52 protein-coding genes, 1 other RNA gene and 1 pseudogene (2 of these 54 only partly in view) are annotated in these 57,270 nt (G+C 56.7%); 28 read left to right on the top strand and 26 right to left on the bottom strand.

From position 1 onward, the window contains the following. The 6 genes from ACLK1G_RS12025 to phnD all read right to left on the bottom strand — a co-directional run. On the bottom strand, positions 1-280 hold the 5' end (the start) of the coding sequence (locus ACLK1G_RS12025; protein ID WP_420765623.1) for a LysR substrate-binding domain-containing protein. The gene continues 593 nt to the left of window position 1, outside the view; the window shows 280 of its 873 coding nt (coding positions 1-280); it begins with the start codon at positions 278-280; the stop codon falls past the left edge of the window. Positions 281-321: 41 nt separating this feature from the next. Then, positions 322-1,617, bottom strand: a complete 1,296-nt coding sequence (locus ACLK1G_RS12020) for an MFS transporter (RefSeq protein ID WP_420765622.1) — start codon at positions 1,615-1,617, stop codon at positions 322-324. A gap of 114 nt (positions 1,618-1,731) precedes the next feature. Beyond that, on the bottom strand, positions 1,732-2,823 hold the full coding sequence (psrA, locus tag ACLK1G_RS12015) for an iron-containing alcohol dehydrogenase PsrA (protein WP_420765621.1): 1,092 nt from the start codon (positions 2,821-2,823) through the stop codon (positions 1,732-1,734). 204 nt (positions 2,824-3,027) lie between these two features. Then, positions 3,028-3,846 (bottom strand): phosphonate ABC transporter, permease protein PhnE, encoded by an 819-nt coding sequence (phnE, locus tag ACLK1G_RS12010; RefSeq protein ID WP_420765660.1) that lies wholly within the window; start codon positions 3,844-3,846, stop codon positions 3,028-3,030. Between the two features lies 1 nt (position 3,847). Further along, entirely contained in the window at positions 3,848-4,645 is a 798-nt protein-coding gene (phnC, locus tag ACLK1G_RS12005) for a phosphonate ABC transporter ATP-binding protein (protein ID WP_420765620.1), read from the bottom strand. After that, complete coding sequence (phnD, locus tag ACLK1G_RS12000; RefSeq protein WP_420765619.1) at positions 4,642-5,508, bottom strand: phosphonate ABC transporter substrate-binding protein; 867 nt, start codon at positions 5,506-5,508, stop codon at positions 4,642-4,644. The genes phnC and phnD overlap by 4 nt, the downstream gene beginning before the upstream one ends. Before the next feature lie 111 nt (positions 5,509-5,619). Here phnD and ACLK1G_RS11995 point away from each other — a divergent pair, with 111 nt between their 5' ends. Then, the gene (locus ACLK1G_RS11995; RefSeq protein WP_420765618.1) at positions 5,620-6,504 is read left to right on the top strand and encodes a LysR substrate-binding domain-containing protein; all 885 of its coding nucleotides are present in this window, start codon (positions 5,620-5,622) and stop codon (positions 6,502-6,504) included. 131 nt (positions 6,505-6,635) lie between these two features. On the opposite strand, the gene ACLK1G_RS11990 is transcribed toward ACLK1G_RS11995, so the two are convergent. Together ACLK1G_RS11990 and ACLK1G_RS11985 are read right to left on the bottom strand one after the other, a co-directional pair. Then, complete coding sequence (locus ACLK1G_RS11990) at positions 6,636-7,517, bottom strand: NmrA family NAD(P)-binding protein (protein ID WP_420765617.1); 882 nt, start codon at positions 7,515-7,517, stop codon at positions 6,636-6,638. A 180-nt stretch (positions 7,518-7,697) separates the two neighbouring features. Next, complete coding sequence (locus ACLK1G_RS11985) at positions 7,698-8,333, bottom strand: glutathione S-transferase family protein (protein ID WP_420765616.1); 636 nt, start codon at positions 8,331-8,333, stop codon at positions 7,698-7,700. Positions 8,334-8,490: 157 nt separating this feature from the next. On the opposite strand from ACLK1G_RS11985, the gene ACLK1G_RS11980 reads away from it, so the two are divergent. Both ACLK1G_RS11980 and ACLK1G_RS11975 read left to right on the top strand, forming a co-directional pair. Next, positions 8,491-8,925, top strand: a complete 435-nt coding sequence (locus tag ACLK1G_RS11980) for a MarR family winged helix-turn-helix transcriptional regulator (RefSeq protein WP_420765615.1) — start codon at positions 8,491-8,493, stop codon at positions 8,923-8,925. A gap of 66 nt (positions 8,926-8,991) precedes the next feature. Beyond that, a complete protein-coding gene (locus ACLK1G_RS11975; RefSeq protein ID WP_420765614.1) occupies positions 8,992-9,540 on the top strand; it encodes a nuclear transport factor 2 family protein in 549 nt (182 codons plus the stop codon). A gap of 135 nt (positions 9,541-9,675) precedes the next feature. On the opposite strand, the gene ACLK1G_RS11970 is transcribed toward ACLK1G_RS11975, so the two are convergent. Beyond that, entirely contained in the window at positions 9,676-10,218 is a 543-nt protein-coding gene (locus ACLK1G_RS11970; protein WP_420765613.1) for a TetR/AcrR family transcriptional regulator, read from the bottom strand. Positions 10,219-10,336: 118 nt separating this feature from the next. On the opposite strand from ACLK1G_RS11970, the gene ACLK1G_RS11965 reads away from it, so the two are divergent. The 3 genes from ACLK1G_RS11965 to ACLK1G_RS11955 all read left to right on the top strand — a co-directional run bounded on the left by ACLK1G_RS11965 (position 10,337) and on the right by ACLK1G_RS11955 (position 13,134). Further along, a complete protein-coding gene (locus tag ACLK1G_RS11965; RefSeq protein ID WP_420765612.1) occupies positions 10,337-10,981 on the top strand; it encodes a glutathione S-transferase in 645 nt (214 codons plus the stop codon). A 72-nt stretch (positions 10,982-11,053) separates the two neighbouring features. Next, positions 11,054-12,022 carry an alpha/beta fold hydrolase gene (locus ACLK1G_RS11960; protein WP_420765611.1) on the top strand — a complete coding sequence of 323 codons (969 nt, stop codon included), beginning with the start codon at positions 11,054-11,056 and terminating at the stop codon, positions 12,020-12,022. A 110-nt stretch (positions 12,023-12,132) separates the two neighbouring features. Next, a complete protein-coding gene (locus ACLK1G_RS11955) occupies positions 12,133-13,134 on the top strand; it encodes a quinone oxidoreductase family protein (protein WP_420765610.1) in 1,002 nt (333 codons plus the stop codon). Between the two features lie 122 nt (positions 13,135-13,256). Here the strand turns inward: ACLK1G_RS11955 and ACLK1G_RS11950 are convergent, their stop codons facing one another. From ACLK1G_RS11950 to ACLK1G_RS11940, 3 genes are all read right to left on the bottom strand, one after another. Beyond that, complete coding sequence (locus ACLK1G_RS11950) at positions 13,257-13,457, bottom strand: hypothetical protein (RefSeq protein ID WP_420765609.1); 201 nt, start codon at positions 13,455-13,457, stop codon at positions 13,257-13,259. A gap of 423 nt (positions 13,458-13,880) precedes the next feature. Then, positions 13,881-15,749: a DNA/RNA helicase domain-containing protein gene (locus ACLK1G_RS11945; RefSeq protein WP_420765608.1), complete on the bottom strand. Its 1,869-nt coding sequence runs from the start codon at positions 15,747-15,749 to the stop codon at positions 13,881-13,883. A 24-nt stretch (positions 15,750-15,773) separates the two neighbouring features. Then, a complete protein-coding gene (locus ACLK1G_RS11940; RefSeq protein ID WP_120731560.1) occupies positions 15,774-16,157 on the bottom strand; it encodes a nucleotide pyrophosphohydrolase in 384 nt (127 codons plus the stop codon). Positions 16,158-16,626: 469 nt separating this feature from the next. On the opposite strand from ACLK1G_RS11940, the gene ACLK1G_RS11935 reads away from it, so the two are divergent. The 5 genes and pseudogenes from ACLK1G_RS11935 to ACLK1G_RS11915 form a co-directional block, all read left to right on the top strand. After that, entirely contained in the window at positions 16,627-17,862 is a 1,236-nt protein-coding gene (locus ACLK1G_RS11935) for a hypothetical protein (RefSeq protein ID WP_420765607.1), read from the top strand. Then, the gene (locus tag ACLK1G_RS11930) at positions 17,849-18,493 is read left to right on the top strand and encodes a hypothetical protein (protein WP_420765606.1); all 645 of its coding nucleotides are present in this window, start codon (positions 17,849-17,851) and stop codon (positions 18,491-18,493) included. The genes ACLK1G_RS11935 and ACLK1G_RS11930 overlap by 14 nt, the downstream gene beginning before the upstream one ends. A gap of 753 nt (positions 18,494-19,246) precedes the next feature. After that, positions 19,247-20,362: a hypothetical protein gene (locus ACLK1G_RS11925; RefSeq protein WP_420765605.1), complete on the top strand. Its 1,116-nt coding sequence runs from the start codon at positions 19,247-19,249 to the stop codon at positions 20,360-20,362. 468 nt (positions 20,363-20,830) lie between these two features. Next, positions 20,831-21,688, top strand: a complete 858-nt coding sequence (locus ACLK1G_RS11920) for a hypothetical protein (RefSeq protein ID WP_420765604.1) — start codon at positions 20,831-20,833, stop codon at positions 21,686-21,688. Positions 21,689-22,225: 537 nt separating this feature from the next. Next, positions 22,226-22,978, top strand: a pseudogene (locus ACLK1G_RS11915) (transposase); the annotation flags it as partial. Between the two features lie 233 nt (positions 22,979-23,211). Here ACLK1G_RS11915 and ACLK1G_RS11910 read toward each other — a convergent pair. The 10 genes from ACLK1G_RS11910 to ACLK1G_RS11865 form a co-directional block, all read right to left on the bottom strand. Then, complete coding sequence (locus ACLK1G_RS11910; RefSeq protein ID WP_420765603.1) at positions 23,212-23,487, bottom strand: hypothetical protein; 276 nt, start codon at positions 23,485-23,487, stop codon at positions 23,212-23,214. After that, the gene (locus ACLK1G_RS11905) at positions 23,484-24,464 is read right to left on the bottom strand and encodes an integrase domain-containing protein (protein WP_420765602.1); all 981 of its coding nucleotides are present in this window, start codon (positions 24,462-24,464) and stop codon (positions 23,484-23,486) included. Before ACLK1G_RS11905 ends, ACLK1G_RS11910 begins: the two co-directional genes overlap by 4 nt. Before the next feature lie 952 nt (positions 24,465-25,416). After that, positions 25,417-26,673 (bottom strand): integrase domain-containing protein, encoded by a 1,257-nt coding sequence (locus ACLK1G_RS11900; protein WP_420765601.1) that lies wholly within the window; start codon positions 26,671-26,673, stop codon positions 25,417-25,419. Positions 26,674-26,860: 187 nt separating this feature from the next. Further along, positions 26,861-27,254: a transfer-messenger RNA gene (ssrA, locus tag ACLK1G_RS11895) on the bottom strand. 95 nt (positions 27,255-27,349) lie between these two features. Then, the gene (locus ACLK1G_RS11890; RefSeq protein ID WP_420765600.1) at positions 27,350-27,631 is read right to left on the bottom strand and encodes a hypothetical protein; all 282 of its coding nucleotides are present in this window, start codon (positions 27,629-27,631) and stop codon (positions 27,350-27,352) included. A gap of 128 nt (positions 27,632-27,759) precedes the next feature. Then, positions 27,760-30,570, bottom strand: coding sequence for an FAD-binding and (Fe-S)-binding domain-containing protein (locus tag ACLK1G_RS11885; protein ID WP_420765599.1), 2,811 nt, complete (start codon positions 30,568-30,570; stop codon positions 27,760-27,762). Then, entirely contained in the window at positions 30,567-31,238 is a 672-nt protein-coding gene (locus tag ACLK1G_RS11880; protein ID WP_420765598.1) for a LutC/YkgG family protein, read from the bottom strand. The genes ACLK1G_RS11885 and ACLK1G_RS11880 overlap by 4 nt, the downstream gene beginning before the upstream one ends. Continuing rightward, the gene (locus ACLK1G_RS11875) at positions 31,235-32,692 is read right to left on the bottom strand and encodes a LutB/LldF family L-lactate oxidation iron-sulfur protein (RefSeq protein WP_420765597.1); all 1,458 of its coding nucleotides are present in this window, start codon (positions 32,690-32,692) and stop codon (positions 31,235-31,237) included. The genes ACLK1G_RS11880 and ACLK1G_RS11875 overlap by 4 nt, the downstream gene beginning before the upstream one ends. Then, positions 32,689-33,513 carry a (Fe-S)-binding protein gene (locus tag ACLK1G_RS11870; RefSeq protein WP_420765596.1) on the bottom strand — a complete coding sequence of 275 codons (825 nt, stop codon included), beginning with the start codon at positions 33,511-33,513 and terminating at the stop codon, positions 32,689-32,691. Before ACLK1G_RS11870 ends, ACLK1G_RS11875 begins: the two co-directional genes overlap by 4 nt. A 149-nt stretch (positions 33,514-33,662) precedes the next feature. Beyond that, on the bottom strand, positions 33,663-35,357 hold the full coding sequence (locus ACLK1G_RS11865; RefSeq protein WP_420765595.1) for a lactate permease LctP family transporter: 1,695 nt from the start codon (positions 35,355-35,357) through the stop codon (positions 33,663-33,665). A 262-nt stretch (positions 35,358-35,619) separates the two neighbouring features. Between ACLK1G_RS11865 and ACLK1G_RS11860 the strand changes: the two genes are divergently transcribed. Beyond that, positions 35,620-36,387, top strand: coding sequence for a GntR family transcriptional regulator (locus ACLK1G_RS11860; RefSeq protein WP_420765594.1), 768 nt, complete (start codon positions 35,620-35,622; stop codon positions 36,385-36,387). A 117-nt stretch (positions 36,388-36,504) separates the two neighbouring features. Here the strand turns inward: ACLK1G_RS11860 and smpB are convergent, their stop codons facing one another. Next, positions 36,505-36,987 (bottom strand): SsrA-binding protein SmpB, encoded by a 483-nt coding sequence (gene smpB / locus ACLK1G_RS11855; RefSeq protein WP_030139770.1) that lies wholly within the window; start codon positions 36,985-36,987, stop codon positions 36,505-36,507. A gap of 118 nt (positions 36,988-37,105) precedes the next feature. On the opposite strand from smpB, the gene ACLK1G_RS11850 reads away from it, so the two are divergent. From ACLK1G_RS11850 to ACLK1G_RS11840, 3 genes are read left to right on the top strand one after another with little or no spacing between them, the layout of a single operon-like run. Beyond that, positions 37,106-38,509: a sodium-dependent transporter gene (locus ACLK1G_RS11850; protein WP_420765593.1), complete on the top strand. Its 1,404-nt coding sequence runs from the start codon at positions 37,106-37,108 to the stop codon at positions 38,507-38,509. Between the two features lie 7 nt (positions 38,510-38,516). Further along, on the top strand, positions 38,517-38,960 hold the full coding sequence (locus ACLK1G_RS11845; protein ID WP_420765592.1) for a type II toxin-antitoxin system RatA family toxin: 444 nt from the start codon (positions 38,517-38,519) through the stop codon (positions 38,958-38,960). Then, positions 38,957-39,256, top strand: a complete 300-nt coding sequence (locus ACLK1G_RS11840; protein ID WP_420765591.1) for an RnfH family protein — start codon at positions 38,957-38,959, stop codon at positions 39,254-39,256. The genes ACLK1G_RS11845 and ACLK1G_RS11840 overlap by 4 nt, the downstream gene beginning before the upstream one ends. A 62-nt stretch (positions 39,257-39,318) precedes the next feature. Here the strand turns inward: ACLK1G_RS11840 and bamE are convergent, their stop codons facing one another. Further along, the gene (gene bamE / locus ACLK1G_RS11835; protein WP_420765590.1) at positions 39,319-39,846 is read right to left on the bottom strand and encodes an outer membrane protein assembly factor BamE domain-containing protein; all 528 of its coding nucleotides are present in this window, start codon (positions 39,844-39,846) and stop codon (positions 39,319-39,321) included. 97 nt (positions 39,847-39,943) lie between these two features. Between bamE and fur the strand changes: the two genes are divergently transcribed. Beyond that, positions 39,944-40,348: a ferric iron uptake transcriptional regulator gene (fur, locus tag ACLK1G_RS11830; protein ID WP_420765589.1), complete on the top strand. Its 405-nt coding sequence runs from the start codon at positions 39,944-39,946 to the stop codon at positions 40,346-40,348. A gap of 77 nt (positions 40,349-40,425) precedes the next feature. Here fur and recN read toward each other — a convergent pair whose 3' ends face one another. Then, the gene (recN, locus tag ACLK1G_RS11825) at positions 40,426-42,099 is read right to left on the bottom strand and encodes a DNA repair protein RecN (RefSeq protein ID WP_420765588.1); all 1,674 of its coding nucleotides are present in this window, start codon (positions 42,097-42,099) and stop codon (positions 40,426-40,428) included. 241 nt (positions 42,100-42,340) lie between these two features. On the opposite strand from recN, the gene grpE reads away from it, so the two are divergent. From grpE to ACLK1G_RS11785, 8 genes are all read left to right on the top strand, one after another. Further along, positions 42,341-42,907, top strand: a complete 567-nt coding sequence (gene grpE, locus ACLK1G_RS11820; protein WP_039592327.1) for a nucleotide exchange factor GrpE — start codon at positions 42,341-42,343, stop codon at positions 42,905-42,907. A gap of 101 nt (positions 42,908-43,008) precedes the next feature. Beyond that, a complete protein-coding gene (gene dnaK, locus ACLK1G_RS11815; protein WP_420765587.1) occupies positions 43,009-44,925 on the top strand; it encodes a molecular chaperone DnaK in 1,917 nt (638 codons plus the stop codon). Between the two features lie 290 nt (positions 44,926-45,215). Next, the gene (dnaJ, locus tag ACLK1G_RS11810; RefSeq protein WP_420765586.1) at positions 45,216-46,340 is read left to right on the top strand and encodes a molecular chaperone DnaJ; all 1,125 of its coding nucleotides are present in this window, start codon (positions 45,216-45,218) and stop codon (positions 46,338-46,340) included. 9 nt (positions 46,341-46,349) lie between these two features. Beyond that, entirely contained in the window at positions 46,350-47,156 is an 807-nt protein-coding gene (gene dapB / locus ACLK1G_RS11805; RefSeq protein ID WP_420765585.1) for a 4-hydroxy-tetrahydrodipicolinate reductase, read from the top strand. 255 nt (positions 47,157-47,411) lie between these two features. After that, positions 47,412-48,548, top strand: coding sequence for a glutamine-hydrolyzing carbamoyl-phosphate synthase small subunit (gene carA, locus ACLK1G_RS11800; protein WP_420765584.1), 1,137 nt, complete (start codon positions 47,412-47,414; stop codon positions 48,546-48,548). Positions 48,549-48,653: 105 nt separating this feature from the next. Beyond that, positions 48,654-51,875, top strand: a complete 3,222-nt coding sequence (gene carB / locus ACLK1G_RS11795) for a carbamoyl-phosphate synthase large subunit (RefSeq protein WP_420765583.1) — start codon at positions 48,654-48,656, stop codon at positions 51,873-51,875. Between the two features lie 2 nt (positions 51,876-51,877). After that, a complete protein-coding gene (gene greA / locus ACLK1G_RS11790) occupies positions 51,878-52,354 on the top strand; it encodes a transcription elongation factor GreA (RefSeq protein WP_420765659.1) in 477 nt (158 codons plus the stop codon). Positions 52,355-52,382: 28 nt separating this feature from the next. Then, positions 52,383-52,787, top strand: a complete 405-nt coding sequence (locus tag ACLK1G_RS11785; RefSeq protein ID WP_420765582.1) for an MFS transporter — start codon at positions 52,383-52,385, stop codon at positions 52,785-52,787. A gap of 10 nt (positions 52,788-52,797) precedes the next feature. Here ACLK1G_RS11785 and ACLK1G_RS11780 read toward each other — a convergent pair whose 3' ends face one another. Then, positions 52,798-53,106: a YhbY family RNA-binding protein gene (locus ACLK1G_RS11780; protein WP_181287543.1), complete on the bottom strand. Its 309-nt coding sequence runs from the start codon at positions 53,104-53,106 to the stop codon at positions 52,798-52,800. A 107-nt stretch (positions 53,107-53,213) separates the two neighbouring features. Between ACLK1G_RS11780 and rlmE the strand changes: the two genes are divergently transcribed. From rlmE to glmM, 4 genes are all read left to right on the top strand, one after another. Then, the gene (gene rlmE, locus ACLK1G_RS11775; RefSeq protein WP_039592319.1) at positions 53,214-53,864 is read left to right on the top strand and encodes a 23S rRNA (uridine(2552)-2'-O)-methyltransferase RlmE; all 651 of its coding nucleotides are present in this window, start codon (positions 53,214-53,216) and stop codon (positions 53,862-53,864) included. 192 nt (positions 53,865-54,056) lie between these two features. Next, positions 54,057-55,967 carry an ATP-dependent zinc metalloprotease FtsH gene (gene ftsH / locus ACLK1G_RS11770; RefSeq protein WP_420765581.1) on the top strand — a complete coding sequence of 637 codons (1,911 nt, stop codon included), beginning with the start codon at positions 54,057-54,059 and terminating at the stop codon, positions 55,965-55,967. Between the two features lie 8 nt (positions 55,968-55,975). Next, on the top strand, positions 55,976-56,827 hold the full coding sequence (gene folP / locus ACLK1G_RS11765) for a dihydropteroate synthase (RefSeq protein ID WP_420765580.1): 852 nt from the start codon (positions 55,976-55,978) through the stop codon (positions 56,825-56,827). 16 nt (positions 56,828-56,843) lie between these two features. Then, positions 56,844-57,270, top strand: the 5' portion of a protein-coding gene (glmM, locus tag ACLK1G_RS11760; protein WP_420765579.1) for a phosphoglucosamine mutase. It continues 911 nt past the right edge of the window; only the first 427 of its 1,338 coding nucleotides appear in the window; its start codon is at positions 56,844-56,846; its stop codon lies beyond the right edge, outside the window.

The following is a 57,270-nucleotide window of genomic DNA, read 5'->3' as shown; positions in this document are numbered from 1 at the left end:
AACCTGCCTTTCGTTGGCGGAAGCTCTGCAGCAATTGCACGGCTTCATCCTCCTGACCGAACAGGCCCTGGGTGATCGCATAGAGTTGGCGACCGGCAGCCGTCATCTCGATGGAACGCCCGCGACGATGGAAGAGCTCGACGGAGAACATGTTCTCCAACGCGCTCACCTGCTCGCTGACAGTCGGCTGTCCCACGCTCAGATACTCAGCAGCAAGCGTGAAGCTGCCATTGCGAGCGACTGCGTGAAAGGAGCGAAGCCATTTGTGGTACTGATACATGGCGATTACCGATTTCGTGAGTTCCGCTGGTTAAGCCTAGGTCAGCGCCGTACGAACAATGCGACCGATGCACTGCAGATACAGGCAGAAGCGACGACTACGAATATCAATGACGTGTTGCCCGTGCTGTCCAGCATGCTGCCGATCAATGGCTCAGCCAGGCCGGCGAACAGGTAAGAGGAGAAATTCATGATGCCGGTGGCGGTGCCTGCGCGCTTGGCGCCAACCAGATCGGGGCACAGCGCCCAGAAGCTGGAGGCGGGGCCGTAGACGAAGAAACCGCAGAGGAACAGGGCGATCAAGCCGACGGTGCTATGTGCCGGCAGGCTCCACATCCATAGGCTGGTGGCTGCGCCGAGGAACATGTACAACATGATGGCCAGGTAGCGCTTGGAGCCGAATAACTTGTCGGACACCCAACCGTTGCTGAGCGCACCTACCGCCATGCCAACCGGCAGCGCGACGGTGATCCATTTCGGATCGATCCAGCTGTCGCCGCTTTTCCAGTCGGCACCCAGGAAATGCACCGGCACCCAGACGATCAAGCCATACCGCGCCGCATTCTGAAACCCGAGAGAAACGGCGGCGATGATCAGACGCGTATTCTTCAGGACTGCTTTGTAGCGCTGAGCCGAGGTCTCGACTTCATCCGAGGCTTCTTGTCCCTTGTCATCGGCGTTTGCCACGCCGGTGTCGGTAAGCGGCTCGAACCCCATGTCCTGTGGGCGCTCCCGGGCGATGAAGTAAAACAGGATACCGCCGGCCAGCATGAGCAGCACTGGCAGACGGAAAATCCAGCGCCATTCGAGCTCTAACACTTCCAGCACGACCACCGATGTGACATAGGACAGAATCGAGGCACAACCTGCCGCGAACACGTAGAACCCATATACCTTGCCGCGCTCCGACACTCCCCACCAATTGGACAGCAGACGGCTACCTGGCGCCCAGCCAAGCGCCTGAAAGTAGCCATTGACGCCCCACGGTAGGATGAGGCTGACGATGCCGCTGGCGAAGCTGGTCAGCCAATTGGCGGCGCAGGAGAGGACAGCCCCCAGCGTCATGATGCGGCGCCCGCCGAACTTGTCCGCCAGGTTTCCATTGATAGCTTGGCCGATGGCGTACGCCCACAGCATTGCCGCAGAAACCCAGCCCAGGGTCTCCTTGCTCAGGCCGAACTCAGCCTGCATGCCGGGAATTGCGAAGCCGAACGTTTGCCGACCGGTGTAGAAAAACAGGTAGCAGAACATCGCCGCCAGCAGCATTCGCCACTGAGCCAAGCGAAAGGATGGGGCTGCGGACACAGCGAGACCAGACAGAGCATGCTCACGATTCATCATGTTTTCCTTTTTGTTACGCCTTCAACCAGGTGGTCGAAGAGCGGCACTCTTATTCGGTGCAACAGGAAATAGGCGGCCTAATCAGTCGCCCTCGTTTGGGTAAGCGACGTATCAGGCAGCCCGCGAGCCGATGAAATTCTTGCCGCGGGCGCCCTGCATGGCAGAAAGGATCATCTCCTGCGCCTCGACCTCCGTCACCCCGTAGTCGGTGAACTCGGTCTTCACGTCCAGGTGATGGAGAAAGCTGCGCAAGCGCTCCTGGGCCTCGGCCAGGTCAGTTCCAAAGACACGCTGTAGCGTCTGGTCCCGAGCGGCGTCGCGGCCCCACGCCAGCCCCAGTACGTGTGGCAGCGTAAAGGAGCAGGCGATGCCGTGCGGCAAGCCATGACGCAGCGTCATCTCGTAGGAAATGGAATGGGCCAGCGCGGTCTTGGTGTTGGAAAATGCCAGGCCCGCTTTCAGGGCTGCCAACGCCATTCGCGAACGAAGCTCGCGGCTGGACAGGTCCTGGCGCAAGCGAGGCAGGCAGTCCAGGATGTCTTCGATGGCAGAGGTCGCAAAAGTGTCGGAGATCGGGTTGGCGTTGACGTTCCAGATCGACTCCAGCGCATGTGACAGGGCATCAAGGCCGGTGGATACCGTCACACCTGCCGGCACAGTGAGCATCAGGTCCGGGTCAATGATTGCCGCTTTGGGCCAGGTGCACTCCAGATGCAGCGAGTACTTCTTTTGCTGGCCTGAATCCCAGATCGTTGCCCATGGCGTCACTTCACTGCCAGTACCGGCTGTTGTAGGTGCTGCAATGAGCGCCTTGCAGCGCGCCGGCGTGAAGGGCTTGCCACTGCCCAGCAAAGTCAGCAGTTCATCGAAACGCCCTGATGCCGTACCGACGATCAGAGCCTTGGCGGTATCGATCGCACTGCCCCCTCCCACCGCCAACACGGTTTCACAACCTCCGGCCTGCGCCCAGAAACGCTCGTAAGTGGCGCTCAACTGCGAGACATCCGGGTTGGGCTGCACATCTTCCACGATATGAATAAGACGCTCACCCAGCAGCGCCTGGATCTTATCGATCACGCCCAGGCCACGGGCTTCCGGGAAAGTCACCAAGGCGACCGTCTGGCCCTCGGTGAGTGCAGTGATCTGGCTCAAGCTACCGCCGCCAAAATAAGTGGCGACCGGATTATGGAAGTGGGCAGGCATGACGTTCCCCTTGTTATTGGAAGGTGCGGCCATGTTCGCTGGCGCATTACATGAGCTCAAATCGATTGATACGAGTTCTGCATCGGCCAGGCCGATACTGCCAGGCGTTGAATGGGTGTGCGTGACCACCTGGGATACTCCGCTGGATCAGGTCGGGTAAGAGGGCGTGATCGCCGGCTGAAACGCGGCGACGAGCGTGATGGGCTAGTGTCTGGCGCCCTGCTGAATCGAGGCTCGCAAGCGGTTCGAAACCATGTCGGCGGCGATTACCATCACCGTGATCACAATGATGCAGGTGGCAGTCTCCTGGTATTTGAACAGCTTGATGCTGCTCACCAGCTCGAATCCGAGACCACCAGCACCGACCATGCCCAGCACGGTCGCCGAGCGCAGGTTGACCTCGAAGCGATAGAGGATCACGGCGATCCAGGCTGTAATGACTTGCGGTATGACCCCGAACACAATCACCTGCAGCGGTCGCGCGCCCGTGGCTCGAAGTGCTTCCAGAGGGCCCTGATCAATCTCTTCGATGCTCTCGGCGAAAAACTTGCCGAGCATGCCAATGCCATGGACGGCAAGCGCCAGTACGCCGGGAAAGGGTCCCAAGCCCACAGCGGAGACAAAGACCAGCGCGAGGATCAGCTCGTTGATACTGCGAATGACGTTGAGCGCTTGTCGGGTTCCTTGATACAGCCAGCGGTTGCTTTGCAGATTACGTGCAGCGAGAAAGGCCAGCGGCACGGCGAAGAGGATACCCAGGAGCGTGCCCCAGATTGCGATCTGCAAGGTCTCCAGAGCCGGCGCTATCAACTTGGGCAAGATATCCAGGTTGGGTGGCACTGACCGAGACAGGAAATCGCCGATTTGCGGAAGGCCAGCCGCCAACTCCCCCCAACTGAGCTGAGCGCCATTGGCACTCCAGTGCAAAACGACCATCAATATCAATACCAGCGAGGCTGTTGAAGCCCAGCCGCGAAGGCTGTCCGGCGTTTTAACCATCCAGCGGTAATTTTCAGTGCGCATGTCAGCCTCCCAAGCTATTGCTGTAACGCAGCGGCGAGGAGCATCCAATGTCCGTCGCATTGTCATCCGCGCCTGTCGCTGGATAGATACGATTTAGCGTGGGTTGATCGAGACCGCTCGCGTCACCGTCATAAACGAGGCGACCATGGGCAAGGCCGATGATTCGGTCGCCAAACTCTCTTGCGAAATCGACTTGGTGCAGGTTGCACACCACGGTAATGCCGAGCTCGCGACTGGCATCACGCAGGTACTGCATGACCAGCCGCGCCGTCTTTGGATCAAGACTGGCAACGGGCTCGTCAGCGAGAATTACCTTGGGTTGCTGGGCGAGTGCGCGTGCGATCCCGACCCTTTGCATTTGCCCACCCGACAGCGAGTCGGTGCGCGCGTCAGCTTTGTGCAGCAGCTCTACTCGGCGCAGGCATTGTTGCGCTAATTCCACGTCGGCTCGACTGAACAGCTGGAGTACCGAGGCCAGTGTCGACAGCGATCCCAGGCGTCCAGTGAGTACGTTTTTCAACACCGAAAGGCGCGGTACCACGTTGTGATGCTGGAAGATCATCGCCACCTGACGACGCAGGGCGCGCTCGTCACGTGACTGCATTGCGTCGACCCCAGCGATGTGAAGCTCGCCACCATCTGCCTGGGCCAGCCGATTCATGCAACGCAGCAGCGTGGATTTTCCAGCACCTGATTGCCCAAGCACGACGACGAACTCACCGGCTCCGATCTGCAGGTCGATGCCTCTGAGCACGGGGTTGTCCCCGTAGTGCTTGGTGAGTTGATGAACCCTGATCATTTCATTTTGCTCAGGTCGAGATCGAGTACCTTGGCGGTCTCCCGGACCACGTCGTACGCGCCGTCGCGGGTGGGTTGAAAACCGTTGAGCATGCCTTGATCGCCCCAGGGAATATCCTTGACCTCGGCCAGTGCAGCGGTCAGCTTCTGCTTCAGCGCCGGATCCAGATCCTTGCGCCAAACCATCGGGGATTCGGGAATATCCGATGAGCTCCAGACGACGCGTAACTCGTCCGGTTTGACTTCGCCCTGCGTCGTCGCGGTAGCCAGAATGCGGTCAGCCACAGCGGCAGCGTCCACCTTGCCGTTGGCCACGGCCAGGATGCTCGCATCGTGCGAGCCAGAAAAAATCACGCGGGAAAACAGCTTGTCCGGCTGATAACCAGCCTTCTCGATACCTGCTTTGGGAAAGAGGTGACCGGACGTCGAACTTGGATCGACGAAAGCGAACGTATGACCCTTCAAGTCGGCCAGAGACTTCAGGCCGCTGTCGGAGCGGGCCACGATCAGGCTGCGATAGGCACTTTTGCCGGTTTTTTTAGTGACTGCCACGGCGAACGCTTCCACGTCGGCCACCTGGCTGGCAAGCACGTAGGAAAATGGCCCAAGGTAAGCAACATCCAGCTTCTTGGAGCGCAACGCCTCGATCACACCGTTGTAGTCGGTGGCCACGAACGGCTTGACGGGCATGCCCAACTTCGCCTGCAACTGGTCGAGCACCTGTTGGCTGCTCTCGATCATCGATTGAGAATCTTCGGATGGAATCAGGCCGATCCTCAGCGCCGTCTCGGCAGATACTTCACTGCTGATCAGCAGCGGTAGGGACACACTGGCAGCGCAAAACAGCTTACGAAGAATTTTCATGGCATATCCGAGTCGTGGTTGGGTATGCCGCTTACCTTATTTTTGTAATGTGACCGTCATGCCATCGATTCAATATTGGTTTACACGAAAAAGTATTGAGGGAGTCTATGGATGTCGAACAGTAAGCTGCGCGCGTTTCTGGCTGTGGCCCGTCAGGGAAGCTTCAGCGCGGGGGCACGATCACTTGGGCTTAGCCAACCGACGGTCACCACGCAGATACAGGCGTTGGAGCGCTTGCATAACCTGGAGTTGTTCCACCGCCGTGGGCGCCGCGCCGAGCTGTCGACGGTTGGCCGCCAACTGTTGCCTATCGCTCAGCAGTTGATGGCCCTTGAAGCCGAAGCGCATGGCTTATTGCGTGACTCCGGGACAATGGTCAGGGGACAGTTGCGACTGGGGGCGGTTGGCCCGTTTCACGTCATCGAAATGGTCGATGCTTATCGTCGCGAGTTCCCCCAGGTAGAGCTGTCGATCCGGGTGGGCAACTCGGCCTCGGTGTTGGCGGACTTGGAAAACTACGTGACAGACATCGGAGTCCTCGCAGGCCTGCATGAAGATCCGTCGTTCCACTCCACGCTCTATGCCCGGCACCGGGTAATCGTGTTTGCTCATCACCAGCATCCGCTGGCACAGCGAGATGTCGTACGCCTGGAAGAACTACAGGGGCAGCCGATGTTACGCCGCGAGCAAGGCTCGACGACACGCCTGGCATTTGAGCGGGCGCTGGCCGAACGGGACGTGACGCCGCGTATGGTCATGGAGATCGGTAGTCGAGAGGCACTACGGGAAGCAGTCGCCAGGGGCATCGGCCTGGGTGTTGTGTCCGAGGCCGAGTACATCCCAGGTGCAAACCTCAAAGCCATTCGTATCGAAGGGGATCCGGTGCATACAGAGACGTACCTTTACTGCCTCGCCGAACGCCGCAGCCAGGTCATCGAGACGTTCCTGGCCTGTGCAAACCAGGCCCGGCTCAAACGTCCTGACGGAGCTCAGTGACTCGTCACCTGAGGCGGATAGTTGGTGAGTGCACATCTGGGGATACTTGCCTTTGGAAATGTGACACCCGGAGGCAGGTTGGCTTCCGGGTGTCTGGCTGCAGCATCGCTTATCGCAATTCGACAAGGGTTTTATCTGCTGAACAGATCCTTGTGTAAGGTCACGAACGCTTGAACAGTCATCGGTGGCTGTCCCGTGATTTCGCCAATAATGGAATCCTCACCGGCGAACACACCCTGCTGGTAATCCTTGGCAACTTCCAGCAGATGCTGAATGAGGAAAGGCTGTATGCCGTCGCTCTGCAACTCCTTGCGGTACTGATCCAGTGTTATCGCCACGTATTTGATGTCACGACCCAATACTCTGCCGACTTCGTCAGCTACGGCCTGTTGGTTCAGTTCCACCGGACCGTACAACGGGTACGTCCTGCCCTTGTGGGGCTGCGGGTTTTCCAGGATGGCAGCGATCAGCCGAGCCTGATCCTCTGCTGCGATCGGCGCGTGACGACCTGAACCAAACGGCAGGCGAATCTCGCTGTGTTCAACAATGTGTTTTCGCCAGTGCGGGTAGATCAGCCATTGTGCAAAGTAAGTGGGCCGCAAGTGGGTCATATCCAGGCCCGACCAGTCAAACACTCGCTCGGCTGTGTAGTGGTTGAGGGCTGCGTGACTCTTGGCCACGCGACGTGCCGAAATTTGAGACATGTTTACAACTGACTCTACCCCGGCTTCTCTAGCAGCGAGAGCGAAGTGGGCAGTCGCTTCGATCAAGCCAGGTGCGATTGGGTAAACGAAATAAGCTCGCTTGATGCCTTCAAGCGCTGCTCGAACTGCGTTCAAGTCCAGCAGGTCTGCGACCACAACATCGGCACCCAGTTGGCGCAATCTGTCCGCTCGTTCATCGTTCGTGCGGACCAGCGCACGTACCGCGTATTTTTTCTCACGCAATATCTCAACGGTTCTCCGGCCGGTAAAACCGCTGGCGCCGGTAATGAGGATAGTGGGGCTTGTCATCGTTTTCTCTCTCTTAGGTTCCAACCGAACATGTCGTTGGAAATTATTATTGCCGTAATATAATTAGATTATGACAATAATCATTGTCAGCGAATAATTCAGCTCGGGGAAATCAGCGGTACCTTAGGGGGGAGGTGGCGTTGTTGCAGGAGGCGAAAATCAAGACATGGCGCTGAACGATTATTTTCGCAACGACGGCGCAGATTCAAACGCCTGCAAACCCAGCCTCACTGCAGGCCGGGTTTCTATCAACGCCAGCCAGCGTGTCATACGGGGCAGTTTTTCCCAGTCAATTTGGCCGTGCACCGATCTTGCAAACGTAAACGCCGAAATATCGGCCATTGAGAAGAAGTCGCCCGCCATGTACTCGCCTTCAAGGAAAGCTTCCGCCATCAGCAGGTGCTCCAGCGCTCTTCGATCCAGTGGCGCAGAGGCGTCTTGTTGCCCTGTCTGGCGCAGGAAAAAAGCGCTGTGGCTAGGAGCGATAACATCCGTAACGAAGAAATAAAACCGGTCATAAACCCTATATCGTTGAGCGCTCGGTCTTTCGGGCGACAGCCGACCAGGCGCCTGCTCGTCAGCGTATTGAATAATTGCGTTCGATTGATTGATGACTAGGGCGGGGGAAACGCTGTGATCGGCAAACGTCGGAACCTTACCTAACGGGTTAAGCGCCAGATATTCCGGGGCACGCTGATCGCCCGAGCGCAGATCAAGGCACCTCGGGGTAAATTCTATGCCCGCTTCAGCAAGGGCGATCGCAGCTCGAATACTGTTCCCCGTTGACGCGCCGTAGAGTTCTCGTGTTTCGGACATAAATTTCCAGCCTCGTAAATTAGGTTTGCGAATGCCGCGAACACGGGCGATCTGGGGCCGTTGCGACAGTTTTACCGACCTTTCTGAGTTTCGTTGGCACCGCGCAAGTCTCGGTGTCTCAATATTTGTACTTGACTGGTGTGTATATGCACATATTATGGGCGTCATGAAAAGCCCCCATGACGCCGACCTTTGTCATTGTCTCGCCGCAAGACGCCATGCGCGTCTGCTCACCCGCCTCTACGACCGGCATCTGGCTGCTGCGAGCCTTACTGTCTCGCAGTTTTCCGTTCTTGCACTGATCAATGAACATCCCGGGATCATGATCGCCGAACTGGCGGAGGTGATGGTCATGGAACGAACGACGTTGGTTCGGGCATTGAAGCCGCTGCAGAGCGAAGGTTATGTCGCTAGCCATGCCGAAGGGCCGCGATCTGCCATCAGACTCTCACTGTCAGCGCAAGGACGAGCGAAGTTCAAGGAGGCTGAACCTCATTGGAAAGCTGCGCAGCTTGAGCGTGAGGATCAAATCGGTGAGGCCGCAGCTGTGCACATTCGTAACTCGCTTCTTGAGCAAACCGGTGGCAAATGAAATTTTTTTTGCGGGTCAGATGTGCAATTGCACATATAAATTCCTACCTGAAATGAGGAAGTACTCATGAAAGCTTTTCCGAGAATTTCGCCCCAGAGTGGCGTCGATACAGCGGAGCGAATCAGCGCGATCGACTTCGTGAACAGGGTCAATTGGTGGTTTGAGACTTGGGATGTTGAGGCCATGGTCGATGCATTTCTACCGGACGCCGTCGCCTACCACTTCCATGGCACCATTCGTGGGCACGATGAGATCCGACAGTTTTTCGAGAAGGACTACCCATACCTGATCCCAGGGGTCAGCCGACACGCTACCAATCACATCGTTGATGTCGATGAGGATGGAGTAGTGGTGCGATATCAGAATTTGCTTGTGCGCTACGCCACGCCAGAGTTGGCAGCGATGCTGGGAGATGGGCAGGCCATTGATAGTCCCGGTGATTTGCCAGGCATCTGGCTGTACTCGCCCATGATGGATCGCTTGCGTCGAACTGAACACGGCTGGAAAATCTTCGAACGATTCATAGGCGGTTCAACCATCAACACAGAGCTCAACCCACCGACAACTGATCCTGCTGAACTTGCCGCGTATATGCCTCAGCTAAAGCAAGCGTAACAATCATCGTCGAACTGGAGATGATGCCGGCGTCGTTAGTCACCTGATCGATTTTCATTGCGGTACCTGCAGCGATTGCCCGCGTCGCTGCAGGTATGGCGCCTCAATCAAGGCGTGTCGACAAGACAGCGAACCTTAAGGCAATAGACCTGCCGAGCGATACGTCTCGATTGTCTTGTCAAAAACGCTAATGTCATCACGCCCCCGAGCGATCAACTGAGCTCCTTCCACCGCCGCATAGATCGCCAGTGCCTGATGTTGTCGTTCCTCGAGGCTCAACTGTGGCCGGCAAACAGACAACACTTCCGTCAACCAGCGCACATTCAGTTCGGTAAAGCCGTCGACCTCTGTCCTCACCTCTGGTGGTAAGTCATCGTATTCGGCAGCCATGATCCCGCACAGGCACATGCGATTGTCATTGACCAGTGCCATGCGAAATACGTCGGTGTAACCCTTCATCCACACATTCAGATCTTCGGAATGGGCGCGTAGACCATCAAGGTACTCAAGACCATCCTCGGTGTAACGTTTGGCCAAAGCCGCACCCAAGTCACCTTTGGTAGGGAAGTGGTAGTGAATGCTCGCGCTCTTGATGCCGACCTCTTTGGCCAGTTCACGAAAGCTCAAGCCGTTGTAGCCTCGGGTCTGCACCATTTTTCGGGCAGCCGCCATGATCATTTCTCGCGTATCCGTCGTCACAACTTTACCTTTCTATCGATAGATAGACGTTGACAGTGAAAATATTCTTGCCGTAGCTTATACCTATCGATAGGTAGATAGATAGTATGGAGCTCGTATGAAGATTTTTGATATTCCTGGTTTTCCTAACCCGCTGCGCATTCGTATCGTTCTGGCCGAAAAAGGCCTGGGCTCGCAAATAGAGTTCATCAAGATCGACCTGCCCGCAGCGGAACACAAGCAACCCGCGTTCCTGGCGATCAACCCTCTGGGGACCGTCCCAGTTCTGCAATTGGATGACGGCACCAACATTTCCGAATGTACCGCAATCACCGAGTATCTGGACAATCTGGACGGCAACCCGATTCTCACCGGCAAGACGCCGAAGGAAAAGGCCATTATCCACATGATGCAAAAGCGCGCGGAGTCCGAGCTGGCGGATCCGGTCGGCTATTACTTCCACCACGCCACGCCGGGGCTCGGTGCCGCACTTCAGCCATATAAGAGTCCTGAATGGGAAGGTCGTATCGAATGGGGTAACCGTCAACGCAACAAAGCGGTGGCTGGGATGCACTACTTCGATCAGGTGTTGCGTAGCCAGCCCTATATCGCTGGCGAGCATTTTTCCATGGCCGACATCACGGTATTTGCTGGGCTTATTTTCGCCGGTTTCGCGAGTATTGCGATTCCCGATCAATGCAGCGCGCTGTTGGCATGGCAGACAAACGTGCAGCAACGTCCAAGTGTAAAAAATCCGGTCTGATCCTGCTCCGTCCCGACCGGCAATCAGTCAGGACGGACCCTAAACCAACTCGTCTTTGTCAGGTATTTCTACATGACCGTTCTCAACACCCGATGGGCGTTGCGCCATACCCTGGCCATCGTCGCGCTGACGGCTACGTGCTCGACACTGACCGTTCAGGCGAGCACCACCCCCGCAGACAAAGCTGCTCAAAGCTACACCCATCAAACCGCTCCTACGCGGTTCATCGAAGTCGACGGCGTGCGCCTGGCATATCGTCGCTTCGGCAAACCCAGTGGCGTGCCACTGGTATTTCTCCAGCATTTCGTTGGCAACCTGGACAGCTGGGATCCTAAAGTCATCGACGGTTTTGCCCGTGATCGGGAAATTATCCTCTTCGACAATGCCGGCGTCGCCAGTTCCGGCGGTGAAGTGCCGAACACTATCGAAGGCATGGCCAAATATGCCGTCGGCCTGCTCCAGGCACTGAACGTGAAAAAGGCTGACTTGCTGGGCTTTTCCATGGGCAGTCTGATCGCACAGCAAGTGACGCTTGATCATCCGAACCTCGTACGTCGCCTGATTCTGGTTGGCTCATCACCTCGCGGTGGAGTTGGTATGGAATCGCTGACGCCGGAATTCCAGGGCTATCTGGCAAAAAAACGAGCCGTACCGGATGAACTGCTGCTGGACGTTTTCTTTACCCAGACCGCTGAAAGCCAGGCCGCCGGACATGAGTTCCTTACCCGTCTGCGCTCACGTAAGGTCAATCGCGATGTCGATGTCGATAGCAAGACTGCACCCGCACAAGCAGCCGCCATCGCGGCCTGGGGAGTACCGGCCGACAATGCCGATGATTATCTGAAAAGCATCAAGCAACCGACGTTAATAGTCGCCGGTAGCCATGACATTGTCTTCTATACGGCCAATGACGTGACCTTGCAGCAGACTTTGCCCAACGCCCAACTGGTGATCTACCCGGATTCAAACCATGGCGCGATCTATCAATACCCGGATCTGTTTTTGAGACACGCCACGCTGTTTCTCAATGGGGTGAAATAGCCGAAACAATGCTGTGGCGATTTGCTCGGCAGCACATACCGCGCCTCCGATCAGCCTCCAAGTCAGGCCTGCGTTCACAGATCTGACGTGCTAAGAATCCAGGACCTCAGATGATGAAAGCGATTCAGTTCCGTAGCTTCGGCGGGCCCGAAGTACTCGATTACGTCGACTTGCCAACGCCCACGCCGGGGGGCGGAGAGGTGTTGATAGACACCTCTGCGATCGGGGTGAATTTTCCAGATATTCGTGAGCGGTTGGGCATGTATAACCGGCCCGAAACACGCGTTGGAGGTGTCACGCTGCCGCATGTCGCCGGACTTCAGGTCGTCGGACGCGTTTCGCAGAGAGGGGAGGGCGTTGACCTTGGCATTGTCGGGCGCAAAGTCATGGCCTTGATGCCTAAAGGCGCATACGCACAACAGGCTATTGCTCGTGCTGACATGCTGGTAACGCTGGATGAGTCAGCAAACGACGTCGCCATGGCGGGTTTACCTTGTCAGGGAGTGACTGCGTTTCTAGCTCTACGCACATGCGCGCATTTACAGTCTGGTGAAAGCGTTTTGATTCAAGGCGCCGCCGGGGGGGTTGGCAGTCTGGCTGTGCAGATTGCTAAAGCCATGGGCGCAAAGACAATTTTCGGTACGGCCAGCACTGAAAGCCGACGCGCATTCGTGCGCGGTCTTGGGGCCGACTATGCCATTAGCTACGACACTCCTCAGTGGCCGGAACGCGTGCTTGAGCTGACCGAGGGACGTGGAGTTGATGTGATCCTCGAAACCATCGGCAGCGAGGTATTCGATCAGAACTTTGAGTGTCTCGCCATGCTGGGACGTTGTGTGGTGGTGGGCTCCACGCGGGGGCCAGGCAAGGCGTTGCCGCCTCGTCGGTTGATGGCCAAAGCGCAAACTTTGGCCGGCATGTACCTGCCGGCATTCTTCCAGCGCCCAACATTGATTCGCGAGGCTTTGCAGTTCCTCGCTGATGGCGTTACAGATGGATTGATCAGACCAGTCATCGGCGCGACGTTACCCTTGAGCGAAACGGGGCTGGCGCACGCGTTATTGGAGCGAAGGGAAGTTCAAGGCGTCATTGTGCTGGACCCGAACCTCTAATATTGGAACGTCGACTCCCCGGAATTTTCCTGCGGGCTGGTGTCGCGAGAACGTCCGGGGCGGCCATGCGACGTCAGCTGATATTTACTATCGATTCATCACTGTCGCTGGCAACAAATGTTTTATCGGGAGGGCCGGCGTTCCTCATAAACCAACCACTCTGCTACTTCATGGTTTTGCGCCGTCTTCGCACATGTTTCGCGACCTGAGAACGCTCGCGCAACAGAACCGTCCTCGCTCTGTATCAAACCTTGTTCGTCGTACAGGCGATAGGGCTTGTCCTGAGGCTTTGCGTTGCGGCAGTTGGTGTCTTTCAGGGGCATTGGGGGCACATCCTCTCCGAGCGAGCTGATGAGCGTTTTGCCCCATAGATGCCCCGTCAACCGTGGGATGTCCTGGGACTAGGTGGGAAAACGCGGGCAAGAAAAAATCCGTAAAGCTTTGATTTCTATAGGCTTTACGGCTTTTCTGGGTCTTTCTGGGAAGACAAAATGGTGGGCCGGGGTAATTTGAAACAAGTCGGTATCTATCTGTTTTTTCTAGTTAATAATTTATTGGTCAACTTGCTTGGAATACCAGTTGGAACGCTGCGTGCTCTGGATTCCGATGGACGGTGCTTTTTGAGCTCCGCCCCATAAACGAATCGGGATCGAATCTATCAAGCAAATGGTCGCGCTGTTGATTGTTGCCCCTGCGCGTACGATGTCCCCACTCGCACGTACAGGGGCTCCTAGCAAACGATAGCGTCAATGATTGCTGTGTTGGCTAAGCCGACTCTCGAAGTATTGCGCAGTCTCTTTGTCGGTGCAGTACAGGTAGCAACCCTTCATCCCGCGTGTCATCAGGGTTCGGTATGTATTCTTGATGATCAGGTCTGTTTCATTCTTCGCGAGCGTAGGTTGCTCTTTCATCATTTTTTTCCAGCCGCGAATCGATTTATCGTGCTTGTCGCGCTCATCCGGGGATGTCACTACCTTACCGTCACGTACGACTAGGTCTGGCCCGATGATCACCCCGATGTAGTCGACTTCCAGACCTTGGCAGGTATGAATGCAGCCAACTTGCTCGATGGAGTTCTCAGCGATGATCCATAGGCTGCCATCCTGATCCAGGTTCCATTGGCGTTTGTAGTCTCCAATGACGATATCAGCAGCGGTGGAGTCTTTCTTGCTCAGCCAAGGCCAACAATAGCCTGCGACCACACGAGCTTTGTTTCCGTGGTTTTTCTCGTTGATTGCTTCATGCATCGCCTGAGGTGAGTCGAACACCTTAAACTCGTACTCTTGAGTCTCAAGCGTCGGATTTGCCGTCGAGCGAATGCCTAGCATGTCATCCAGCCATGCTAGGTAACCGTCAGAACCACTGCAGCGAAACTGCGAAGAAAGCACGTGTTCTTCAACCACAGCACCCTTGGCTTTTGCAAAGGCGCGTATCGCCTGCTTGCTGCCGATATCGCTCAAGGTTACACGCTGGTCTTCATCAATGAAGAAAATTGAGCATTTCGCTGAATCAATCAGCTCCTTGATCTGGTTTTCCCCAAGGTTTCCATAAAGCCCGCTTTTCTCATTCAGCCGGTGAGCTTCGTCCACGATAAGCGCATCGAATGTGTTGGGCTCAGTGTCGATGAATGCCCCAGAGCCTGAAAAGAAATTCGAGAAATGGCTGCGCTTGATGGTGCCAACCAGTTTGCTCTCGTAGACCTTGCGCGGGGCTGCGTTCTTGGAGACGTATTTGCTCATCAGCTTCAATTCGGTGAGCCTCACCAGCAGATTGATAGCCAGAACGGTCTTCCCGGTACCCGGTCCACCTTCAATGATCATCACCTTGGGGGCTTGGTCCGAGGCCTCGCTTGCCGCCGCCAGCGCCGACTCAAAAATTGCTTTCTGATCGTCAATCAATACGAACTCGGGTTTGCCTTTCATCAACCCACCGAGCGCTTCGGCTAGCGCCTTGGACGGGCGAATTTTTCCTTCAGACAGCTCGTAAAGAACCTCTTTGTTGTCGCCATGACTTATATGCTTTTTCAGAAAGCTTCTGAGTTTACTGAGCTCTTCCGGGCCTTTCAGAAACAGCGGAGCCTTGCTGATGTGGGGCTCATAGTGAGCTGAATCTATGACGCCGTCGCTGACGTAGTTATGGAGGTAGGCACACGGACGGATTTCGATGCTTTTGTCATACACCGCCTCGTTGAAGCCTTCCAGCAGCGCTGCATAGGACCATACCTGATAGGACGGGTGAATGGTCTCAATGAGGCCGCCACCCAACGCCGTTTTGACGATGGCATCCTTGGTTGTGGCGTTGGCCTTACTCCATTGCTTCAGCTCTATCAGTACGGCCTTTTTTGCCTGGTTTTCGTCGCGACCGGTGAGTAGAAAGTCGATTCGCTTCGACGACTGCGGAATGTGCAATTCAATGGCCAGGCCTGCATCGCTCGGCAGGCCCTCATCTCTAAGGACCTTGGCCATGTACGTTAGGGATCCTTGCCACGACCTGATTTCCGATGTGCCAACATTCTTTCCGGTAGCTTCCTTGTAATGCCTGAGGATCACCTCCTCAATGTCATCGTTATCGTTGTCTTTAAGAAATTGCTGTTTGGTCGCAGCGTAGACGATCACGGGCTGTCCTTAGATTGGAATTATTCAGAGTCGGTCGTACTTTTTGCTGCTGCTTTTGGCTTTATCCACGGGGTACTTCTGGCCGTTCGAGGCGAGTTTCCGTGTCACCGCCTCGTTGAGGTCGATGCCGAGCACGCTGCTCAGGCGAACCAGGTACATCAGTACGTCCGCCAATTCGTCTTTTACGGCTAGGCCGATTTCGGGATCTTTAGCTACGGAGAGCGAATCGGCATCGCTCATCCATTGGAAAATCTCGCACAGCTCTCCTACCTCGCCAGTGAGCGCCAGGATGAGATTTTTGGGGGAGTGGAACTGCTGCCAGTCGCGATCATCTGCGAAACGCTGAAGGGATGCGGCAAGCTTCACTACGTCAACCAGTGGCGCGGATGAGCTGTCTGAGTCACTCACAGGGCTATCTCTTGGGTATCAGTGGGGGCAAAAAATGTGTAGGAAATCCGGCCTTGGATTGTAAGAGTTTTCGTTGTTTGCGCGGGTTTTTTTGTGTTTTTCTCTCACACCCTGTCTGCTGGCCGAATTGCTTGCCAGCGTTCGCTCTATCCTTTGAGCGTGGCGAAGTGGGCCGGCTACAAACAGGTCTTCCAGTGCCGGTCGGCGGGCGTAACGGCTGCGTGCGATCCAAATCACTCGGTAATTTGTATACGAAAAGAAGGGAGTATCACTCGCCGTTACCGCGCGTTATTCGAGATAGTGACCGGATCGTGCGCGTCGCCCGCATGAGGCCCCCATCACATCTTGCATAGCCATCATCCTGCCATCCTGCCATCATGCCGCCCATACGATTGTAGGAAAGGTCTAACCTCACCTTCATCACCAACTATCTAGATAAGAACATAAGCCTGAATTAAAGGGATTTAACATGCTGCAAAATTTGAAGATCGCTCTCCTCACCAAAGAACAAAACGTATGGTTTATACGTGCAGAAAAAGGGAAATATGCTAAGCACTTTCGTGCAGGAGGTGTAATCGCAATCGAGCACTTGGAAAGAGCTTATGGCGGAAACATTCCCAATGAGTTACCCACTGAAGAATTTCTTAAAGCACAATTATTAACCAACGAAAAATACAGTGAATTCCGCGATAATACAGACGGAAAAGAGAGCCGCAAACTCAATAGATCTGGATTCAATGTCCTAAGTCAAATCAGACGATTTGCGAATGAAATCAAGTGCGGAGATCTCATTGTTACGCGAAATGAAAAGGATGATGGTTATAGTTTCGGAATTTGCAGCGAAACTATTCCGTATATCGATCAGGTGCCCATTCGTGTACCAATCACAAAAAAAGATGGTACACCAGGATTTGAGCGTTCCTCCTTAAATTATAAACTGAGAAAGCGCGTAATCTGGGGGCCCTCAATCTCTCGATCTGAGCTACCAGGCGCAGTTAGAAAAGCTACAAGTGGCCAACAAACAGTTACGTCCTTAAACAATCACAAGGAAAAAATCTTTCACCTGATTTATCCATTTTTCACAGATGGCGAGTCACTATTTTTTTCAAATAAAATAAAAACCAGTCATCGTGTAAATGCGCTTGCTGTAGGCAAGCTCTTTCAAAATGTCGCACTAATCAAAAGCCTTAGCGAGATGCTTCTTAGCGAAGAGTTTTCCGATTTAAGTCAATTAACGCAATTAATCGAAAGCGCAATACTTTTGGGGAAGAGTGACATAGTCACCTGCCAAGCTGAATTTATGTCTCCAGGTGATATGTGGTGCAGAATACCACTCATTGGCGACGCCCTGACAAATCAAATTTTTGCTTGCGTTTTGTCTTGCCTATTACTTACTGGGCAAGTAAAGGCTGAGGAGATAGCAAGCCTGACTAACAATGAGGCAGTACCGACACTAACTGTAAAGAAAGATAAAGGCGACATATTTACTGATAGATACAAAACCCCAACTGTATCCCAGAAGCTAAAATCAATTGCAAAGGCTGCTGGTTCTCAAGCTGAAAGTATTGAAAGTCAAGATCACTCAATCACTGAGGTCAAGAAGAGTCTAAATCTAAGCATTACAAAAGTAGATACTGAAAAGCTCGAAGGCTTCGAGTTCGGCATCAACGTGTTGGAGATAGGAAAATCCCATGAAAATCGTTGAGCCAATTAGTAGTGCCCTGCTAATAACTGGATGTGTCTATGCCGCTGGCACAAGCCAAAATAGTGCATTCATGCGAGAGTTCGGCATTAATCCAGAATTCAGCCAGCCATCAATCGACAAGATATTATACGATGGCGGCCTTATCACATTTGAGATTTTTTATGACCATTTAAGGTTGATGTCGCTATTAACTTTTATCATAATTGTTTTTTTGACCGCCACATGGGCTACAGCAAAATTTATGAGCCCAGGTTCAGCGATAGCGAATGCTCCGAGCCACTTCAATCAAATAAAAAGCGCGCTGCAGTACACTCCAGTTGGTCTGCTACTATTGCTCTATATAATATTTCTATGTTTTTCATCATACCAGAAGTCGCAGGAAGTCGGGATAAAGCTTTCAGAGACGTTTATGGAGAGTTGCCACTGGGTGATTTTAAAAGACAAGGAAAATACTACCAAGGCTTGCGCCTTCAGAAAGGATAAAGACTCCATCTGGTACTACAATATCAAAGATGGAAATTTAAATATAAACTCCAAGTTGTTGACGGAGCTAGGTCAAGTCACATATTTGGAGCCTCAGAAAAACTCGATCACTTCAGAGCCCCCTAAAGACAATAAAGACGGATTGTAAATTTCTTTAAAATTTTGAGTGCATCTATAACTATAGATGCACAAAAATCTGTTTTTATAAGGATGATAGGGATATCTCAAAACTGAAACTGCCATCCTCGCATCACCTTCAATTATTCTTCCTTAAACACAGTACCTAGCAGACCGCCCCCACTCATTTCGTAGTCACATAATTGATTTTTCCGCCGGAGGTGGGTTTTTAGGTGCCTCCGCAAGTACATGTGTGAACACAGCTGAGACGGAACTCGATTACTCTCCAGCCAGGATCGCTAACTCCCATGAGTTATTTCGGAACACCTTGAAATTCACACGGGAAGGCGAGTATGTCTGCCGCGTGTTTATAAGAACGGAGCTATCACCTTCTGATCCCGAGACGCTGGCCAAAAACAGCTAGCGGGGTGCGTCGATAACACTCAGGGCAATGCATTGTGTTTAATCCGCAGACTGAATCGCCCCCACTTTCGTAGACTCTTCGATTGACCGCTTTCGGCCGTTTTTAGTCTACCGCCACCGGCAGCTATCGGGGAAGCGGTCACGTCATGAACCTCTACTTTGGGCCGATTTCTACTCACCGTGAAGGGCAACTCCGAGCCTTAGCAGCAGGTCAGGGTGTCTACGAAACTAGGGGCGTTCATGGCGTCCGACAAGCACAATCCGCGTTGACCAGTATATTTTAGGGGCCGCTGCTTGACGAGAAGGGTAGCTCGTAGCTCAAGATATGTCTTAAAGCTAAGACTAAGGATTGGTGACTGTTGTGACACAGCATATTCGTGATGTATCAGATGTCGAGTTGGCTAAGCGTATCAAGGAGCTCAAAGGAATAGCCCCGGCGGCTACTTTTGAGATGATTTTGAAAAAACTTGTCCCGGAAGACAAAATTCAAACTGTGGAAAGGATTATCAGTGGCTTGTCACAAGAGGATGAGTTTGCGCTGCTCTGCAAAATGCTTAACTGCTGTAGTTCAATAACCCCACTTAATCAGACGCCAATTGTCGGTGATGATGAGATCACTCCGGACTTCCAGGCTACTTTTCATGCGGGCTCATTCCTGTCCAACATGAGCAGTATGGATGCACCAGCCTTTAATTGCATGATTGAAGTGAAAAGCACTGAAAAGTTTAAATTCAAAAGCAGTAGATCAGACATTGAGAAGCGCAGACGATTCGCCGCAAGGTATAATTTGCCGCTTTTATATGCGATTAGGTTCTCTGCCGTAAAGGACCATGCATTCTGGGTTGTGATATCGGCTGATGACTTATATGATAAAAATAAAATTGATACCTCGGCGTATGTTGATAGTTTGGGTCAGCTGCTGTTTGACAACTACTCCATCATGGTAAATAGTAGTTACACGTTAGTTCGCAGGTATTCAAAAAGCAAGCCGGGTATCGGTGAGAAACATGAGGCGCTCGGTGAGCTCCAGAGTCTTGAACTAGTGAGCAATGGCGGGAAGGTCTACCGTCCTAGCAACAACGATTCGCTGGTCCTGGCGATGCTTTATAATATATTCGCGAGCACTAAAAGTTATACTGAAACCTATAATGGCGAAAGTGTTGTTTATTCGGGGTTTGAGCTAATGCGTTTTTTAACGCTTGTGGATGCCGTTTATTACTTGAATAATTTGATTTCCGATGCGGATGGCAATAAGTATTATGAGCCTGTCAGAGCGATGGCTAACTTAGATTCTCCGACTAACCCCACGATGTTCATTACACGGTCGGTCATAGAGGGAGTTATTCGTCGGATCAATGAAGCTTGTGGTGACTTCTTCCTCTTCGGAATCCTTGGTGACCACTCGGCGAGGGTTGATAAGTTGATGAAGTTGATGAAAATTAATGATGCCGAGAGCGGTGAAGCACGGCAGCAATAAACTCCGGCGTCCGTCAGCTGGATCATCTTTCATTGGTGCCGCAGACCTCAGTAGGATACCGACGCTCACCGGTATCAAGTGGCCTAAGCGGACGTCGTCAAGCGTCCGCTTCTGGCCCAGAGTGTGTAAAAACGCTTCGCCAAAATTAAAGTGTGCGCGCCTACGTTAAATCTGAAATTTATCGGCACGTCAGCTGATTTGGATTTCGCGTAGAAGCACGATTTTCATTAAAGTTTTGAGTGGCTGACTCGCTCAAAAACGTTTTTACACAGCCTCGGCCAGTTGCTGCCGGTCGTCATCCGACAGGTTGAGTGCGGTTTGAGGTAGTCATAATGGTTCATGGCTAATCGCAATACAACTGAACCACGCAATACAGTTCGGAACGCACAGCTCAATCCAGCAGTAACGAGGTACAATTGGAGTCGCGCTAAAATTGAACGCATACTTGGATTATTAAGATACTATCCCATGAAATCCGCCTACATTGAAAAACTAGCGTCATCTCGATTTGATCTTGAGTCCGTTATTCAACTGCACTTGGCTTTAGCGATTGGTATAGGGGAGTCTGCCCCTTGGTGCAAACAAGGCCACTCACTATCTTCTATGATGGAGATGGTGGTTGAGCGGATGGCCTCGCAGTTAAATCCGAAAAGCTCTGATTCGGATGAACGGTATGAGACATATAAAAAACTCAATGAAGAAATTGACGCAACAGGGGCGTCATTTTTCTCGCCGGCTTTGCATTTGAATCACTATCTTAACTGGATGATCGAGATGGGGGTAGATGAGCTCGAAATCAATACACCACCGACTCCAGAATCAAGTCGCAGTCCTTCTCTGCATTTACAGAGCACTCTTGGTGCCACGTACGCGACATCTATACTTATCTCCATAAAGTCTGCACTGGATAAGCTGGTTAGAGTTTTGCATTTTTACTACCCGGGAATAGCCAGTCATACTATTTGGGGCAGATGGAAAAAAAATTGCGACGCTTCGGGATTCATGTCTGTTGTAAAAAACCGAAAGGGTCCTGATGTTTTGCTTGAGCATATAGAAATAGCTTATGAAAAATGGATTCACCTAGCCGTCGCACCACGAGACGCATTAGTACACTACAAGGACTCAAAAGGAAGCTGGAATTTTTTGAAAGATAAAAATTTATTCATTAGGGAACACTCCGTTCAACATGAGGATGGCAGCATCGAAAGTTACGGAGTTGAAATACTTTGTGATTTCGTAAATGAATGGTACGACTTGGCAACATTCGTGCTGGAAAACTTGGCATCCCGAGAGCCACGAATACGAAACAAAACCAAAGTGGTATAGATGAGTTATTGCTAATGCCTAGACCATAAATAAATCTTATTGCCGCGCTGGGGGCGTAGTAATATCAGTGCGGAAAATACAAAAAATTTATGTGCAGCTCATGTCAGTTTTGTCTAATTGCTTTTGTCGCACGAAGAGAGAGGCAGTTTAAATGAATTATCGGATGATCACGCTTACCCAGGGCAATATAAATAACAATCACTTGTACCTGACCGAAGCCTGGGATCTGATACCCAGAGACGCTGTAGGAGGTGGCAACGAAGATGACGCAGCCCCAGCTACACTTGAGGTGCATTTCGGGTTAGGGGAGCCAGTATCCACGGATGTGGCTGGTGATAAGAAGATTTTTAGAAAGAGGACTTGGGTCGGTAAGTTCTTCAAGGCACATTCACTTTCGACTGGCTCAAGGGTGGTCGTGGAACGTACAGGGCCTTACCGCTTTCACATCTATCCAGCACGGTAAGGTTAGGTGTGGTTCGCTCTAACGATTCGCTTCGGGCACTGCCCTGCCAGCAGTAGCCTAAGCTCATCCGCTTTGGGCGTCCGTCGATTGATCCTGAATTGATGATCCGCATGCTGGTCGTCGGCTATTGCTATGGCATTCGCTCCGTGCGGCGGTTGTGCGAAAAGGCCCATTTGAACCTGGCGTATCGCTGGTTCTGCCGATTGAGCGGTGGAGCCAACACCTGCACATCGAACGGCTTAGGTCGACAGCACCAAAACGATGATTGATCGGGTCGAAGAACAGTTCGACATTAAGCCGATCGCCTCATCGATGACACGGCTTACGGTACCGCGCCGATGCTGGCCTGGATTGTGGAGGAAAAAGACATCGAGCCGCATGTGCCGGTGTGGAACAAAACAGAGCGCAAGGACGACAGTTTTTCGAGCAGAGACTTCCGCTGGAACAAAGACGCTGAGGAATATCGCTGTCCTGCTGGTAACGCATTACGTAGCGAATGGCGTGCTTTCAAGAACCAGCGCTCACACGTCACGAAAGCCAACACCATCAACTTCCGATCCACGCAAACCGACTGCGCGAAATATCCGATGAAGGCGCAGTGCTGCCCGAACGCTCCGTTTCGTAAGATCGTCCGCAGCGTTCATGAAGCGGCTCGTGATGTGGCTCGCCGCATCGCGGGGACGCCGGAGTACGTGCGCTCTCGTCACGAACGCAAGAAAGTCGAAATGTTGTTCGCCCACCTCAAGCGCATCTTGAAACTGGATCGCTTGCGACTACGTGGCATGAGTGGCGCGACCGATGAATTCACGCTGGCGGCAGCAGTATAGAACCTGCGTCGACTGGCCAAACTTACATCTCAAGGGCCACCCGCCACAGGATAGGTACGCCTGTTTCAAGCAAAAACCCTTAAATCAACCCACTGACAAAGCAGCAACGGTTAACGAAGGACCGAAAAGCCGCTTAACAGTGGTGAATAGGTTCTCTGATAAGGCCAAGCTCAGTGCCACGCTTCCTGAAAATTCGACTTTTCCAACAGAATCGGCCGTTTTTTGACCTTCGTTTAGAGGATGAACTGCCAGGATTTTCCTAAGCGATGAGTGAGTAATTGTATGGTCAGCAAATAGTAATAGCGCGTCGATTGAGTGTGCTGGTTTAGGTGGTGATTCAAAAACCACGCAAGGTGTTTTCTCTGCCAAGTCCATGGATTGTCGCGTTGCCACCGTTCAGCGATCGCTGATTGGATTGCCTTCGCCTGACGCAGGTGGCGTTGGCGCGTGGTATGCGACCCATTCAGGACGCCGGCCAGGAGCAGCTCCATATCGAATACCGTGATCATGCGCGACCACCAATGTAAGCGGCCACCACGACTATACGGTTATGCCCCAGCTCATAGCTGATTTGTACTCGGGCTTTCTGATCAAGACGTCGGTCGAGTTGATAGCAATGGCCATCGTTGATGGGGGCGGGATGGTGGGTGATTTGCTCATAGCGTTCGCACGCATAGGCTGCCCGCAATTCGTGGAAGCCTTTGAGGTCGTGCTTATGGATGATGTCCCGTGCGGGGCGGACGGTGTCCCGCAGAAAGTCCTGGTAGCTTTCGTTCGGAGCAAGCAGGTTGCGGCTACCGTGGGGCGAGGCCTGTTCGGCAAACCTAAGTGCGCCACGAACATGATCATCTACCGTAATCCATCGAGGTGCCGATGCACCTGAGCGGCCACCTTTGGTGCCATCCTGGATGTTGATTCTGCCAAGTTGCTCTGCTTCACGTTGCAATCGGGACAGGTCGGCCAAAATGGCCTCGCGCATGCGCATGCCGGTGGTTCGCGCTAACTGCACGATGGCTGCGGCGCGCGGCTGCTGATGTTCGCAAAGCACGTCGACGATCCGTTTTACCTGTTCGCGGTCTTGGCCTTGCGAAACCGAGCAACGAACACTGGTGCGCCGCATTCCCAGCGCCTTGCTCGGGCTTGGCACTTTCACATACTGATCACCGCGAAGCGCGGCCATGGTTCGGTTCACGCTGGACAACCGATTTTGCGCGGTGGCGATGGCGAGTTCACCTTGGTCAACTTGGAGGCGCAGATGCCCGGCGTAGTCCAGCAAGGTCTGCCGATCAATCAGCCGGGCATCGTTAAACCCCGGCCCATCCTCCGAGCGACACCACTTCACGAATGCCTGCCAGCGATCACTGTGTGCTTTGACGGTCCCGTAATGCCCACCGCCAAACAGATCTTTCAATGCCTGTGGCCCGGCATAGCTCAACTGCCGACCGTAGCCAAAATTACGTCCATCTCGCCTTCCCACCAGTGCCATGATCGAACGCCTCTCGAAGCCAAAACGTTTAAAACTTTCCCCACGTCATCCCGCCAAGAATGCTGAGTGTTATCAGGGATCAAGGCCCCTGCGACCTGTGGGGAATGTCCTCTACGCGGGACTGGCGGCTCCTTACGTCCGGGAGCAAGGGCATCTCATGATCTGGCCTCCTAAACACCGTTACCGGTGGGCGGGTGGAGGCAGCACTGGCTGACGAGACCAGCGCCTGAAGATCCTGAGCCGGGTGAACGCAGCAATGCGATGACCGGGGCATGCCTGACTGTCAGTCAGGTGCAGTCCATTCCCTGGTCTGCGGCACCATCATCTACATGGCTGTTGCTGGTGACATCGGCGTTTGTCACGCCGATTGTCACGAGGGGAATTGCCGCAAAGCCCTGTGCGATCAGAGCTGCAGCAGTGTTAGAAGCGCCCGTCTCTTTCCAGGAGAAAGAGACGGGCACAGGTTGGCGCAATATTCGGCCAAGCGGATAGGTTGCTGCAGGGCAGCGCAATAGGAAGTGTCGTCTGGCGCACGAGGGCCATGATATGTAGTTGGCATCCATCACCGGGGAGGTGACCGGGCGAGCTGCCGGATGCGAATCGCCCTTGGGGAGAACCACCGCGGGAGCGGCGTGACCTTTAAGGTTCGGGTCACCTGGGGTGCTGTCATCGACAGCGCTTGCACGGCCAGTTCTACGCCTGTGGATAAAACCGGTCAAGGGCCGAAATTCAGCACTCTTGGGGACGTGAAAAGCGGTTATCCATCGGTGGAATTTCGTGGTAAATCCCGGACAACGTCGTGGCTTTTAGCTCTTCAAAGTAAGGTCCATCCAAACAGGGCGGCTTTGCAGCCCTGTTTGGATGGACCCGCGCTTAGAAGCAGATAAGCGAGGTTGCTTGCCCAGAATCCCGAGCGCTCAGTTGTTGCTGTCGTTATTGTGGCTGTACGGCGCTAGCGGATCGGTACTACGTTCTTATCCCTGACTTGGCCGTATGCTGAGGCGAGCAGGCTACCGGTGGCGGCTTTCTGGATGTACCCACTCCACCAGGCCATCATCGGACGCCGGCGCTCAATGTAGTCAGCTCGGTTGTAGGCGCTGCGCACCTCATCCTTGTCGACGTGCGCCAGGGCGACCTCAATGAGTTCCGGGTCCCACCCATGTTCATTCAAGATGGTACTGGCCATCGAGCGCATGCCGTGGCTGACCAAGCGATCTTGGAAGCCCATGCGTTTCAACGCCATGTTGGCGGTTTGGCTATTGGCGTGGGTACGTGGATTTCTGTCGGCCGGGAAGACGTATTCTCGATGGCCGCTGTGAGTCCTCAGTGACTCCAACAGCGCGACCGCGTGATCACTCAACGGAATGCTGTGTGGGCGGCGCTTCTTCATCCGCTCCGGTGGGATAGTCCAGACACGCCTTTCAAAGTCGATGTCTGCCCAGCGGGTGGTCGCAGCCTCGGCGGGGCGAGTCATCGTGTGCAACTGCCATTCGATCAGGCAGCGGGTGGTGCGTTTGATGCTGGCGTTCGCGATCTCCAGCATGAGCTCGGGGAGCTCTTCGGGCGGAAGCGCAGCCATGTTCTCTTTCTTGGGCTTCTTGAATACCGCCCTGATGCCGGTGAGCGGGTTGGCGAAGATCAGGCCGGAGTTGACGCCGTAGGTCATGATCTCGTTTAGCCGCTGGCTAAGACGTTTGACCGTCTCCAGGCTGCCTTTCGCTTCGATTGGACGAAGCAAAGCGATCACCATCGGCGCGGTGATCTTCGCTAGTGGTGTCGTCTTCAAATCGGGGAACACGTGCAGTGTGAGCGACCGCCAGATGTCGTCGGCGTAGGCCGGGGTGACCGAGTCTTTCTTGAGCTCGAACCACGCGGTGGCCACGTTCTCGAAGGTGTGTTCCGTTTCTGCGCGTTTGGCTTCATTCAGCGAATTGCGCTGCACCTTAGGATCGATGCCCTGGGCGAGCAGCTCGCGGGCCTCGACTGCCTTCTTTCGTGCGTTCGCCAGTGACAGTTCGGGGTAGGTCCCGAAGCCGATGTTGATGCGCTTTTTGGTCACCGGTTCGCGGTAGTTGAAATTCCACAGCAACGAGCCGTTGCTGCGTACCCGGAGCTGCAAACCGTCACCGTCAGTGAGGACGTAATCCTTGGACGCGGGTTTGACTCCCTTGAGCTGTCGATCGGAGAGGCGAAGGTTTTGAGCAGGCATGAGATTGTCCTCAGGCACTGATTCGGTATTCCAAAGATTAGCACCGGATGAACTGGAATACCGTCTGGAATACCCGAATGGCTGGAACTCAAAAACTCTCGAAAGACCGAAAAAGCGCTGGAGGCCGCGTATTTACTGGATCTCAGGCACAAAAAAAGACGTCCGTGGACGTCTTTAGATGATGAAGTGGTGGAGCCGGGGGGATTTGAACCCCCGTCCGCCAGTACTCCGCTGTCGGTACTACATGCTTAGCCGTGTCTATTGAGTTAACCCGCAGCGACCCGACGGGCAGGGTGCTTTGGGCGAGTTGTGTAAGTTTTAGCCGCTTCGTCCACAACGTACTGCACGGCGATTCCGTTCTATATGACAATCACTTTGGGTTTACGGACATCCCCTGGTGATTGCTGGACCCGAAGGTACCAGAAGGGAAGGGCTAAGGCTGCTTACGCAGCGAGAGCGTATTCCCCGTAGGTTTCGTCATTGGCAACTATAGGAAGTTGCAACAGTGGATTTACGAGTTCTGTTACCAACTCGGCATGCACCTAAAGTTTCGCAACCGGCGTCGAATCCTAAACGGCCCCGAACCTGGCACTCCGTGAATCTCTGGAGCGACAGGCCTGCGTAGTGTACGCCAATCGAGCGAGCAGGCCAACCCGAAGGTTGGCCTGCTCATCGATCACTTGTTGGTGCCGTCAGAGGTTTTTCTGATTTCCAGGATGGTCCGATCGGTTTCGGCGACACAATCGTCAACTTTCCCTTCAGCCTTGAGCGCCTTTGCCTTCGCCACGCTGGTTTCCACACGGCCCTGTAAGTCGGGTGAAGACTGATACTGCGTCTTGGCGTTCTCGATGGTTTGGATATTGGTGTCACACTGGCTGTCCGGCTTACTTGCTGCGAACGAACCGGTTGCCAACATTGAGGCGGTAACGAACAGACCTAACAGTGCAGAACGCTTCATATCTATCTCCTTGAACTGAGGATCCAGACTTCGCTGGCCGTCAGGACGGATAACCGAATGGAGGGAAAGCCCCGATCTTCGGGGCTTGTTCTGTGGACTACCGTCTCGCTCAAGGGTTCTATTTTTCTTCACGTCACCCTGGCACGGGTCACTCGATCAACCAGGTAGACCAGGCCGTGGTAGTCGATTGCGCCATGCTGCGTCAGACCGATCTCACAGGTCCGGCTGGTGGAAATTCCCTCGCTGCAATGCTGTACCGCGTCCTTCAAGGTGCGTAATGAGTGGGTGTTCAGTTCCGGCGTGGTGAAACCTTTGTCACCGGCAAAACCGCAGCAATGGATGCCTTCAGGTATGACCACGTTTTTGCTGCACCTGCGCGCCAAGTCAATCAACGCCTGGCTTTCACCGAGGTGTTGGGTGCTACAGGTGACATGCACTGCGATAGGCGCCTCCTGTGGCATGAAGTCGAGGCGATCCATCAAGTGCGTGCGAATGAAGCGCACCGGGTCGTAGAGATCCAGGCGTACGTCACTCAAGTCCTGGACCAGGCGCAGGGTGCATGGGCTGGTGTCGCAGTAGATCGGGTCGAGCCCGCCCCGGCTGGCCTGCAGCAACGCGCCGATCAGTTCCTGGCGTTTCTGCTCGGCTTGGTCGGCGTAACCTTTGGACGCAAAGGGCTGGCCGCAGCAAAGGCTGTCCACAGTGTCCGGGATGACAACTTGATAGCCGGCCTTTTCCAACAGGCCACGAGTCTTGTCATGCAGCGACATTTGTTCCTTGTCCCCTGCCGCAGGTCCCATGACTCGCGACACGCAGGCCGCCAGATAAACCACTCTGGGTCGTTCGTCCGACACGGCGGGACTGAATCGAATGGCCCTTTCCGGCTGCGGCATGGCATGGGTCCACTGTGGGACCTGGCCTTTGGACAAGCGTGTCAGTCCTGCGGACAAACGCGCCAGCGTCGGCGCCCCCAAGAGCATCCGCGCACCATTGGCAACATGCAGGGTAAAGCGCGCCCCTTGCAATGCGGTTGTGAAATTACTCGCAAGCCAGTCGGCGGTTTTCGTACGCGTCGCGTCGCGTCCGCGGAGCTTTTTAACCAGTTCGCCGGTATTGATGCCTACAGGGCAGCGTTGGGCGCACAGCCCGGTGGCGGCGCAGGTGTCGATGCCCTGGTATTGATAGGCCGCTTCGAGCTGCGAAGTGTCCATGCCATCGCGTTTTTTCGCCTGGATGTCCCGCCAGATCACGATGCGCTGGCGCGGGCTCAGGGTCAGGTCCTTGGACGGACACACCGGCTCGCAGAAGCCGCATTCGATGCACTTGTCCACAATCTCATCGGCGGCTGGCAAGGGTTTGAGGTGCTTGAGATGAATCTGTGGGTCTTCGCTGAGCACCACATCCGGGTTGAGAATGCCGTTGGGGTCGAGCAGGCGTTTGAGTTGCCACATCAGTTGATAGGCGTCGCTGCCCCATTCCAGCTCGACGAACGGCGCCATGTTGCGGCCGGTGCCGTGCTCGGCTTTCAGTGAGCCGCCAAACTCCACCGCCACCAGGTGCGCCACGTCATCCATGAACGCCTGGTACCGTGCGACTTCTTCGGTATTGTTGAAGCCCTGGGTGAAGACGAAGTGCAGATTGCCCTCCAGCGCGTGTCCGAAAAGGATCGCTTCGTCGTAGTGATGTTTGTCGAACAGCGCGATCAGGCGATTCACGCCGATAGCCAGTTGTTCGACCGGGAAGGTCACGTCTTCGATGATCACGGTGGTCCCGGTCTTGCGAACCGCGCCCACGGCGGGGAAGGTGTCCTTGCGGATCGCCCAGAGGCGAGCGTTTTCCCTTGGGTCTTCGGTGAAGTCGACCTGCCTTTCCACCGGGAAGCCGGCCAATGAGGCCATGATCCGTGTTAGCTGTTCTTGCAGCAGCGATGACGAAGCCGCGCGGGATTCGATCAGCAGGGCGCAGGCATTGTTCGACAAATGCTGTACAAAATCCGGCATGCCGGGTTTGTCCTGTACCGAGCGCAGGCTGCGGCGGTCCAGCAGCTCGACGGCGGAAACCGGCTGGCTTTTCAACACGGTGACGGCGTTGCAGCAGGTTTCCACGTCCGGGAATACGATCAGCGCTGACGCTTTGTTCGGGTGATCGATGACGGTGTTGTAGGTCACCGCGCTGATGAAGCCGAGGGTGCCTTCGGAGCCCACCAGCAGGTGGCTCAAGATATCCACAGGCTCGTCGAAATCCACCAAGGCGTTGAGCGACAGGCCGGTGGTATTTTTCAGACGGTATTTGTAGCGAATTCGGGCGGCCAGTTCCGTGTTGGCGCGGGTCTCGCGGCCGAGGGTCGCCAGTCGTTCCAACAGTTCACCGTGGCTCGTCCGGAAGGCCGCCACGCTGGCGGCGTCTTCGGTGTCCAGGCGCGTGCCGTCGGCCAGGACCAGGCGGATGCCGGCCAGGGTGTGATAGGTATTCTGTGCGGTGCCGCAGCACATGCCGCTGGCGTTGTTGGCGACGATGCCGCCGATCTTGCAGGCGTTGATCGACGCTGGGTCCGGGCCGATCTTGCGTCCGAACGGGGCGAGCCAGGCGTTGGCCTGGGCGCCGATCACGCCGGATTGCAAACGAATCTGCGTGCCCTGCTGGCGAATCTCGCGACCGTTCCAGTTATCCCCCAACACAATCAGCACCGAGTCGCTGATGGCCTGGCCGGACAGGCTGGTGCCGGCCGCGCGGAACGTGACGGGAACGCGATCACGCTGGGCCAGTTTCAGCAGGGCAATCACCTCGTCTTCGGACTCGACGCGTACCACCAGTTTCGGAACCAGCCGATAGAAACTGGCGTCGGTGCCGAACGCCAAGGTCGACAGCGGGTCGTCGAAACGTCGCTGCTGCGGGATCAACTGTAGGACATCGCGCAGGAAAGGGGCCGGAAGTGTCATTGGTCCTCCAGAATCAGCACCACCAGATCCTTCGGGCCATGGGCGCCATAGGCCAGGACTTGCTCGATGTCGGCGGTTTTCGACGGACCCGATACCAGCAGGGCGTTGGTGGGCATGCCCTGGGCCCACTCGAATTCCTGTTGCACTTCATAGAAGTTGTCGCGGATCTCGCTGGCCTTGAGCAAGGCGAAATGCACTGGTGGGACGAGGCTCATCAGTCGCGGTTCTTCCCGCGTCGGCCACAAAATCAGGCTGCCGGTCGCGGCGATGGCGCCCAGGGTGCCGGTCAGGCTGGCGGGGGTTTCGTTGAACAGTTCGGCTTTCCATTCTTCCACAGGCCGATCGTAGGACTTGAGAGCAGGCAGGTCCGGATTGTTCGCCCAGAACTGTGCGATTTTTTGCCCGTGAGGCGTCGTCGGGGCGATCAGCAGGCTCGGCAGTTGGCGGTCCCGCAGCAGTTGCGCCAGCAGCGCCGGCCAGTTCTCACCGGAGGTCAGGTGGATCTCGGTGTGTACCGCCTCCATCAGCTTGCGCAATTGCGGGATGCGTTCTTCGGGTGCGTAGCGGTAGGTCTGCGTCACCAATTCGACGTCATAGTTGTCGGCAACCGGAGTTGTGCCTGTGAGGCTTTTACGCAGTTTGGCGAGGATATTTTCCTTGGCGCTCATCGGCGGTCTCCCTGCGGGTTCAGGTGGTCGCGGGCCAGGTCATGCAGCGAGCGGGCGGCGGGTTCCGGGGCGCTGTGGTTCTGGGTCCAAGGCCCGACGTTCTGCGGTGTCAGGGCGCGCAGGCGCGTGGCGAAGAACGCGAACATCCGGTACAGCCGTGGCGAGCTGTTGAGCCGGGCCCAGGCATTCCAGATGAACCGTTCCTTCGCCGAGTATTTGCTGCCCTGGCCGCGCATCACCGGGTTAGGGCTATCCGGTGCCTTGACGTTTTCCTCTCGCAGCCGCCGCAACAGGGCCGGGATCGGAATCTTCACCGGACACACTTCGCCACAGGCGCCGCACAACGAGGAGGCGCTTGGGTGATCCGGCACCTTCGCCAAGCCGACCATGTGCGGCGTGATGATTTTTCCGATAGGCCCCGGGTAGACCTCACCGTAGGCATGCCCGCCAATTCGGGTGTAGACCGGGCAATGATTCATACAGGCGCCGCAGCGGATGCAATTCAGGGTCTGGCGCAGTTCGCTGTCGGCAAACGCCTGGCTGCGACCGTTATCCAGCAGGACCAGGTGGACTTCCTGAGGCCCGTCCAACTCATCGGCCTTGCGTGGCCCGGAGATCATGTTGACGTAGGTGGTGATCGGCTGGCCCAGGGCCGAGCGGGTCAGCAGCGAAAGCAGCGGAACGACGTCCCGCAGGTTTTCCACGACTTTTTCGATGCCGGTCACGGCAATGTGCACCGGCGGCACCGTAGTGGACATCCGCCCGTTGCCTTCGTTTTCCACCAGCAGCAGCGTGCCGGTTTCGGCGACGGCAAAGTTGACGCCCGAAACGCCGATGTCGGCTTCGAAAAATTTCTGCCGCAAGACCTTGCGACCGATCTGAATGAGTTGGTCAACGTCCTTGGTGTATTCCACGCCAAGTTTGTCGTGGAACAAGGACGCGACCTGACCGGCATTCTTGTGGATCGCCGGCATAATGATGTGGGAAGGCTTCTCGTGGTCGAGCTGGACGATGTATTCCCCCATGTCGGATTCGAGACACTCAATGTCCCGAGCCTCGAGGAAATGGTTCATCTCCATCTCTTCGCTGACCATCGATTTGCCCTTGATCACTTGCCGCGCCTCGTGAGCGCGGATGATCGAAAGAACGATGCCGTTGGCTTCGTCCACCGTTTCCGCCCAGTGCACTTTCACACCGTTGCGGGTCAGGTTGCTTTCAAGTTGCTCGAGCAGGTCGGGCAGCTTGGATAACGCGCGGGCCCGGACAGCGTTGCCGAGCACTCGCAGATGTTCTCTTTCGTGGGCATCGCTGAAAGACGTTGCCCGTTTTGTCATCAGTGAATCCATTGCGCTGCGAAAGTTGTTTCGCAGTTGCGTGTCGTCCAGCGCCTTGTGGGCGCGGGCGCGAAAATCTTCCTGCACCTCAACGGTCGGAATCAGCGTCGGCGTGCTCATGCGGCACCTCCGGTTCGCTGCCAGAGGAAGCTTGCCAAGTGTTGGCCGCGCAACGCTTCCTGCTGTTTTTCCAAGGCGCCGTTGATGTTCATCAAGCACCCGCAGTCGGCGCTGACGACCTGGTGCGCGCCGGATTCCTTCAGCGCTCGGGTCTTGTCGGCCACCATCGCGCCGGAAATATCCGGCATGCGAACGCTGAACGTCCCACCAAAACCACAGCATTCACTCTCATGGCTGTGGTCGACACGCTCCACATTGCGCAGCTGGGCCAACAACGCACGGCCGTGCAGGTGGGTGTTCATTTCCCGTCGTGCCGAGCAAGACGTATGCAGCGCGACCTTCACTGGCGTGCCACTGTCGTTCAATTGCACCTTGCAAACGAACAGCAGGAACTCCGCCAATTCATAGGTCCTGGCGGCCAGCGCCTGGACCTGCTTGAGCATTTGCGGCTCGTCCTTGAACAGGTCGGCATAATGCTCGCGCAGCATGCCGGCACATGAGCCCGACGGCACGACCACCGGGTAATCCTCGGCGAATAACGCCAATTGCGCCCGCGCCACTGTCCGCGCCTGTTCGGTGTAACCCGACGTGTAGGCCGGTTGCCCACAACAGGTCTGGCCCTGTGGGTAGTCCACCCGGATTCCTTCGCGCTCAAGGAGATGAATCGCATCCATCCCGGCTTCGGGGTAGAACAGGTCGACCACGCATGTCCCGAAGAGGTAGACCCGAGCAGGTTTCTCGCTGGGGTACTGCCGGGGCTCGGGCAATGGCGGGGCGACACGGGTCGCGTTCGGCACGGCGTTATAAAAAAGCTCGCTCATCAGGCGTGTCTCCGGGTGGTCCCGGTTATCCGTCTGCTGAGGCTGCTGAATATAGAGGGGAAATCTTTCAGCAGCCTTGCAGACCCGGTTGTGAATAGCGGACGACGATTACGGTTCGGCGTCGGTTTTTTCAGTGCTTCGTGTAGTACTCAGTGAACCAGCATGCCGGTGAACCAGTAGGCCTGGGCCAGCGTGATCAGGCCAACGATCGTTGCAAAGAATAGGCTGTGTTTCAGGGTGAAACGGAACAGATCGGATTCTTTGCCAACCAGCCCGGTCGCTGCACACGCCACGGCGATCGATTGTGGCGAAATCATCTTGCCGGTCACGCCGCCGCTGGTATTGGCCGCCACCAGCAAGGTGTCATTGACGCCGATCTGGTGCGCGGTGGTCGCTTGCAGCGAACCGAACAGCGCGTTGGACGAGGTATCGGAGCCGGTCAGGAACACGCCCAGCCAACCGAGGAACGGCGAGAAGAACGGGAACGCTGCGCCAGTGCCAGCCAATACCAAGGCCATGGTCGACGACATCCCCGAGAAATTGGTGACGAAGGCGAAGGCCAGCACCATGCCGATGGACAGGATCGGCCAGCGCAACTCAATAAGCGTCTCTTTAAAAGTGGTAAGACCAGTTCTGAAATCGATTTTCAACACCAGCATCGAGATCAATGCGGAGAAGAAAATCGCTGTGCCGGTCGCCGAAATCGGATCGAGCTTGAACACCGCCGGGATGGCGGTCGGGTTGACCACGATTGGCGCGGACTTGATCACCAACTGGTCCAGGTGCGGGATCGCGAAGTTGAACACCCAACCGTACATCGAGCCGCCAGGGGCGAACATTGCTTTGAATGGCTTCAGCGTCCAGATCGTCACCAGCACGGTGAGGATCAGAAAAGGCGACCACGCCTTGATGATTTCTCCCAGGCTGTAGGGCGACACCACGGTGCTGCGAGGCTGGCCGAAACCACCGGCGCTGGCGGTGATGGCTGCGCTGGACGTTGCGCCGGCGATCTGGGCGCCTGCGGTGCGCTTGGGCTGCCAGATTTTCAGGAACAACGTCAGCGAGACCAGGCTGGCCAGGGCCGAGGTGATGTCTGGCAGTTCCGGGCCGATGAAGTTCGAGGTGAGGTACTGAGTGATGGCGAAACTCAAGCCCGCCACCAGTGCCGCCGGCCAGGTTTCTCGCACGCCGCGCAGGCCATCCATCATGAATACCAGCCAGAACGGCACGAACAGCGACAGCAATGGCAGCTGTCGGCCGGTCATGGCGCCGATCTTGAACGCATCGATGCCGGTGACTTGGCCTGCCACGATTATCGGGATGCCCAGCGCGCCGAATGCCACCGGGGCGGTATTGGCGATCAGGCACAGGCCCGCGGCATAGAGCGGGTTGAAGCCCAGGCCCACCAGCAATGCGGCGGTAATCGCGACGGGCGCGCCGAAGCCGGCGGCACCTTCCAGGAAGGCGCCAAAGCAGAAGCCGATCAGCAGCACCTGAAGGCGCTGGTCGTCGGTGATCGACAGCACCGAGCTGCGGATCACTTCGAACTGGCCGCTCTTGACGGTCAGCTTGTAGAGAAATACCGCGGCAACGATGATCCAGGCGATAGGCCACAACCCATACGCAAAACCATAACCCGCCGCCGCGAACGCCATGTCCGCCGGCATATGGAATGCAAAAATCGCGACCGCGATCGCCAGCGCCAGGGTGATGCTGCCGGCCACGTGCCCCTTGAGGCGAAACACCGCCAGGGCGAGGAAGAAAAATACGATGGGAATGACGGCCGCGAGTGCGGACAGGCCTAGGCTGCCGAGCGGACTGTAAAGCTGTTGCCAGGTTTGCATATTGGGTGAGCCCCTAATTGTTTTTGGTCAGGCACTGGTCAGGCTTTGGATAATTGGTAATACCAATTTACAAGCGCTGTCGGCTAGGGTAAAAGCCTTGGTTGTCATGTGTCAATTTGTCGCCCGGAAACTTTCGTCGCATAACACCCAGCCGATGGCATCCGCCCCGTCGGCATCCGTGGTTTTTGATAGGTGTGGAAGGGGCTCGGATGGGCGAGAATAGAGAGCCCGGCGAGCTGTCGGGTCCGTGGAGAGTCGAGTTATGGGGTTTGATCAGATTCGTCAGCGCCGTTTGTCTGACGATATTGTCGAGCGGCTTGAAGGCATGATCCTTGAGGGCACGTTGAAATCCGGCGAGCGGTTGCCGGCCGAGCGGACCCTGGCCGAGCAGTTCGGCGTGTCACGTCCTTCGTTGCGTGAAGCGATCCAGAAACTGACGGCCAAAGGCTTGCTGATCAGTCGCCAGGGCGGCGGCAACTATGTAGTGGAGTCGCTGGGCTCGACGTTCAGTGATCCGCTGCTGCACCTCTTGGAAAGCAACCCCGAAGCGCAGCGCGACCTCCTTGAGTTCCGGCATACCCTGGAAGCGTCCTGCGCTTATTACGCAGCGCTTCGGGCCACGGAGGTCGATCGGGAGCGGCTGACGACAGCCTTTGAAGCGTTGCAGGATTGTTATTCGCGCCACGAGGACGTGAGCCGCGCAGAGGAGGGCGCGGCAGATGCGCGTTTTCACCTGGCGATCGCCGAGGCCAGCCATAACGCTGTCTTACTGCATACGATCCGTGGATTGTTCGACCTGCTCAAGCGCAATGTGGTGACCAATATCGGCGGCATGTACAAGCAGCGCAGCGAGACGCGCGACATGCTGATCAGCCAGCATCGGGAGCTTTATCAAGCCATCATGGACGGGCACGCCGAGTTGGCGCGGGAAGTTTCCAGCCGACACATCTTGTACGTGCAGGAAGTCTTGGAAGAGGTGCGTCAGGAAGTGCAGCGGGTGGCGCGAGCGGAGCGGCGCAAGGGCATCTGATCGAGCCTGCGGACCTTGTGGGAGCGAGCTTGCTCGCGATGGCGGTCTAACTGACACATCTACGGCGGATGTGACGACGCTATCGCGAGCAAGCTCGCTCCCACAAAGATCCAGGGCCTAGTCTTCCTTGCCCTTGTTGCGCACCGCACGTTGCAATTCGCGACCGGCATCGCGCTCGCGTTCGGTATCACGCTTGTCGTATTCCTTCTTGCCCTTGCCCAGCGCGATTTCGCACTTGATCAAGTGCTTGCTCCAGTACAGCGATGTACAGACGCAGGCATAACCCTTCTGCTGCACGGAAGCGAAGAGCTTCTCCAGCTCGCGCTTGTTGAGCAGCAGCTTGCGCGAGCGCACAGGGTCGGCGATGACGTGGGTGCTGGCGGTGGTCAGCGGCGTGATATGACTGCCCAGCAGCCATGCTTCGCCGTCCTTGAGCAAGACATAACTGTCGACCAGTTGCGCCTTGCCGGCACGCAAGCTCTTTACTTCCCAACCGGCCAGGACCATGCCAGCCTCGAAACGTTGTTCGATGAAGTAATCGTGTCGCGCCTTTTTGTTTTGCGCGATGGTCCCTGTGGGGTGTTTCTTCTGTTTAGCCATAGGGGCGGCATTATAGGCAGTTGCGTGCGTGTCGGCTACGGTGAACCTGTGTGCTTGAGCAGGTTGCATGAATCCCGGACAATGCGGCCTCTTTTTTGAACGCTTGGGCGTGATCACGATGTCGACAGACAAGGTTTCTGTCCACGGCAGTTGGGCTAGCCGCTGGGTCTTCATATTCGCCGCGACCGGTTCGGCCGTCGGGCTGGGTAGTATCTGGAAGTTTCCGTACATGGTCGGTGTCTATGGCGGCGGCGCCTTCGTGCTGATGTTCCTGGCGTGCATCGCGCTGATCGGGGCGCCGGTAATGTTGGCTGAGACGCTTATCGGTCGTCGCGCCCGGCAAAGTCCGGCCAATGCCCTGAAAGTGCTGGCGGTGGAGGCGGGGCATTCGTCGAAGTGGTCCTGGGGCGCATTCGCAGGGATGATCACGGCGCTGCTGATCTTGTCGTTCTATAGCGTGGTCGGTGGCTGGTCGCTGGACTACATCATCGACATGGGGCGCGGCGACTTCCAGAACGCAACGCCCGATCAGGTTGGCGCCTACTTTGGGAGCGTGATCGCCGATCCCTGGAGGCTGACGCTCTGGCACACGCTGTTCATGGTGCTTTCCGCGATCGTGATTGCCCGTGGTGTCGTCGCGGGGCTTGAGCGCAGCCTGCGAATCATGATGCCGCTGCTGTTCGTGATGATCCTGGTGCTGCTGGGCTACAGCATGACCACGGGGCACTTCATGGAGGGCGTGCATTTCATGTTCGATTTCCAGCCGGAAAAAGTCATGGATGGACTGTTACCGGCCATGGGGCACGCTTTTTTCTCCCTGAGCGTGGGGGTCGGTTCGATCATGATCTACGGCGCCTACATGCCCAAGAGCGCCTCTCTCACCAAGACAGTCGTCGGCGTTGCGCTGCTGGACACCTTTGTGTCGTTGTTGGCTGGGGTGGCATTGTTTCCGATTGTCTTCGCTGCCGGCCTGAACCCTAGCGAGGGGCCGGGGCTGATGTTCGTCAGCCTGCCATTTGCCTTCGGCAGCATGGCGTTCGGCCAAGTGATGGGCGTGGTGTTTTTTGTCCTGGTGGCGATTGCCGCCTGGAGTTCGGCCATTTCCTTGCTCGAGCCGATGGTGGCTTATCTGGTTGAGCGGACTCGCCTCAGTCGTGCCTGGGTGACTTTCTGGCTGGCTTTCACTTGCTGGTTCGTGGGGCTGGGTACGGTTTTTTCCTTCAATATATGGAAGCAGGCAAAGTTTTTCGTGAACGAAGGCGACCTGTTCCACCTCTATCAGTGGGGAGCAACCGGAGGGTTGGATTTCTTCGGTGTGATTGATTTCTTCACGTCGCGGATCATGTTGCCCTTGGGCGGTTTGTGTTTCGTGGTGTTTGCAGGGTGGATCATGGGGCGTGAAGCCGTGCGCGATGAGCTGTCGCTACGCAGTCCTGTATTGTTCGCCTTGAGTCTGTTCTTGATGCGCTATGTGGCGCCCATTGGCATTCTTGTAGTGTTTGCCACCCAGCTGTGGAAGTGACGCTTACATGACGACACATATTCAACGCTCGGCCCTTCTGCCCTATCCGGCCCAGGCGCTGTACGACTTGGTCAACGACGTGGCGAGTTACCCGCAATTCCTGCCCTGGTGCTCGTCCGCCGAGGTGCTCGAAAGCTCCGAAACCCATATGCGCGCGAGCCTGAATGTCGCCAAGGGCGGGTTGAGCCAGCACTTTGTCACTCGTAACACCTTGGTGCCGGGCCAGTCCATCGAGATGAACCTTGAGGAAGGGCCTTTCAATCAGCTCCATGGCGTCTGGGTGTTCAAGGCGCTGGGTGAGAAAGCCTGCAAGATCAGCCTGGACCTGTCGTTCGATTACGCCGGGCCGCTGGTGCGGGCGACGTTAGGCCCGTTGTTCAATCAGGCGGCTAACACCCTGGTCGACGCTTTTTGCCAGCGTGCCAAGCAGAATGCCGAGCTCAAGCGTTGATTGAGATAGAAGTGGTGTATGCCGGTGTCGATCGTCAGGTATTGCGACGATTCGCCGTCCAGGAAGGGACATCTGTTCGTGCTGCCCTGATGGCGTCGGGTATCGCTGCGGATTTTCCGGAGCTGGATCTGACGACGAGTCCGATCGGGATTTTTGGTCGGGTGGTTGCAGATCCGGACCGGCAGCTGGTGCAGCCAGCCGACCGGCTTGAGATTTACCGGCCATTGTTGGCTGATCCCAAGGAAATTCGTCGCCTGCGGGCGGCCAAGGCAGCCCAGGCTCGTCGAACTGAGTAAAAAACTGGCTTGTATTGCAGGCAATAAAAAACCCGGCATGCCGGGTTTTTTATTGTCGCGATTTATTGCGGCGAGGTTTCCAGAGGTTCTGGCGTCGGGACAGGTACGGTCTCGACGTTGTCCACGTCCTTCTGGATCTGATCCAGCAGCGAACCTGGCTTGGCCGGTTTTTCCGGTTTCGGCTGTTCGGTGTTCTGGGTCGGGTCGGTGACCGTGGTGCCGCTATCCTTGCCCATGATGGCCTCGTCGCGGCTCACGCCGGGCATGAAATCTCCCGACAAGCTGACGAGTTGATCATTGGCATTGAAAATAACGCTGATGCGTTCCTGCTGCCGCTCGCCGCCGCCTGGCTGCAAGCTGTACAGGTAATCCCAGCGATCGGCATGAAACGTGTCGGTCAACAGAGGGTTGCCCATGATAAACCGTACTTGCCGGCGGGTCATTCCCGGGCGTAACTGGTCTATCATGTCCTGCGTGACGACATTGCCCTGCTGGATGTCGATTTTGTAAACCCCGGGGAATGAACAACCGGCGAGTGCGAGCAGTCCCACGAAGGTGAAACTGGTTAGCAAGAGCTTGGTGTTTTGCATCGGTGGGCGACTTCCACTATCTTGGCTGGGACAACGTAAACACCGATCATACCCGCATTAAGAGAAGCTGCGAAGCAGCATCGCGAGAAAGCTGACCATGGTTGAAAATAGCGAACTACGCAAAGCCGGCCTCAAAGTGACCCTGCCCAGGGTCAAGATTCTGCAAATGCTCGACTCTGCCGAGCAGCGCCACATGAGTGCCGAAGACGTCTATAAGGCGCTCATGGAAGCTGGCGAGGATGTCGGTCTGGCCACGGTCTACCGTGTCCTGACTCAATTCGAAGCTGCCGGGCTGGTCGCTCGTCATAACTTCGATGGCGGTCATGCTGTCTTTGAATTGGCTGACGGGGAGCACCATGACCATATGGTGGATGTTGAGACCCGTGAAGTCATCGAATTCATCAGCCCTGAAATCGAGCAACTGCAAAAGGCTATTGCTGAGGAGTATGGCTTCGAGCTGATCGATCACCATCTCGTCCTGCATGTGCGCAAGCGCAAATAAGCTTGTGACGTGGGCTCAGGCCCTCTGAACAAAAGAAGGCGACCCTCGGGTCGCCTTCTTTCTTTCAACGGCCTATGTCAGGTTTTTGCCGCAACCACCATTTTTTTAGCGTGGGCCAAGGATTCCTTGGTCAGGTCTATTCCTCCGAGCATCCGAGCGACTTCTTCCACGCGTTCATTTTTGTTGAGTTTGGACACTGCGGTACGAGTGGCGTCTTCGCCGCGCACCTTGTGGACAAATAGATGTTGGTGTCCCTGGGCGGCAACCTGGGGCAGGTGAGTGACCGTCAGGACCTGTCCACGCTCGCCCAATCTGCGCAGCAACTGGCCGACAATTTCCGCCGTAGGGCCGCCAATGCCGACATCCACCTCGTCGAACACCAGCGTTGGCACCCGTGATGTCTGCGCTGTGATCACCTGGATGGCCAGGCTGATACGCGACAGCTCGCCGCCGGAAGCCACTTTTGCCAATGCCTTAAGGGGTTGCCCGGGGTTGGCGCTGACCAGCAGTTCCACTTGCTCCAGCCCGTTAGGCTGAAGATCATCACCGCCGTTAGGGTGCAGTTCGATGGTGAATCGGCCCCCTGGCATGCCCAGGCGCTGGATCTCCTGTTCTACCGCGCTCGCCAAGCCCGTCGCGGCTTGTCGGCGCAATTCGCTGAGCTCCTTGGCCTTTTCCTGGTAATGGCGCGCAAAGGACGCCAGTTCATCCCCGAGCCGCTCGATGGATTCATCATTGGCGTTCAGGCTTTCCAGTTCCTCCAGCAGCCGTTGCTGCAGTTCGACGACGTCGGTTGGCTGGACGCGATGCTTGCGGGCCAGCGTATAGATAGTGTCCAGGCGCTCTTCCAGAAACTGGAGGCGTGCCGGGTCGGCATCGAAATGATCAAGGAAGCGGTTCAACTCCCCGACGGCTTCTTCGACCTGGATCTGGGCGCTGGTCAGCAGGTTGCTCGCTTCGCCCAGGGCTCCCACGGCATTGCTGACGCTGGAAAGTCGGTTGATGCTTGCGGTCAGTGCACTGAGCACATTGCCGGAATCACTTTCGCTGCATTGCTCGACCACTTGCCGACAGACACCGAGGAGTGCCTCGGCATTGGTCAGGTTCTTGTGCTCCTGCTCAAGTTCCTCCAGCTCGTTTTCGCCCAGAGCCAGGTTTTCCAACTCTTCAAGCTGGTAGCTCAACAGTTGGTGGCGGGCCCGTTGTTCATCGCCTGAGTTGGAAAGTCGATCCAGTTCCTGCCGGGTCTGTCGCCAGCGTTGGGCGGCCAATTGAACCTGGCGGGCCAGGTCGGTGGCACCCGCGTACTCGTCGAGCAAGCGACGATGGGTGTCGGTCTTGAGCAGCGATTGGTGTTCATGCTGGCTGTGAATATCGATCAGCAGTTCGCCGAGTGCCTTGAGGTCGCCGAGGGGGCAAGGGGTGCCGTTGATATAGCCTCGGGAGCGGCCTTCGGCGGTGATGACCCGGCGCAGGATGCACAGCCCATCGGTGTCCAGGTCGCGCTCGGCCAGCCAGGCGCTGGCTTCGGGGATGTCGACGAGGTCGAATGTCGCCAGGATGTCGGCCTTTTCCGCACCGGGACGTACCACGCCGCTGTCAGCGCGGTCGCCAAGTGTCAGTCCCAGGGCGTCGAGCATGATCGATTTGCCGGCACCGGTTTCACCGGTAATCACGCTCATGCCTCGATCGAGTTCGAGGTCGAGATGTTCGACGATGGCGTAGTTGTGTACGGACAGGTGCACCAGCATAAGGCCGCTCCCAGGCATTAGGTCTGGTTATTTATACAGTGTTTTGTTTCGCGCTGACAATGCCTGCGCTTAGCTCGATTTGCTTGGACCAACAGATTCCTTAGTGCTGCGTGGAATGATTATGCTGCTGCCTTTTGTAGGGTTAATTCGTCAGATGGCCCTTGAAGCTGGAAAACCCGGCCCCATATACCGGGGCAGAAGCGCGAGTCGAGCTCGCGGACGAAATTGAAAGGAGAAATCTATGGCTGACGAACAGACGCAGGACACCCAAAATCTAGACGCCAATCAGGCTCCCCAGGATTCGGGTGAAGACCTGGCGGCACGTGTACAAGTGCTCGAAGAGCAACTGGCCGGTGCGCAGGATCAGGCGTTGCGTGTAGCAGCCGATCTGCAGAACGTCCGCCGTCGTGCCGAGCAGGATGTGGAAAAGGCTCATAAATTCGCCCTGGAACGTTTTGCTGGCGACCTGCTGCCGATCATCGACAGCCTGGAGCGGGGTCTGGAGCTGTCCAACCCGGACGACGAGAACATCCGTCCAATGCGTGAAGGCATCGAGCTGACCCTGAAGATGTTCCAGGACACGCTCAAGCGTTACCAGCTTGAAGCGATCGATCCTCACGGTGAACCCTTCAACGCCGAGCACCATCAGGCCATGGCGATGCAGGAAAGTGCAGACGTCGAGCCAAACAGCGTGCTGAAAGTGTTCCAGAAGGGCTATCTGCTCAACGGTCGTCTGCTGCGCCCGGCCATGGTTGTGGTCAGCAAGGCGCCAGCGCCGGTTTCGCCTTCTATTGATGAGCAGGCTTGAAATCGGGCGAAACGGCCCCATTAAGAAGTCAAGCGTTTAAGTGCTACCGCAGTTAACCACCAATGCTGCGGCAACAAAATCCAAGTTCCGGGAGAGTCAAGATGGGCAAAATTATCGGTATCGACCTGGGGACCACCAACTCGTGCGTCTCCGTGCTGGAAAACGGCAAGGCCAAGGTTATTGAAAACGCTGAAGGCGCGCGCACCACGCCGTCGATCATCGCGTACGCCAACGATGGCGAAATCCTGGTGGGTCAGTCCGCCAAGCGCCAGGCTGTGACCAATCCGCATAACACCCTGTACGCGGTGAAGCGTCTGATCGGTCGCAAGTTCGACGAAGAAGTCGTTCAGAAAGACATCAAGATGGTGCCTTACAAGATCGCCAAGGCTGACAACGGCGACGCCTGGGTTGAAGTGAACGGCCAGAAAATGGCGCCGCCACAGATCTCGGCTGAAATCCTGAAGAAAATGAAGAAAACCGCCGAAGATTACCTCGGCGAGGCAGTGACTGAGGCTGTTATCACTGTCCCTGCTTACTTCAACGACAGCCAGCGTCAGGCGACCAAAGACGCCGGCCGCATCGCGGGCCTGGACGTAAAACGCATCATCAACGAACCCACCGCGGCCGCTCTGGCCTACGGCATGGACAAGGCCAAGGGCGATCACACCGTGATCGTTTACGACCTGGGTGGCGGTACCTTCGACGTTTCCGTGATCGAGATCGCTGAAGTCGACGGCGAGCACCAGTTCGAAGTGCTGGCGACCAACGGCGACACGTTCCTCGGTGGTGAAGACTTCGACATCCGCCTGATCGACTACCTCGTCGATGAGTTCAAGAAAGAAAGCGGTATGAACCTCAAGGGTGACCCGCTGGCCATGCAGCGCCTCAAAGAAGCCGCTGAAAAAGCCAAGATCGAACTGTCCTCGAGCCAGTCGACCGACGTGAACCTGCCGTACATCACCGCAGACGCCACCGGTCCGAAGCACCTGAACGTGAAGATTTCCCGCGCCAAGCTCGAAGCGCTGGTTGAAGACCTGGTTCAGCGCACCATCGAGCCTTGCCGCATTGCGATGAAAGACGCCGGTATCGACGTGGGTTCGATCAACGACGTGATCCTGGTCGGCGGCCAGACCCGTATGCCGCTGGTGCAGAAGCTGGTAACCGATTTCTTCGGTAAAGAAGCTCGTAAGGATGTGAACCCTGACGAAGCCGTTGCCATGGGGGCCGCCATCCAGGGCGCCGTTCTGGCTGGTGACGTGAAGGACGTTCTGCTGCTCGACGTCAGCCCGCTGACCCTGGGTATCGAAACCATGGGCGGCGTGATGACTGCGCTGATCGAGAAAAACACCACGATTCCTACCAAGAAATCCCAGGTGTTCTCGACTGCCGATGACAACCAGAGCGCCGTGACCATCCACGTGCTGCAAGGCGAGCGCAAGCAAGCCGCCCAGAACAAGTCGTTGGGCAAGTTCGACCTGGCCGAGATTCCACCGGCTCCACGTGGCGTGCCACAGATCGAAGTGACCTTCGACATCGACGCCAACGGCATCCTGCACGTCGGCGCGAAAGACAAGGCCACCGGCAAGACCCAGTCGATCGTGATCAAGGCCAACTCCGGCCTTTCCGAAGAAGAAATTCAGCAGATGGTTCGCGACGCTGAAGTGAACGCCGAGGAAGACCGCAAGTTCGAAGAGCTGGCAAGCGCGCGTAACCAGGGCGATGCCTTGGTGCACTCGACTCGCAAGATGATCGCCGACGCCGGTGACAAAGTGACCGCCGAAGAAAAAACGGCGATCGAAGCGGCTGTAGTTGCCCTTGAAGCTGCCGTCAAAGGCGACGACAAGGCGGCCATCGAAGCGAAGATCGAAGAGTTGTCGAAAGTCTCCGCGCCAGTGGCTCAGAAGATGTATGCCGAGCAAGCCCAGCCCGCTGAAGGCGCAGCGCCGCAAGGCGAGTCGGCCGAGAAAACCGACGATGTCGTCGACGCTGAGTTCGAAGAAGTGAAAGACAACAAGTAATCGCTTGTTGGTCGGCCGGTTGACTGCTTTTGTGCGGTGGCTGGTAGGATGTCGCCGCGCGGGAGCTTGCTCCCGCGTTGGCGTGTCTGGAGGCAGCGAATTTTTGCAGCATGCGACAAAGCTCGGGTGCTGACGGTGGGTTCGGGAATGCTCCTGCTTTCCGGGCGATATGCACCGAGACCAGGATCGTTGAATCGACGTGAGTTGGGTTCGGGCCTGTATGGAGGCCCAACGAGTTTGGCGAGGTTCAGGAGAGGTTTGCCGAACGTCCTATAAGAGTGCAAAGACTAATGGCAAAACGTGATTTTTACGAAGTATTGGGTGTTGAGCGGGGGGCCAGCGAAGCAGAGCTGAAGAAGGCCTATCGTCGCCTGGCGATGAAACACCACCCGGACCGTAATCCCGGCGACAAGGCTTCGGAAGAGATGTTCAAGGAGGCCAACGAGGCCTATGAAGTCCTGTCCGATTCCAGCAAACGCGCGGCTTACGACCAGTACGGCCATGCCGGTGTCGACCCTAGCATGGGTGGCGGCGGTGCCGGTTTCGGCGGACAGAACTTCTCCGATATTTTCGGCGATGTGTTCAGTGATTTCTTCGGTGGTGGCCGTGGCGGTGCCCGTGGTGGCGCCCAGCGAGGCAGTGACCTGCGGTACACGCTGGAGCTGAGCCTCGAGGAAGCGGTGCGGGGGACCACGGTCAATATCCGTGTTCCGACGCTGGTCAATTGCAAGCCATGCGACGGCTCGGGTGCCAAGAAGGGTTCCTCGCCAGTCACGTGCCCTACCTGTGGCGGTATCGGCCAGGTTCGCATGCAGCAAGGCTTCTTCTCGGTCCAGCAGACCTGTCCGCGCTGCCATGGCCAAGGCAAGATCATTTCCGATCCGTGCGATGCCTGCCATGGCGAAGGGCGTGTCGAAGAGTACAAGACGCTGTCGGTGAAAGTGCCGGCCGGTGTCGACACGGGCGACCGTATCCGCCTGTCTGGCGAAGGCGAGGCAGGTGCCCAGGGTGGTCCGACTGGCGATTTGTATGTGGTCATCAACGTGCGCGAACACGCGATCTTCCAGCGTGACGGCAAGCACTTGTTCTGCGAAGTGCCTATCAGCTTCGTCGATGCGGCGCTGGGTGGCGAGCTGGAAATCCCGACCCTCGATGGTCGCGTCAAGCTGAAGATCCCTGAGGGGACGCAAACCGGCAAGCAATTCCGGATTCGCGGCAAGGGCGTGGCGCCGGTGCGTGGCGGTGGTGCGGGTGACCTGATGTGCCGCGTTGCGGTAGAAACACCGGTCAACCTGAGCCGGCGTCAGCGGGAACTGTTGGAAGAGTTCCGCAGCTCGTTGGCGGATGACAATAGCCACTCCCCAAAAACCACTGGCTGGTTCGAAGGCGTGAAGCGCTTCTTCGGCGACCTGTAAGGAGTGGGCATGCGACGTATTGCTGTGATGGGCGCCGCGGGGCGCATGGGCAAGGCGCTGGTCGAGGCGGTGCAGCAACGCTCGCCGCTTTCGGGCCTGACCGCTGCCATCGTGAGGCCCGACAGTACGCTGGTAGGCGCCGATGCTGGCGAGTTGGCCTCGCTTGGGCGTATCGGCGTGCCAATGTCCGGTGGGCTGGAAAAGGTGCTCGACGAGTTTGACGTCCTGATCGATTTCACCCTTCCGGAAGTGATGCTCAAGAACCTTGCCATCTGCCGCAAGGCTGGCAAGGCCATGGTGATCGGCACGACCGGCCTGGATGCCGCGCAAAAGCAATTGCTGGCCGACGCAGGCAAGGACATCCCGATTGTATTTGCGGCGAACTTCAGCGTCGGCGTTAACCTGTCGCTGAAGTTGCTGGACTTGACTGCTCGAGTGTTGGGCGACGATGCGGATATCGAAATCATCGAGGCACATCACCGGCACAAGATCGATGCGCCTTCGGGCACCGCGTTGCGCATGGGTGAAGTGATTGCCGATGCGCTGGGTCGCGATTTGCAGGAAGTGGCCGTGTACGGGCGCCAGGGGCATACCGGTGCTCGGGACAGAGACACCATCGGTTTCGCGACCGTGCGTGGCGGCGATGTGGTGGGTGATCACACCGTGCTGTTCGCGACTGAGGGCGAGCGTCTGGAAATTACCCACAAGGCATCGAGCCGGATGACCTTCGCCAAGGGCGCTGTGCGTGCCGCGCTTTGGTTGGATGGTCGTGAGCCTGGTTTGTACGACATGCAGGATGTTCTCGACCTGCGTTGATGTCTCTGAAGACGGGGTTCAGGTTATACTGAGTCCCGTTTTACGCCGCTTCGCGACGACCTGTCGCATTCCCCTGCCTTTCAGGCTCATTAGCGGTGGACCAAAAAAGCCTTTTTCTGTAAGCTACAGCTTTAGTGTGTCCACTAAAAGCGCGCAGAATAATTCAGTGAACAAGCGGGGTGACGTGTCCATACGTCACTCCGCTTTTTTACAACCTGCGATCGCCCTTTCAGGCTTTATTTACGGGAGGTCTTCTTGACTAAGCCAGCCATACTCGCCCTTGCTGATGGCAGCATTTTTCGCGGCGAAGCCATTGGAGCCGACGGTCAGACCGTTGGTGAGGTGGTGTTCAACACCGCAATGACCGGCTATCAGGAAATTCTTACCGATCCTTCCTACGCCCAACAAATAGTTACCTTGACCTATCCGCACATCGGCAACACTGGCACCACGCCGGAAGACGCTGAGTCCGATCGTGTCTGGTCCGCTGGCCTGGTCATCCGCGACTTGCCGCTGGTAGCGAGCAACTGGCGTAACACGATGTCCCTCTCCGACTACCTGAAAGCCAACAATGTCGTGGCGATTGCCGGTATCGATACCCGCCGCCTGACCCGCATCCTTCGGGAAAAAGGCGCGCAGAACGGCTGCATCATGGCCGGCGACAACATTTCCGAAGAGGCGGCCATCGCCGCCGCCCAGGGGTTTCCAGGCCTCAAGGGCATGGACCTGGCGAAGGTCGTCAGCACCCAGAAGCAATATGAGTGGCGCTCCTCGGTCTGGGATCTGAAAACCGACAGCCACGCGACGATCGAAGCCTCCGAGCTGCCGTACCACGTGGTCGCGTACGACTACGGCGTCAAGTTGAACATCCTGCGCATGCTGGTCGCACGTGGCTGCCGCGTGACGGTAGTGCCAGCACAAACCCCGGCGGCTGACGTCCTGGCGCTCAAGCCTGATGGCGTGTTCCTGTCCAATGGCCCGGGTGACCCGGAGCCTTGCGACTACGCCATCCAGGCGATCAAGGATGTGCTGGAAACCGAGATTCCGGTATTCGGTATCTGCCTCGGTCACCAATTGCTTGCCCTGGCCTCGGGTGCCAAGACCGTCAAAATGGGTCATGGCCATCATGGTGCAAACCACCCGGTCCAGGACCTGGACACCGGCGTCGTCATGATCACCAGCCAGAACCACGGTTTTGCCGTCGACGAAGCGACCCTGCCGGCCAACGTGCGCGCGATTCACAAGTCGCTGTTCGATGGCACGCTGCAAGGTATCGAGCGTACCGACAAGAGCGCGTTCAGCTTCCAGGGCCACCCAGAAGCGAGCCCGGGCCCGAACGACGTGGCGCCGCTGTTCGATCGCTTCATCAACGAGATGGCCAAGCGACGCTGACCGCGTGAAGCCCGAGGGCGGCCCCGAAAACGGCGGCCCCCTCGGGCGCTTCAAAGATTGTTCGACGGCCTAGCCGACTGACCTGCGGATTTGAGTGACAAACCCATGCCAAAACGTACAGACATAAAAAGCATCCTGATTCTCGGCGCTGGCCCGATCGTGATCGGCCAGGCCTGCGAATTCGACTACTCCGGCGCCCAGGCCTGCAAAGCCCTGCGCGAAGAGGGCTATCGCGTCATCCTGGTGAACTCCAACCCGGCCACCATCATGACCGACCCGGCCATGGCCGACGCCACCTACATCGAACCGATCAAGTGGCAAACCGTTGCCAAGATCATCGAGAAGGAGCGCCCAGACGCTCTGCTGCCTACCATGGGCGGCCAGACCGCGCTGAACTGCGCCCTTGAGCTGGAGCGCGAAGGCGTCCTGGAGAAATTCGGTGTGGAAATGATCGGCGCCAACGCCGACACCATCGACAAGGCCGAGGACCGTTCGCGTTTCGACAAGGCGATGAAATCCATCGGCCTGGACTGTCCGCGCTCGGGTATCGCCCACAGCATGGAAGAAGCCAACGCGGTCCTGGAGCGCCTTGGTTTCCCGTGCATCATCCGTCCGTCCTTCACCATGGGCGGCACCGGTGGTGGCATCGCCTACAACCGTGAAGAATTCGAAGAAATCTGCGCCCGTGGTCTCGATTTGTCGCCGACCAAGGAATTGCTGATCGACGAATCCCTGATCGGTTGGAAAGAATACGAAATGGAAGTTGTCCGCGACAAAAAGGACAACTGCATCATCGTCTGCTCCATCGAGAACTTCGACCCGATGGGTGTGCACACCGGTGACTCGATCACCGTTGCGCCGGCCCAGACCCTGACGGACAAGGAATACCAGATCCTGCGTAACGCCTCCCTGGCGGTATTGCGCGAGATCGGCGTGGAAACCGGCGGTTCCAACGTCCAGTTCGGCATCTGCCCGAACACTGGTCGCATGGTGGTCATCGAGATGAACCCGCGGGTGTCCCGTTCGTCGGCCCTGGCCTCCAAGGCCACCGGTTTCCCGATCGCCAAGGTCGCCGCCAAGCTAGCCGTGGGCTACACCCTGGACGAGCTGTCGAACGACATCACCGGCGGCAAGACACCGGCGTCCTTCGAACCGTCCATCGACTACGTCGTGACCAAGCTGCCACGCTTCGCCTTCGAGAAGTTCGCCAAGGCTGACGCTCGCCTGACCACCCAGATGAAGTCGGTCGGTGAAGTCATGGCCATCGGCCGGACCTTCCAGGAATCTCTGCAGAAAGCCCTTCGCGGCCTGGAAGTGGGTGTTTGCGGCCTCGATCCGAAGCTGGACCTGAGCAACCCGGAAAGCATGAGCGAGCTCAAGCGCGAGCTGACCGTGCCGGGCGCCGAGCGTATCTGGTACGTGGCCGATGCCTTCCGCGCCGGCATGACCGTCGAACAGATTTTCGGCATGAACATGATCGATCCTTGGTTCCTGGTGCAGATCGAAGATCTGATCAAGGAAGAAGAGAAGGTCAAGACCCTGGGCATGTCCAGCATTGACCGCGACACAATGCTGCGCCTCAAACGCAAAGGCTTCTCCGATCAGCGCCTCGCCAAGTTGCTGGGCGTGACCGACAAGAGCCTTCGCGCCCATCGTCACAAGCTGGAGGTTTTCCCGGTCTACAAGCGCGTCGACACCTGCGCCGCTGAGTTCGCCACCGATACCGCCTACCTGTACTCCACGTACGAAGAAGAGTGCGAAGCCGCGCCGTCGAGCCGTGACAAGATCATGATCCTGGGTGGCGGCCCCAACCGGATCGGCCAGGGCATCGAATTCGACTACTGCTGTGTACACGCGGCACTGGCCCTGCGCGACGACGGTTACGAGACCATCATGGTCAACTGCAACCCGGAAACCGTGTCCACTGATTACGACACGTCCGATCGTCTGTACTTCGAGCCTGTCACCCTGGAAGACGTGCTGGAAATCGTCCGCGTCGAGAAGCCAAAGGGCGTGATCGTCCAGTACGGCGGCCAGACCCCGCTGAAACTGGCTCGTGCCCTTGAGGCCGCTGGCGTGCCGATCATCGGTACCAGCCCGGATGCCATCGACCGCGCGGAAGACCGCGAGCGCTTCCAGCAGATGGTCGAGCGCCTGAACCTGCGCCAGCCGCCAAACGCCACCGTGCGCAGCGAAGACGAAGCCATTCGCGCCGCCGCGAAGATCGGCTACCCGTTGGTTGTTCGTCCGTCCTATGTATTGGGCGGTCGCGCGATGGAAATCGTCTACCAGGAAGACGAACTCAAGCGTTACCTGCGCGAAGCGGTCCAGGTGTCCAACGACAGCCCGGTATTGCTTGACCACTTCCTCAACTGCGCCATCGAGATGGACGTGGATGCGGTCAGCGACGGCAAGGATGTGGTGATCGGCGCGATCATGCAGCACATCGAACAGGCCGGTGTTCACTCCGGTGACTCCGCTTGCTCGTTGCCACCTTACTCGCTGCCGGCGCACATCCAGGACGAGATGCGCGAACAGGTCAAGAAAATGGCCTTGGAGCTGGGCGTCATCGGCCTGATGAACGTGCAACTGGCCCTGCAGGGCGAGGACATCTATGTCATCGAAGTCAACCCGCGCGCTTCCCGGACCGTGCCGTTCGTTTCCAAGTGCATCGGTGTTTCCCTGGCAATGATCGCTGCACGGGTCATGGCTGGCAAAACCCTGCAAGAGCTGGGCTTTACCAAGGAAATCATCCCGAACTTCTACAGCGTGAAAGAAGCGGTGTTCCCGTTCGCCAAGTTCCCGGGTGTTGACCCGATCCTCGGCCCGGAAATGAAATCCACCGGTGAAGTCATGGGCGTGGGCGATACTTTCGGTGAGGCTTTCGCCAAGGCCCAGATGGGCGCCAGCGAAGTGTTGCCGACGGGTGGCACGGCGTTCATCAGTGTGCGTGATGACGACAAGCCACTGGTTGCAGGCGTGGCCCGTGATCTGATCAACTTGGGCTTCGAAGTGGTCGCCACTGCCGGTACTGCCAAGCTGATCGAAGCGGCAGGCCTGAAAGTGCGCCGCGTGAACAAGGTGACCGAGGGCCGTCCGCACGTGGTCGACATGATCAAGAATGACGAAGTCACGCTGATCATCAACACCACCGAAGGTCGCCAGTCGATCGCTGATTCCTATTCCATTCGTCGCAATGCGCTGCAGCATAAGATCTACTGCACCACGACCATTGCTGCCGGCGAAGCGATCTGCGAAGCGCTCAAGTTCGGCCCTGAGAAGACCGTACGTCGCTTGCAGGATCTACATGCAGGATTGAAGGCATGAGCATAACCAAGTACCCCATGACCGTTCAGGGCGCTCGCGCCCTGGAAGAAGAGCACGCTCACCTGACCAAGGTCGAGCGTCCTCGCTTGAGCCAGGCCATCGGTGAGGCCCGTGAGCTGGGCGACCTGAAGGAAAACGCCGAATACCACGCTGCCCGTGAAGAGCAGGGCATGGTCGAGGCGCGTATCCGTGACATCGAAGGCCGTATGCAGAACGCGGTGATTATCGATGTCACCACGATTCCGCACACTGGCAAAGTGATTTTCGGCACCACCGTGGAAATCGCCAACGTCGAGACTGATGAAAGCGTCACTTACCAGATCGTTGGCGAGGACGAGGCGGACATCAAGCTCGGCAAGATTTCAGTCGGTTCCCCTATCGCCCGTGCCTTGATTGCCAAGGAAGAGGGTGACGTGGTTGCCGTGAAGACGCCTGGCGGTGTCATCGAGTATGAGATTGTCGAAGTCCGTCATATCTGAACGAAGGCGCCCGCTGCGAGCGGGCGCCATGATCTGGCAGCTCGCCCAGATGTTGTGGGTGGGCGGCGTCTGGTTGCTGCACATCGGTCTGCTGCCGGTACTGGGCAAAATTGGCCTGGCGCCGCTGCTTATCGATGAAATCGCGAGCATGCTGACGGCGCTGCTGGTGGGATTTTCCGCAGCGTGCGTGCTGTTTCAGGCACTGGTGTTGGTTCAGGCTGAGGGTTTTGTCAGTCTATGGCGCGACATTCGTGGGCAATTGCTGCTCATGTCGTTGTACGCATGCGGGATGTTCCTGGCGGTGCGTCTCGGTTGGCCAAGTGCAACGCAGTGGCAGGTATTCAGTTACCTGATACTGGGTTTTTCCGGATTGGTGCTAGTGTTGCAACCGGTTCCCGGCTGGAGCGGCAGGGTGTGCGAAGCACACCCTTGACCCTTTGGTATCACTTGAAGCGGTGAACGTTCGACAATTGCTTGTTGACGCTGAAGTTCTTGCGGTAAATCAGCGCCATCTTGCCGATGACCTGCACGAGGTCTGCCTTTCCGACTTTACACAGTTCGGCAACGGCAGCCAGGCGGGCTTCGCGGTCGAGGATGTTGAGCTTGATCTTGATCAGCTCGTGATCGCCCAAGGCGCGTTCCAGTTCGGCGAGCACACCCTCAGTCAAACCGTTGTCAGCCACAGTCAAAACCGGTTTCAGATGGTGGCCAATGGATTTGTATTGTTTCTTCTGCTCTTGAGTGAGCGGCATAATCTGACCCCTGCGTCTGATCTTGTAAAAAGCGGCGGCCAGTTTACCCGAGCGAGTCCGGGACCGCCCAGTTAATCACGACGCGATTTATTTTTTAGAGGTGGCCCGTGGCCCGTTCCAAGACTAGCCAGAACTGGCTCAAAGAACATTTCAACGACCCTTACGTCAAAATGGCGCAAAAAGACGGCTATCGTTCGCGCGCCAGCTATAAATTGCTGGAGATCCAGGAAAAAGATCGCCTGATTCGTCCTGGCATGACCGTGATCGATCTCGGCGCAGCGCCGGGAGGCTGGTCGCAAGTAACCAGTCGTCTGATTGGCGGCCAGGGGCGGCTGATCGCTTCCGATATCCTGGAAATGGACGGCATCCCCGATGTCACCTTCATCCAGGGCGACTTCACGGAAGACGCGGTGTTGGCGAAAATCCTGGAGGCCGTCGGAAATACCGAAGTCGACCTTGTGATTTCCGATATGGCCCCCAATATGAGTGGATTAGCGGCTGTCGACATGCCTCGTGCGATGTTTCTGAGCGAGCTGGCCCTGGATCTGGCTGGGCGGGTTCTGCGTCCGGGTGGTGATTTCCTGATCAAGGTTTTCCAGGGCGAGGGCTTCGATGAGTACCATAAGGGTATCCGCAAGCTGTTCGACAAAGTGCAGATGCGCAAGCCGTTGTCGTCCCGTGACCGTTCTCGCGAGCAGTACCTGCTGGCGCGTGGGTTCCGCGGGATTGAAGGCGCTGCCAGTGATGAGCGTCTTTAATCAGGGGCGATAGTTTTTTTTGTCTCGCCTTGAAAATGGCAGGTAACGAAAATTACGCGAGTCAAAGTTTCACAAAGGGTTACAGACGGCGCCTGCCAAGTCGCAGGTAATGTAGTAAGTTAGGCCGGTGAATATCATGCGAAGCGCGCGCCAGTAGCGGAGCTTGCTTCAGAGGGTAGTTAATTGAACGATATGGCAAAGAATCTGATCCTGTGGTTGATCATCGCTGCTGTCCTTGTGACCGTGATGAACAACTTCTCCAGCCCTAACGAGCCGCAGACCCTCAACTATTCCGACTTCCTCCAGCAGGTCAAGGAAGGCAAGGTCGAGCGCGTAGCCGTTGATGGCTATGTGATTACCGGCAAGCGCGCCGATGGCGACACTTTCAAGACCATTCGTCCGGCTATCCAGGACAACGGCCTGATCGGCGACCTGGTGGACAATCATGTCGTGATCGAAGGCAAGCAGCCCGAGCAGCAAAGCATCTGGACCCAGCTTCTGGTCGCCAGCTTCCCTATCCTTGTGATCATTGCGGTGTTCATGTTCTTCATGCGCCAGATGCAGGGTGGAGCCGGAGGCAAGGGCGGGCCGATGAGCTTCGGCAAGAGCAAGGCGCGGCTGTTGTCCGAAGATCAGGTCAAGACCACCCTTGCCGACGTCGCGGGTTGCGATGAGGCCAAGGAAGAAGTGGGTGAGCTGGTCGAGTTCCTGCGCGATCCGGGCAAGTTCCAACGCCTGGGTGGCCGCATCCCACGTGGTGTGCTGATGGTTGGCCCGCCGGGGACAGGTAAAACGCTGTTGGCCAAGGCGATTGCCGGCGAAGCGAAAGTGCCGTTCTTCACGATTTCCGGCTCCGACTTTGTCGAAATGTTCGTCGGCGTGGGCGCCAGCCGTGTTCGTGACATGTTCGAACAAGCCAAGAAACACGCGCCGTGCATCATCTTCATCGACGAAATCGACGCGGTCGGTCGTCACCGTGGTGCTGGTATGGGTGGTGGTCACGACGAACGTGAGCAAACCCTCAACCAGTTGCTGGTGGAGATGGACGGTTTTGAAATGAACGACGGCATCATCGTGATTGCCGCCACCAACCGTCCAGACGTGCTTGACCCCGCGCTGTTGCGTCCAGGTCGTTTCGACCGCCAAGTCGTGGTGGGGCTGCCAGACATCCGCGGTCGCGAGCAGATCCTGAAGGTCCACATGCGCAAGGTGCCAATGGGTGACGATGTCGCTCCAGCGGTCATCGCCCGCGGTACGCCGGGTTTCTCCGGTGCGGATCTGGCGAACCTGGTAAACGAAGCGTCGTTGTTCGCGGCCCGTTCCGGCAAGCGCGTCGTTGAAATGAAAGAGTTCGAATTGGCCAAGGACAAGATCATGATGGGCGCCGAGCGCAAATCGATGGTCATGTCGGAAAAGGAAAAGCAGAACACGGCTTACCACGAGGCGGGTCACGCTATCGTTGGTCGAGTAGTGCCTGAGCATGATCCGGTTTACAAGGTTTCGATCATCCCGCGCGGTCGCGCGCTGGGTGTGACGATGTTCCTGCCGGAAGAAGACCGCTACAGCCTCTCCAAGCGTGCCTTGATCAGCCAGATCTGTTCGCTGTACGGCGGTCGTATCGCTGAAGAGATGACGTTGGGTTTCGATGGCGTGACGACTGGTGCGTCAAACGACATCATGCGTGCCAGCCAGATTGCGCGAAACATGGTGACCAAGTGGGGCTTGTCCGAGAAGCTCGGGCCGCTGATGTATGCCGAGGAAGAAGGCGAAGTGTTCCTTGGCCGCGGTGGCGGTGGTCAACATGCAAGCTTCTCCGGTGAGACTGCCAAGCTGATTGACACTGAAGTTCGCAGCATCATCGACCACTGCTACGGCACGGCGAAGCAGATCCTCACGGACAATCGCGACAAGCTGGATGCGATGGCCGATGCCTTGATGAAATATGAAACCATCGATGCCGAGCAGATCGATGACATCATGGCAGGCCGCACGCCACGTGAGCCTCGGGATTGGTCCGGTGGCACGGGTGCCTCAGGTACGCCTCCGGCGGTGCAGGGCGAGCGTCCGGAAACACCCATCGGCGGCCCGGCTGCCGACGTTTAAGGCTTGAAATGACTTCTGTTCAGTCCTCGACCCGGTTGCCTTGCGGCAACCGGGTTCTTGATTTGGCCCATGTGCATGTCATGGGCATCCTCAATGTCACTCCTGATTCCTTTTCCGATGGTGGGCGCTTCAGTCAGCTCGACGCTGCGTTGCGACATGCGCAAGCCATGGTCTGCGCTGGCGCGACGTTGATCGATGTTGGCGGAGAGTCCACTCGTCCCGGTGCGCGGGCGGTTTCGCCTACGGAAGAGCTGGAGCGAGTGGCGCCGATTGTCGAGCGCATCCATCGCGAGCTCGATGTCGTCATCTCAGTCGATACGTCCACGCCCGCAGTCATGCGGGAGGCGGCGCGCTTGGGTGCGGGGCTTATCAACGATGTTCGCTCCTTGCGTCGAGATGGCGCTCTGGATGCGGCCGCCGCTACGGGCCTGCCGGTTTGCCTGATGCATATGCTGGGCGAGCCTGGAACCATGCAGGACGACCCGCATTATGACGACGTGACCAAGGAGGTGGGCGAGTTCCTGGCGGAGCGCATGAACCAGTGCGCTGCCGTGGGCATTCCCGCCGAGCGCATTATCCTTGACCCTGGATTCGGTTTTGCGAAGACAGTGGCCCACAATCTAAGCCTGTTCAAACATATGGAAGCCTTGCATGCCCTTGGGCGACCCTTGTTGGTTGGGGTTTCGCGAAAGAGCATGATAGGCAACGCCCTGGGGCGTCCGGTAGGAGAGCGCCTCTATGGAGGTCTCGCCCTGGCGGCCCTGGCCATTACGAAAGGCGCGCGTATATTACGGGTGCATGATGTGATCGAAACAATGGATGTCGTGCGGATGATCGCCGCGGTGGATTCAGCCGAATAAGAATGATGGAGCACTTATGAGCAAAAAATACTTTGGCACCGACGGTATCCGTGGTCGGGTCGGCGAATACCCCATTACCCCCGATTTCATGCTCAAGCTTGGCTGGGCTGCCGGCATGGCGTTCCGAAAGATGGGGGCCTGCAAGGTCCTGGTCGGAAAGGACACGCGCATATCCGGCTACATGTTCGAATCGGCCCTTGAGGCTGGCCTGACCTCCGCAGGTGCCGATGTCATGCTGCTCGGGCCGATGCCTACACCTGCCATCGCCTACCTGACGCGTACATTTCAGGCGCAGGCTGGCATTGTGATCAGTGCGTCGCATAACCCTCATGACGACAACGGCATCAAGTTCTTCTCCGGCAAGGGCACCAAGCTGCCGGACGAAATCGAACTGATGATTGAAGAGTTGCTGGACGCGCCCATGACGGTGGTCGAGTCGAGCA

The organism is Pseudomonas algeriensis, assembly GCF_048847255.1.
GTDB lineage: Bacteria > Pseudomonadota > Gammaproteobacteria > Pseudomonadales > Pseudomonadaceae > Aquipseudomonas.
This window is presented reverse-complemented; position numbering and strand designations above follow the sequence as displayed.

Excerpts from the sequence above, each read along its gene's own strand:
- ACLK1G_RS11905 (WP_420765602.1), bottom strand. The coding sequence starts at position 24,464 with ATGGCACTGGTGGGAAGGCGAGATGGACGTAATTTTGGCTACGGTCGG.
- recN (WP_420765588.1), bottom strand. The coding sequence starts at position 42,099 with ATGCTGGTGCACCTGTCCGTACACAACTACGCCATCGTCGAACATCTC.
- ACLK1G_RS11975 (WP_420765614.1), top strand. The coding sequence starts at position 8,992 with ATGAAAGCTTTTCCGAGAATTTCGCCCCAGAGTGGCGTCGATACAGCG.
- smpB (WP_030139770.1), bottom strand. The coding sequence starts at position 36,987 with ATGGCTAAACAGAAGAAACACCCCACAGGGACCATCGCGCAAAACAAA.
- ACLK1G_RS11920 (WP_420765604.1), top strand. The coding sequence starts at position 20,831 with ATGAAATCCGCCTACATTGAAAAACTAGCGTCATCTCGATTTGATCTT.
- fur (WP_420765589.1), top strand. The coding sequence starts at position 39,944 with ATGGTTGAAAATAGCGAACTACGCAAAGCCGGCCTCAAAGTGACCCTG.
- ACLK1G_RS11950 (WP_420765609.1), bottom strand. The coding sequence starts at position 13,457 with ATGCCCCTGAAAGACACCAACTGCCGCAACGCAAAGCCTCAGGACAAG.
- phnC (WP_420765620.1), bottom strand. The coding sequence starts at position 4,645 with ATGATCAGGGTTCATCAACTCACCAAGCACTACGGGGACAACCCCGTG.
- ACLK1G_RS11985 (WP_420765616.1), bottom strand. The coding sequence starts at position 8,333 with ATGTCCGAAACACGAGAACTCTACGGCGCGTCAACGGGGAACAGTATT.
- phnD (WP_420765619.1), bottom strand. The coding sequence starts at position 5,508 with ATGAAAATTCTTCGTAAGCTGTTTTGCGCTGCCAGTGTGTCCCTACCG.
- ACLK1G_RS11960 (WP_420765611.1), top strand. The coding sequence starts at position 11,054 with ATGACCGTTCTCAACACCCGATGGGCGTTGCGCCATACCCTGGCCATC.
- dnaJ (WP_420765586.1), top strand. The coding sequence starts at position 45,216 with ATGGCAAAACGTGATTTTTACGAAGTATTGGGTGTTGAGCGGGGGGCC.
- ACLK1G_RS11910 (WP_420765603.1), bottom strand. The coding sequence starts at position 23,487 with ATGATCACGGTATTCGATATGGAGCTGCTCCTGGCCGGCGTCCTGAAT.
- ACLK1G_RS12020 (WP_420765622.1), bottom strand. The coding sequence starts at position 1,617 with ATGAATCGTGAGCATGCTCTGTCTGGTCTCGCTGTGTCCGCAGCCCCA.
- bamE (WP_420765590.1), bottom strand. The coding sequence starts at position 39,846 with ATGCAAAACACCAAGCTCTTGCTAACCAGTTTCACCTTCGTGGGACTG.
- ACLK1G_RS11885 (WP_420765599.1), bottom strand. The coding sequence starts at position 30,570 with ATGACACTTCCGGCCCCTTTCCTGCGCGATGTCCTACAGTTGATCCCG.
- ACLK1G_RS11935 (WP_420765607.1), top strand. The coding sequence starts at position 16,627 with ATGCTGCAAAATTTGAAGATCGCTCTCCTCACCAAAGAACAAAACGTA.
- ACLK1G_RS11890 (WP_420765600.1), bottom strand. The coding sequence starts at position 27,631 with ATGAAGCGTTCTGCACTGTTAGGTCTGTTCGTTACCGCCTCAATGTTG.
- ACLK1G_RS11900 (WP_420765601.1), bottom strand. The coding sequence starts at position 26,673 with ATGCCTGCTCAAAACCTTCGCCTCTCCGATCGACAGCTCAAGGGAGTC.
- phnE (WP_420765660.1), bottom strand. The coding sequence starts at position 3,846 with ATGCGCACTGAAAATTACCGCTGGATGGTTAAAACGCCGGACAGCCTT.
- ACLK1G_RS11850 (WP_420765593.1), top strand. The coding sequence starts at position 37,106 with ATGTCGACAGACAAGGTTTCTGTCCACGGCAGTTGGGCTAGCCGCTGG.
- ACLK1G_RS11880 (WP_420765598.1), bottom strand. The coding sequence starts at position 31,238 with ATGAGCGCCAAGGAAAATATCCTCGCCAAACTGCGTAAAAGCCTCACA.
- ACLK1G_RS11990 (WP_420765617.1), bottom strand. The coding sequence starts at position 7,517 with ATGACAAGCCCCACTATCCTCATTACCGGCGCCAGCGGTTTTACCGGC.
- ACLK1G_RS11785 (WP_420765582.1), top strand. The coding sequence starts at position 52,383 with ATGATCTGGCAGCTCGCCCAGATGTTGTGGGTGGGCGGCGTCTGGTTG.
- ACLK1G_RS11865 (WP_420765595.1), bottom strand. The coding sequence starts at position 35,357 with ATGCAAACCTGGCAACAGCTTTACAGTCCGCTCGGCAGCCTAGGCCTG.
- ACLK1G_RS11930 (WP_420765606.1), top strand. The coding sequence starts at position 17,849 with ATGAAAATCGTTGAGCCAATTAGTAGTGCCCTGCTAATAACTGGATGT.
- ACLK1G_RS11970 (WP_420765613.1), bottom strand. The coding sequence starts at position 10,218 with ATGATCATGGCGGCTGCCCGAAAAATGGTGCAGACCCGAGGCTACAAC.
- ACLK1G_RS11845 (WP_420765592.1), top strand. The coding sequence starts at position 38,517 with ATGACGACACATATTCAACGCTCGGCCCTTCTGCCCTATCCGGCCCAG.
- ACLK1G_RS11995 (WP_420765618.1), top strand. The coding sequence starts at position 5,620 with ATGTCGAACAGTAAGCTGCGCGCGTTTCTGGCTGTGGCCCGTCAGGGA.
- dnaK (WP_420765587.1), top strand. The coding sequence starts at position 43,009 with ATGGGCAAAATTATCGGTATCGACCTGGGGACCACCAACTCGTGCGTC.
- ACLK1G_RS11955 (WP_420765610.1), top strand. The coding sequence starts at position 12,133 with ATGATGAAAGCGATTCAGTTCCGTAGCTTCGGCGGGCCCGAAGTACTC.
- carB (WP_420765583.1), top strand. The coding sequence starts at position 48,654 with ATGCCAAAACGTACAGACATAAAAAGCATCCTGATTCTCGGCGCTGGC.
- ACLK1G_RS11780 (WP_181287543.1), bottom strand. The coding sequence starts at position 53,106 with ATGCCGCTCACTCAAGAGCAGAAGAAACAATACAAATCCATTGGCCAC.
- ACLK1G_RS11870 (WP_420765596.1), bottom strand. The coding sequence starts at position 33,513 with ATGAGCGAGCTTTTTTATAACGCCGTGCCGAACGCGACCCGTGTCGCC.
- ACLK1G_RS11980 (WP_420765615.1), top strand. The coding sequence starts at position 8,491 with ATGGGCGTCATGAAAAGCCCCCATGACGCCGACCTTTGTCATTGTCTC.
- psrA (WP_420765621.1), bottom strand. The coding sequence starts at position 2,823 with ATGCCTGCCCACTTCCATAATCCGGTCGCCACTTATTTTGGCGGCGGT.
- ftsH (WP_420765581.1), top strand. The coding sequence starts at position 54,057 with ATGGCAAAGAATCTGATCCTGTGGTTGATCATCGCTGCTGTCCTTGTG.
- folP (WP_420765580.1), top strand. The coding sequence starts at position 55,976 with ATGACTTCTGTTCAGTCCTCGACCCGGTTGCCTTGCGGCAACCGGGTT.
- dapB (WP_420765585.1), top strand. The coding sequence starts at position 46,350 with ATGCGACGTATTGCTGTGATGGGCGCCGCGGGGCGCATGGGCAAGGCG.
- ACLK1G_RS11965 (WP_420765612.1), top strand. The coding sequence starts at position 10,337 with ATGAAGATTTTTGATATTCCTGGTTTTCCTAACCCGCTGCGCATTCGT.
- ACLK1G_RS11875 (WP_420765597.1), bottom strand. The coding sequence starts at position 32,692 with ATGAGCACGCCGACGCTGATTCCGACCGTTGAGGTGCAGGAAGATTTT.
- grpE (WP_039592327.1), top strand. The coding sequence starts at position 42,341 with ATGGCTGACGAACAGACGCAGGACACCCAAAATCTAGACGCCAATCAG.
- ACLK1G_RS11860 (WP_420765594.1), top strand. The coding sequence starts at position 35,620 with ATGGGGTTTGATCAGATTCGTCAGCGCCGTTTGTCTGACGATATTGTC.